Below are 57,671 nucleotides of genomic sequence, written 5' to 3' on the forward strand. Positions count from 1 at the left end.
GCGCTGTATGGTAGTCACTACGAAATTGATGATTGTTCGCGATGACCCGATAAGTAATGAACTTGCCAGAACAGGATCGATAGCATCATGTAAGTCGGATTCAAGCCCGAGCAATAGTAGTTTGCTTGATGATATTTAGCTTATTCGTTGAGGGAGCGACATAATTGGTACTTAAGTAGTGCTTTGCCGGTTGAATTGCACGAGATTGCATTTTTGCTAACAGCATCAGGAAGCGTTGTTGTGCGAGCTCATACTGTCCTTGATTGTCTTCAACGAGAGCGGCAACAAATGCTTGCTCTATGGCTTGATACTGGTTGTCATTAGATGCAATCCTATAAAATGGTTGATCTCGCTCGCTCATGTATTGATACCGAAGAGCTGAAAGGTAGAGCTTTTCTCCATACGAGTTTGTACTCATGTAGCGTGTATGAAGCATGGTAAATGCACGGGAAGGAGAGTGGATCAATGTCGTAAGATAGAGTGCATTCCAATCAGCATTTGGAGTGTCGATACTAACCGTATTTGGCAAAGTGATAGATGAGTTTGAAGAGCGACTTGGAGTGACTAGCTGGTAGTGGGTTGCAAAGCTAACCAAGAATATAAAGCTATGGAAAATCGAACGCGTCAAAGGAACTATCAATCAGGATAAAAAAAGATATTCTATGATTAGCTTGATCTTGCTTCATGTTTTGAGGGGGATTTGTAAGAGGTATTGCGAACTAGGTCTCTAATTTATTTATTTTTATCAGAGAGATATCGGCCGTACGGTTCGGTTCGTACGGCCGATATTTGAAATTAGATGTATAATTTCGCTAGTTCAGAAGGTTCAAGCTCTTTGCCTTCTAGAGACTCGTTCCAGTTAACACCTACCAGTACGCCATCTTCAGCAAGAGTTAGTAGCCAATCTTCGACAAAGATGTCTAGTGGGATTTCTAATACTTCAAAGTCAGCCCACTCTTCAACGTTGTGAGTTTGAGCATCTTCTTTTGAGGACCAAAAAGGCATCACTTCGCTGTTTTCGAATTCACTTGAGTCACATGCTAGCCAACCTTCTTCGTTGCGAAGGCCCCATACCAGTTTAGTTTCTTGAGTTTCAGAAACGAAAAGTTCTAGATTTGCTTGAGTATCAGCTGTTAGTTTGCTCATGAATTAGTTCTCTATGTTGATAACCTAGGCAGGTTAACATTATAGAGGGCTTAGGTACATGCTATTCAAGGAAATATCATGGCATTGAAACGTTAAATTCAGATAACGTTTCAGTACAGTTAGGTGCGATGATAGCTACTTTTTGATTTTAGTAAAAATGTGTCATTTTCCGATTACTTATATTGAAGCTTTTACTAAATCAACATCAACTTGTGCGGTCTTTATTACTGAGTGTTGATCAAATACTTTTGTCAGCGAGTCACCGAGAGTGTGATGAATAGCATCGGCATGAGGGATGCTGAACTTTAGTGGAGATAGCCCTAAAATGCAGGTGGTAAATCACTCAGTAGGAATTATTCGCTCATCGAAACACGCAAAAAAAGTGGCTGTCAGCAATGTTAGTGTAGAGCGGTGTAATCAAGTCAGTTGATGTGAGAAAGCTAACCCAGACATCTTTGAACCATGATGAACACTGGTTAAATAATTTCTTAAGTCAAGAGTGTTCGGTGATCGAGTACATCTTTGAAACAATCCCTCTTTTAGTTTGCTCTTTCGATACGCGAATAATTGGCGCGTATTATTCAACGCACGATTTAAATACCCATCAAAACCGGTTTTTAAACTAAAAAATCGAGACATCGATCACGCAAAGATCAAAAAATAACCACTATTGTTGACTTGGTCAGTAAGAAAGCATGGATAATTCTTACGATTTTCTCAGATATTTGAAAACAAACAAAACCGATTTTGAAAGCCTTTATAAGAGTGAAAGAACGGATACTAAAATGGCACTGGATACTCAAATAATAAAATCAGCGCGGAAAGATTTGGAACAGATCTTAGCGGGCGTCTATTCACCAGCTCAGCTAAACAAGCTTATTCAAAGCTTGATTGAGGCCATGAGTAAGTTCAAAACGATTGATAATAAAAAACAATGGGTAGACCAAAATGATGTCATGCTCATTACATACGGTGACTCAATCCAAGAAGAGGGCAAGGCTCCTCTTCAAACTCTGAAAGAATTTTTAAACTTTCATGCGAAAGACATATTATCTGCCGTTCACATCCTACCTTGCTTCCCATATACCTCTGATGATGGTTTCTCTGTGATTGACTACTGGAAGATCAACCCTGACCTAGGTGATTGGAACGACGTTCAAAATTTGTCTCATGACTACGATCTGATGATTGATGCTGTAATCAATCATATTTCTCAATCAAGCCGCTGGTTCCAAGGTTACTTAAAAGGTGAAGAGCAATATCGCGACTTCTTCACAGAAGCTGACCCAAATCGTGATTACAGCTCGGTAACACGCCCACGTGCGCTTCCACTTCTGACGCCATTCGATACTACTCATGGTATTAAGCATCTTTGGACAACATTTAGTGAAGACCAGATTGATTTGAACTTCCGTTGCCCTGAAGTTCTGCAGAAAATCGTTGAATTACTGATGTTCTACTCAGAGCAAGGCGCTTCATTTATCCGCTTGGATGCGATCGGCTTTATGTGGAAAGAGCTGGATACGCCATGCATTCACCAACCGCAAACTCACGCACTTGTTCAAGCAATGCGAGCAGTAATGGGTGCCGTTGCGCCTCACGTAAAACTCATCACAGAGACAAACGTCCCTCACAAAGACAACATCAGCTACTTTGGTAATGGTGAGAACGAAGCGCACCTTGTATACCAGTTTCCCCTCCCACCGCTAACGCTGCACACGCTGCAGACGGGGAATAGCACAAAAATCGTTGATTGGATGACAACTCTTGAGCCTTGTTCCGAACAAACAACCTTCTTTAATTTCCTAGCATCTCATGACGGAATTGGTGTTCGCCCTGTTGAAGGGATACTTAGCACAGAGCAGGTTGATCATCTACTTAAGGTAGTAAAAAGCAACGGCGGTCGAATTTCTTACAAGAACAACGGAGACGGCTCACAAAGCCCGTATGAGTTGAACATCAATTATTTTGACGCGATTCGTGACAGCAACGCTGACTACCAAACCAACCTTGACCGATTTATGGCTGCTCAATCGCTTCTTTTATCAACGGCGGGGGTACCGGGTATCTACGTTCATAGTCTGTTTGGTTCACGGAACGATATCGAAGGTCTTGAGCGTCTAGGTTACAACCGTGCAATTAATCGCGAGAAGCTAGACCGCCATACACTTGAAACCGAGTTGGCAATTCCAATCTCGCATCGCAGTCAAATTCTTGGCCGGTTTAAACAATTACTGAGTGTGCGTACCAATGAAGATGCCTTCTCTCCAAGTGCGTCGCAGCGCATTGAGAAAACTGACTCGCGCCTTATCACTTTTGTTCGTGGTGAGAAGGTGATAGTCGCAATAAACATTAGTGCAGAAGAGGTAAAACTTACCACATCATTGCTGCTCACTGATGCTAAATGTGACCTCATTAGTAATCAACAAGTCGCTGAAACGGTTACATTAAAACCATATCAGGTGATGTGGATCAGTAGGTGAGAATATGAAATTTTTGCCGCGATATCGGTGGCAAAAATATCTATTCACATCCATCCGATGAAACTATAACAACTAATCCTACAATAAGGATAATAATGATGAAACTTAAAACTCTAACCCTTGGACTTGCTGCTGTTAGCCTATCGCTATCAAGCATTACTTATGCAAAAACAACTGTAGAATATTGGACAACTCAAACGCAATCCGATCGTATCAAAAGTCTCGAAGTTATGGGTGATGTATTTGAAGCACTCAATTCAGACATCGACGTTAAAGTTGTTGCTGTTGACGAGAACGATATGGCTAAACAGATCGCCGCTGCTGCTGCATCAAATACATTACCTGATGTCATTGAGGTCGATTCAAATTTATCGCTCGCATTTTCTGAACAAGGTATTGTCGATCAAGTTGCAACCACTGAGGTAGTCAAAGCTGTTGGTATGGATCGCTTTTATACTGGAGCTCTAAACCTTATAAAAGATCAAACGAAAAACCAATACGTCTCTGTTCCTTACAGTGGTTGGGTTCAAGGGATCTGGTATCGTGCAGATTGGTTTGAAGATGCAGGTCTAGAGCCACCCACAACATGGGAAAACATTCAAAAAGCTGCAGCGTATTTTAATAAACCTGAAGACAACCAATATGGGATCCTCATTGGTACAAAAGCAGACAACTTCGCTGAACAAGTTTATACCCAGCTAGCTATGTCTAATAACGCTGGTCAGTTTGATAAAAATGGTAACCTCATTTTTAACTCAAAGGCACAAAAAGAAGTATTAGATTACTACAAAGGGCTGTCGAAGTTTACTCCACCTGGACCTCAAACTTGGCGAGCTCGGGATTACTACCTACAAGGCAAACTTGCAATGTTCTTCTATTCCACATACATCATGGATGACATTGCACTGGCTGAAGTCGCTGCTGGCTCACTCTCCAACGAGAACTTTAAAGATCTCAAAGGTGCCACCTTCGACCCTGATTTAGCGAAAAACACTCGCCTTGTTCCCACGATTTCCAAAGCAACGTCGTCATCATACGGCACACTTGTTGGTTTCTCTATCATGAAAAACGATGACAAAGCTGAAGTTGAAGCAGCAAAAGCGTTCGTTGAGTACATGAACGAGAAAGATCAGGTTGTCGCTTATTCACACATGGCGCCCGGCGGTCACTTACCTATGCTGCGTGATATTGCTGGAACGGATGAATTCCTCAATGATCCAAAAGGTATTTTTGCAAACTATGGCAAAGACTCTATCAAAGAGATCATTGCAGGCTTTGATAACATCAAAAACTTTTCTGTTGTCGATGGTAAGGCATTCCCTCAGTCTGGAGAGATTTTCTCTAAACAGATCATCCCACGGATGATCTACAGTGCCGTCATTGAAGGCAAAGATACACAAGAGTCTTTGAACTGGGCTGAAGAGCAAATGAAAGAGCTTATTGGAAAATAGTTCTTTCAGTAAAGATGCTCTGACATCCAACAATACCATTCTAAATAAAGCATTTGTTTAAGCTAATTTAGTAAACAAACCTTTAAAGCGGGGCTAGCGTGAGTTCTTCTAGCCCCAAATTAACAAGGAGCTTTTTCATGACTGCATTAGAGAGAGCAGAAGCTCGCTTTGGGTGGAAGCTTGTCGCTCCAACAATTGGCATCATTGGGCTTTTGATACTCTATCCCATTGTTTTTAATGTCTACCTAAGTTTTTTTGATGTAAAACTGAACGGAGATAAGACATTTGTTGGCATTGAGAATTATGCCAAACTTCTCTCAAACTCAAATTATTACGCGTCAATCGGAACAACTGGTATTTATCTTTTTGGTACCGTTGTTGGGACAACAGTACTTGGACTAGCCGTCGCATTGCTGATGCGCGAGCCTTTTAAAGGTCGTGGTCTTGTCAGTGCAGCCGTCCTAATGCCTTATTTTGCGCCTGTTATCTCAGTCGTTTTCGGTTGGCAATTTCTTTTTGACCCGGTAAACGGTGTTTTCAATTGGCTCATGGTTGACGTATTGCATCTATGGGATGCGCGTGCGAACATGATCGGAGAACCCGATTCCGCTATTTGGGTCGTAATCCTCTTTGATATTTGGAAACACTTTCCAATCGCTTACCTGTTAATTTTATCCAAATTAACCTCTATTCCTAAGGATCAATATGAGGCCGCAGCAATCGATGGCTATGGCCCTATCGGTCGTTTTTTCCATGTCACTCTACCCGAAATTTATTTCGTCTTAGCGACTGTGGTGATCTTGCGTTTAATTTGGAACCTGAATCGTTTTGAAGACGTATACCTACTCGCACCGAATGTAGAAACGCTCCCAGTATTTACTTATTATCAAGCATTTACTGGCGTAATTGACCAAGGCCTTGCCGCCGCGACATCCGTTATTCAATTTAGCGTTCTATGTGTGCTGATCTGGTTTTATGTAAAGAAAATTCTAAAGTGGTGATTGATTATGTTAGGTAAATCTACTTTAAAAAGTCGCATTGGATTTGTATTCGCTATTTTCATTTTGGTTAGTTTTTGCTTAATTCCATTTGCTCAAATCTTGTCAACATCGTTGAAACACCAATTTGATTGGGGAAACCCATCGCTCATCCCGCAAGTAGTCAACTTTGGGGCCTATAAAGAGCTACTTGGGTTAACGGAAGAAAAAGTTGTAGAAATCCCTGCTGCGATTCAAAAAATTCTAGACAACCCTAAGTTGTCGCAGGTTAAAAAAGACGCCATCATGGCGAAATACGTTGATCAGAGTGATGTGTTTCCCTTTGGTCGATATATGCTTAACAGCTTCTTGGTCTCTGCGGGCGCTGCGGTTGTAGCCCTCATTTTCGCTGTCATGGGTGCGTATTCTATCTCCCGCTTGCGTTTTAGTGGTCAAGTTGTTGTTCAACGTTCGGTGTTATTCGTTTATATGGTCGGTGGTGTCCTGTTAATGGTCCCCTTGTATCAAATGGCAATGAATGTTGGGCTCGCTACAAATATGTGGGGAAGCATTATCAGCTTATTCCTCATCTATATCGTACAGACACTCCCCGTTGCTCTTTATATGTTGGGTAACTACTTCCGCACGATTCCATTTGCATTGGAGGAAGCGGCAATGATGGACGGGTACTCGCGTAAAGAAGCGATCTGGAAAGTGGTACTGCCCCTTTCTCTACCAATGCTGGCAACGGTATTTATGTACTGCTTCATCATTGGTTGGAACGAATACCTATTTGCATCGGTATTCTTAAAGCAATTTAAAGAATTCTACACACTACCACTGGCTCTCCAAGAGTTGTTTGTATCGAAAAATGCTATCTGGGATCGCATCATGGCAGCTTCCATGCTGACTCTCGCTCCTGTTGTTGTGTGTTTCTTGTTCGCCATGCGTCATATGGACGGTGGTAAAACTGACGGTGGTGTTAAAGGTTAATTATTATGGCTGCTATTTCTCTAAAAAATATCGTAAAAAACTATGGTGATACTAAGGTTGTTAAAAACATCAGCCTAGATATCGAGGACGGTGAATTTGTTGTATTGGTTGGCCCCTCAGGTTGTGGAAAATCGACCACGCTGCGTATGGTTGCGGGTCTCGAACAAGCCACATCAGGTGAAATTGCTATTGGCGAACGCGTGGTTAACGATGTGGAACCTCAAAACCGCAACATCGCTATGGTGTTCCAGAACTACGCACTTTACCCACACAAGACCGTTAAAGAAAACATCGTGTTTGCACTTCGCCGCCTAAAAATGGATGAGGCTGAAATTCAACGCCGTCTTGATGAAGTGGCAAAGATGCTAAAGCTTGAAGAGTACCTAGAACGCAAGCCAGCTGATTTGTCCGGTGGTCAACGTCAACGGGTGGCAATGGGTCGTGCGATTGTTCGTGATGCGGACTGTTTCTTATTCGATGAGCCACTGTCTAACCTCGATGCGAAACTGCGTAACCACATGCGTACTGAGATTGCGCAAATTCACAATAAGTTTGGTCGTACAAGTGTGTACGTAACGCACGACCAAGTTGAAGCGATGACGCTTGCGGATAAGGTTGTGGTTCTACGTGATGGCATTATTGAACAAGTCGGCTCACCAATGGAGATCTTCCTCAATCCGAATAACATCTTTGTCGCAACCTTCATTGGTTCTCCATCGATGAACATTCTGAGAGGTCGCTTGTTCACTGATCACCTAGAATTGGGTCAGTACACACTGCCGCGCAATCTTCTAACCAATGTGTCATTCGATCAAGATATCGGTGCTGAAGGTATGGAAGTGAAAGTAGGTATCCGTCCTGATTTCTTCAACGATAAGAACTTCTTCGGCGAGAATGATTCAACATTTAACTTTGATGACTCATTGGTTGAACTTGTTGAGCCAATGGGCTTCGACAAAGAAGTCTTATTTAAAATCGGTGAAGAGAACGTCAAAGCGAGACTCGATCTTCGCTCTGAAATCGCTCGTGGTGAGAAAATGGAACTCCTATTGGATCTATCACGACTCTTGATTTTTGATAAGGAAACAGAGAACCGCATCTAAAACTCTTCACCACTTAAACTTCTCTTTAGGGGGAGAGGGGAATGGTTAACTAAGCAAGTTGTTAACGAGTTTAAAATCAGACTCAAGTTTTGCTTCAAACTCCGAAATATGAACAAGCACGAAGATAGAAGTTCCCATTAAACTGCAGGCCTGATAGTGGGGCGATTTGAGTTTCAGCCTATTCCGTTTAGTCAAGTTTTTTGGGGGGGAGATTTAATGCCAGTGCAATATCATACGAATAGATAGAATACTAAGCTACCACTTAAGTGGATAAGCAATGACTCCCAATAAGCAAAGACTTTTTCGGTATCTGACTCGAAGGAGGTTTCAAAGTGTTAAAGTCCATTGGAAATAATGTCAACCGATGAATTGAGTGCTTTTAAAATTGTGCTAATAAAAATTTGATATTACGCTCATCAAGGCCAAAAAAGTTAAATATAAATCTTTTGTTAAAATGAATTGAGAGTTGAATACAATAAAGTGTTTTAAGTCGGTGCTTAATTATATTGGAGTAGTCTATGTCGATTAAAAAGCTTGCAGAACATCTTAGTCTTTCGAAATCTACGATTTCGCGTGCTCTCAATGGCTATCCTGATGTAAATCCAAACACTCGCCAAAGAGTTCTGCAAGCAGCGAAAGATATCGGCTATAAGGCTAATCCGACAGCAAGGCGCTTAGCCTCAGGTAAATCGAGAAACATCGGTATCATTCTGCCTGCAAATACACGTATGTTCATTTCTCCCGCATTCTCTAAAGTACTGGCTGGTGCCTCTGCATTTTTAACCAAATACGATTATCAGCTAATTGTTACCACCACCGCTGAATGTCAAGAAGAGCAACAAGTCTATGCGGATTTTATTTCGAGCGGTATGGTCGATGGGCTTTTCATTGTTCGTACCCGGAAGAACGACGAACGTATAGCAATGCTTAACGAGCGTAATTTTCCTTTTGTTTGTCTCGGCTACGTAGAGGGTTTCAGAGATGATATGTTTGTCGATGTGGATAACAATAATGCATTTTATCAGCTGACCAAACGTCAGATTGATCTTGGTCATAAACGTATAGCATTCCTTGATGCACCGATCGAACTTACGCTATCTCAATCACGTAAGCAGGGGTACCTTAGAGCAATGAAAGAAGCGAATCTTGAAGTCAATGAGCAATGGCTGCGCAATGGAGAGTTAGACGAAGACGCAGCAATGATAATGACCCAAGAAATAATGTCTCTCGCTCAATACCCTACTTCGATCCTTTGTGCCGATGACATTATGGCGCTAGGTACTATAGCTGCGTGCGAAAAATTAGGCTATGAGCCAGGCTTTAATATTGCGATAGCGGGCTATGGTGACTACGAGCACAGCCGCTACAGCAAACCCTCAATAACCACATTGCGCTACGACACACTTACCGTAGGCGAAGAGATGGCAAAATTGATGATGAATCGGCTAGAAAATACAAATTTCACGATTAAGAACTGGTATCAAGCCGAGATCATTGCCCGTAAATCTGACGCTAACGTCTTAATTGAGTAGAGGTGAAAGTTGTCATTAATTTCGAACTGTTCAAAGAATGTCTTGATGTGATGGGCCCACATCCTTTCTAGCATTGTTGTACCTATAGTGTGGTATAACAATGCTAGAAAGGAGTAACAGTCAGTATCGATTTGAATATTTGACATAGTACAACTAGGGCAAGTCTCCGGGAAGCAATCAATTATGGTATCCGTGTCTTTTACTCGGGTGAGTTTTCAATGATGCCCTTTATGGCCTTCTTCAGTTCCTCTAATTTCGACCGCCAGAGCGTTAATCATCTTTCGCTCTGGCGATCTTTAGGACTGTCTGATGAGGGCGAACTTGAAGAGACTTTAGGTGGAGAATTTTAGTCTTTGGTGATCAATTATACCTAAAGACATATTAAGTGCGCCAGAAGACAATTTTCATGTCAATAGAACTTTATGAACACTTACTAACTAGATATTTAAAGTCCATGGCTTTAGAGAACCTTACAAGCGAAGCCTTTAAGGTAGAAACCTTCTGGGTAGGCCGTGTCGGTTAGGTGGTCGGCTGCTTGCTCGAAGCGCTCGACAAACTTAACGGTTCTGCCTGCATCAATCGCTGCGTCTGCGATGATTTTTTGGAATAGGTCTGTACCCATTAAGCCAGAGCAAGAATAGGTGAGTAGCGTGCCGCCTGGTTTTAGGATCTGCATTGCTAACATGTTTACATCTTTATAGCCGTTTGCACCAGACGTAAGGTTGTTCTTACTTGAAACAAACTTTGGTGGGTCCATGATAACAACGTCAAACTTTGTACCCTGGTCGCGGTACTCACGTAGTAGCTTGAAAACGTCCGCATTAAGGAATACGGCACGTTTTTTTGAAATATCAAACTCGTTAAGTTCAGCGTTGAATTTGGCTGTATCAAGTGCGAGTTGAGATACGTCAGCGTTGATAACACGCTTCGCGTCGCCTTTAAGTGCGTAAAGGCCAAAACCGCCAGTGTATGAGAAACAGTTAAGGACATCTTTGCCCTTTACGTATTTCATCGACTCTTTACGGCTGTCGCGCTGGTCCATGTAGAAGCCTGTTTTGTGGCCTTCCATGATATTTACACTGATCTTAACGCCATTCTCTTCAATAACTATAGACTTTGGTGGCTCTTCACCGTGAAGAATGCCAACCACTTGTTCTAAGCCTTCTTTCTTACGAACCGCTACATCTGAACGCTCGTAGATGTTGCAGTCTGGGAAGCATTCGATTAGAGCTTCTACCAATACGTTTTTGTTGAATTCAGCACCTGCGCTGAGAAGTTGGCAAACCAAGTAGTCTTGATACTTATCAATGGTAATACCCGGCAATCCGTCTGATTCCGCAGCGGTCAGGCGGTAGCCCGTTAGGCCATCACGTTCAATGATGTCTTCACGTAATGATTGTGCGTCTTGAATTCGTTTTACGAAGAATACTTTGTTGATTTCTTCTTTTTCAAATGTCCAAACACGTGCTCGAATTTGAGAAGATGGAGAGTAAGCTGCCTTCGCTAACCACTGACCATTGTGAGCATATACGTCTACCGTTTCACCCTGTTTTGGCTCGCCCTCGACTTTATCGATACCGCGTGAAAATACCCATGGGTGTTTACGGCGTAATGATTTGTCACGGCCTTTCGCTAGATGAATAGAAGGAGTCATAATTTACTCTGTTTGTTGAATTTGAAGGAAGGGTATTGTCGGGGAAGTGCAGGTGAAAAGCAAATAAGAAAGGGCTACGCGAGTAGCCCTTATCATGATTTTAATCAGATAGATTGCAATATTCGAAATATTGCCTTTGAAAGACCAATATTATGCTTTAAGACCTGTCAATAACCCTTCCATTGTGTCACTTTGCTTACGAAGCTGGTCAACATTAGAATTACTCTTACTGATCATTTCACAGATGCTATCTGATTGATGACGAATTTCTTCGACGCTCTGTGCAATGTTGTCAGCAACAACACCTTGCTCTTCAGCTGCCGTCGCGATTTGAGTACTGCTATCAGAAATTGATTGGTTCTTTTCAGCGAGTGAGCCGATTTCAACATTCACTTCAGACATCAATGTTTGTCCTTCATTTGCGTTGTTCACCGTCACTTCCATCAGCTTTGTCAACGATTGGCTGTTACGTTGTAATGATTCAATCATGCTTTGGATCTCAACCGTTGCTTGTTGAGTTCGACCGGCAAGTGCGCGAACTTCATCGGCAACAACAGCAAAACCGCGGCCTTGCTCGCCCGCACGAGCCGCCTCGATAGCGGCGTTCAATGCAAGTAGGTTGGTCTGTTCTGAAATACCATTGATGGTTGTCACTACTTCATCAATTTGCGCTGCGTTTGCATCCAGCTCTTCAACGGCTTGTGATGCAGATTGAATCTCTTGAGATAGGTTAGAGATAGATTCCAGCGTGTTTGAAACCTTAACTTGGCCACTTTGTGCAACACCACGAGCGTCCATAGTCTGTGAACTCGATGCATGAGCCAGGGTTGCTACCTCACGAATTGTCGCAGCCATTTGTTCTGTTGCGCTTGCTAAGCTGTTCAAATGTTCTTGCTGATTGCCTGAGATGTCTGAACTTTGTTGCGTCGACTGATTTAGGTCAGAACTAATTTGCTGCATGAGTGCTACAGACTCTTGAATCGAAAGCACCATGTTTTGCTCACGTTCCGCAACTTTGTCGATAGTAATTGCGATTTCACTAAACTCATCACGAACCGGAAAGTAGTTCATACGACAAGTTAGGTCACCATTCGCGAGTGTGCTCAGTGCTTTGTTCATAGAGAACATCGCTCCGCCAATGAAAGTCATGATGTAGTAAACACCGAGTGCAATCAAAGTTAGGGTTACCGCAATGATCGATATTTGAGTTGCTGAAAGCGCAGACCATAGGTTTTGGTCGTGGTTAGCAACCAAGCTCAATGCACCATTCATAACTGAAATAGAGCCTGCGCCATAACCAAGGGAGATAGTTTCAGAGCTATTAACCAGTTGAACAACTTGCTCCTTGGTGAGTTGACCAGCTTCGATAAGCCCCTTTATTAAGAGCAATTCTTCTTGATAAAGGTGGGCCAGTAATGAATCCGCTGCACTATCTAAAACGAGAGCTAATATAACAAGAGCGAGAAGAGGTAATAAAAAGAGGAGATAGAATTTTTCTTGGATTTTTAAGTGGATGAGATATTTATCAATCCAACGAAATGGGGTTTCTTTCATAATCGTTATACTCGAAGTAAGTCCACCAATAAACGGTGAATGAATAGAGTCTCAACTATACCATTCATATAATTTATGAGGCAACGTAATGAAAAATTCACAATCTATATTTGTCGTATCAGGCGTAGTTCAGTGTGTTGGCTTTCGATATCACACCAGTCGACAAGCTCAGAAGTTAGCGATTTCAGGGTACGCTAAGAACTTAAATGATGGTCGAGTTGAAGTGTTGGCTGTTGGCGAAAGTGGTCAGATAGACAAGCTATACCATTGGTTGCAAGTGGGTCCTGCGAGCGCATCGGTAGATAATGTGGTTAAGCAAAGGGTGGGAGAGGATGAAAAGCGCAATGTGCGTATTGGGGAGTTTCAAATACTGTAGCTAACTGACTACAGTATTTGATTGAGATAGTCAGTAATTGGTTGTTACAGACACTTTGCTGGTTTAGGTAAGCCTGCGAGTTTAGTCGCTTGTTTCGCTGGGCCTTTTTTGAATAATTTGAACAGGTATTTACTGTTGCCTTTTTCAGGACCGTGGGCTTTTTCCATCGCTTTAACAAGCATACGAACAGCAGGGGAAGTGTTGAACTCTTCGTAAAAGCTCCTTACAAAATGAACGACTTCTAGGTGTGCTTCAGTAAGCTCAATGGCTTCGTCTTGTGCAAGAATTTCAATCATACCTTCTTCCCATTGTGTGTAATCCAATAGGTAGCCTTGAGCGTCGGTTTCGATTTGCTTACCGTTATATTCAAACATGTTTGGTCCAGAATCCAATTAACTATTTAGATAGGGTACATGACCAAGTTTACCTTTCTCAATAGTTATCGTAGCGATCTTGATAAATATTGATCCTATAGATACAAAAAAGCCCAAGAATTGGACTCTTGGGCTAGATATTCTTCAATTAGGCGAGTTATTAGTCGTCGCTGCCCATGATGCCTAGGATGCTTAGTAGGCTGATGAAGATGTTGTAGATAGATACGTATAGGCTAACGGTCGCTGAGATGTAGTTAGTTTCACCGCCACGGATGATGTTTTGCGTTGTTAGCAAAATAACACCAGTCGAAAACAGGATGAACATACCGCTCATTGCCAATGACAGAATTGGCATTTGTAGGAAGATATTTGCAACCATACCTACAAGTAATACGACGAAACCTGCTAGTAGCATACCGTTAAGGAAGGATAGATCACGCTTAGTCGTAAGAGCGTAAGCCGATGCACCCATGAATGCTAATGCCGTGCCGCCTAGAGCAGTTAGGATAACATCCCCCATGCCTGCGCCAACGTACATATTTAAGATTGGACCGATGGTGTAGCCTAGGAAGCCTGTAAACAGAAACGTAAAGACTAGACCCATGCTGTTGTCACGGTTCTTTTCTGTTAGGAAAAGTAGGCCGTAGAAACCAACTAGCATCATGATAAGACCAGGACGAGGAAGGTTCATCGCCATAGATACGCCTGCTACAACAGCAGACCAAAGTAGTGTCATTGACAGTAGTGCGTAGGTATTACGCAACACTTTATTGGTTTGCAGAGCACTTTCTTGAGATGCTGTGCGTGAAAACATAGGGCTGTTCATAATCTTCCTCGTAAGGTGACTTCAATAGGTATTGGTACATTTATGGGGCTGAAAGTTCGAAAAATCAAGTCTTATAGTCCAGTTGTATACTTAAAATAATAATCAAAATAGCTGATTAAGTATTTTTGAAGGTGTAACAAAGTATGTCTTATTCGGATATCAAAGTGCACGACGCCCGATGTTTAACCTTTATACTTACATTGACCATTTATATCCTTCTATAAACCAACTATCAATTTTAAAAATAAAAGAAGACCTAAGCCACCTCTCTTAATTATGCATCATAACACATTAATGATGTAAGATTTGACTCAAGAAGTTTTGAGTTCGATCGGACTGCGGATTTTCGAAGAAGTCGACAGGGTTGTTCTCCTCGATGATTTCTCCGGCATCCATAAAGATCACTCGGTCGGCTACTTCTTTCGCAAAGCCCATTTCGTGCGTTACACAAAGCATGGTCATGCCTTCTTCCGCTAATTCAACCATAACGTCTAGAACCTCACGAACCATCTCTGGGTCAAGTGCCGAAGTTGGTTCATCGAACAACATTACTTGTGGGTTCATGCACAATGAACGTGCAATCGCTACACGCTGTTGCTGACCACCAGAAAGCTGACCTGGGAACTTGTCTGCTTGCTCTGGTATCTTGACACGTTCTAGGTATTTCATTGCAATCGCTTCAGCTTCTTCTTTCGGCATCTTCTTCACCCAAATTGGAGCTAGGGTACAGTTTTCTAATACCGTAAGGTGAGGGAACAGGTTGAAGTGCTGGAAACACATGCCTACGTCTTTACGTACGGCTTCAATGTTTTTTAGATCTTCAGTTAGCTCATTACCTGAAACAAAGATGTGTCCTTTTTGGTGCTCTTCTAATCGGTTGATACAGCGAATCATCGTTGATTTACCCGAGCCAGAAGGGCCACAGATTACGATTTTCTCACCTTTCTTAACTTCTAGATTGATGTTCTTAAGAACGTGGAACTCACCGTACCACTTGTTCATATCTTTCAGTTCAATCATCAATTCTTGAGATTCGTTGTTTTGTTGTTGCGTCATAATACGTCCTTGATCTCTTTAACTATCGTTTGTGACCCGTGTGAAGTCTGTTTTCTAGCCATATCGAGTATCTCGACATACCAAAACAGAACACCCAGAACACTAACGCGACAAATACATAACTTTCTGTTGCATAGCCTAACCACTCAGGATCGGTGTTCGCCGCTTGACCAATACCCAGTACATCGAACATACCGATGATAAGTACCAGACTGGTATCTTTGAACAAGCCAATGAATGTGTTCACGATTGATGGGATAGTGATTTTCAGTGCTTGAGGAAGAATAATCAGCCCCATCTTTTTCCAATAGGTTAAGCCCAGTGCGTCAGCGGCTTCATACTGTCCTTTTGGAATAGCTTGCAGGCCACCACGAATTACCTCGGCCATATAAGCGGCACTAAATAGAACCACACCTACTAGCGCACGGAATAATTTATCGGTCTCAGAGCCCGCAGTAAGGAATAGTGGCAGCATTACAGATGCCATGAATAACACCGTAATCAGCGGAACACCACGCCAAATTTCAATGTATACAGTACAAATACTACGGATGATCGGCATTTCAGAGCGACGGCCAAGTGCCAGGGCGACACCAATCGGCAGTGACACAACGATACCCACTAACGCAATGATAAGCGTAACAAGTAGGCCACCCCATTTGTGCGTATCAACCACTTCCAATCCAAATACACCGCCGTATAGCAAGCCAGCAATGATAAATGGGTAGATGTTTACGAAGAACAACCAAATCCAAGTGCGTTTAGGTGTTTTCTCGTAGGCTAATAGCGCGACAAAGATAGCCAATGTTGCGTAGAAAAGGCGAGGGCGCCACAGTTCAGCTTCAGGGTAGAAGCCATACATGAACTGATCCCATCGAACGCTGATAAATACCCAGCAAGCCCCTTCGCTAGTACAAGCATCACGAGTTGTTCCGACCCAGTCTGCATTTAGGAAAGCCCAATCGAACGTTGTCCAGAGTAATGAAAAAGCGATGTAACCCAGAACAACGGTAACGATACTGTTGATTGGGCCATTAAAGAGGTTCTTTCTTAACCAACCGACGACACCAACGGTATTAGCGGGAGGTGGAAGATCCGGTTGAAATTGATGTGTGCTCATATTATCTCTCCACCAATGCTACTTTACGGTTATAGATATTCATTAACGCAGAGGTCAATAAGCTTAGCGTTAGGTATACACCCATGGTCATGGCAATAATCTCGATTGCTTGACCTGTTTGGTTGAGAGTCGTACCTGCAAACACAGAAACTAAGTCAGGGTAGCCAATAGCCATTGCTAACGAAGAGTTCTTAGTAAGGTTTAAGTATTGGCTAGTTAACGGTGGAATGATGATTCGCAGCGCTTGAGGAATAATAACCAGTTTTAATGTGCGAGATCGAGGAAGACCTAGAGACATCGCTGCTTCTGTTTGACCGTGGCTAACCGCATTAATACCAGAACGAACGATCTCTGCGATAAAAGATGCCGTATAGATACTCAAGGCTAATACAAGAGCGGCTAATTCAGGGATGATGCTTATACCACCTCTGAAGTTAAAGCCTTTCAATTCTGGATATTCCGCCGAAATCGGCATGCCAAGAACAAAGTAGACAACCAGAGGTAGACCAAAGATCAAGCTCAATGCGATTCGAAGCATCGGGGTTTGTTGACCAGTCAATTTCTGTTTGTTGTTAGCCCAAATATTAATGATGATGGTGGCAATGATGCCAACAATTAACGCGCCGATAACGAAGCTGCTTCCTTGTTCAAGAACAGGAGCAGGCAAGTAGAGGCCACGCACATTTAAGAATATAGCTTCACCCAAACTGAGACTTTGTCTTGCCGATGGGAGTGCTTGAAGCACCGCGAAATACCAAAAGAAGATTTGAAGTAGTAGTGGGATATTTCGGAAGATTTCAATGTATACCGCTGCAAAGCGACTCACTAGCCAGTTAGATGACAGTCGAGCAACCCCCATAGTGAAACCAAGTACTGTGGCTAGAATAATGCCTAGCACTGATACTAAAGCGGTGTTTAATAAGCCGACAACGAAAGTTCGACCATATGAGAAGGTTTCGTCGTAATCGACGAGGGTAAGGCCGATACCAAAACCCGCTTCTTGACTTAAAAAGTCAAAACCAGTGGCGATGCCCCGGGCTTCTAGGTTGGTAAGGGCGTTATTTATAATAGTATAGAAGAAGGTGCCAAGTGCTCCGATGGCGATGATCTGGAAAACAACAGATCGAAAAGTCGGGTTGTATAACAGGTTAGCACTTTTAGCTTCGGGTTTTTCCTGGGAAGGAGTAAGAGTGTTGTTAGGTTTCATACTGCAATAACCTCAAATCCATTTGATATTTAGGGCGGAAAAACCGCCCTAAATCGTGTTACTCAATTATTCATTTTTCGGTTTGTTGCAATCACGCTAAAAAGCTTGATAGCAACGTTTACGAACAAGTAATCACGTCGTGTGCTATTAACGGATTGGTGGAGCGTACATAAAGCCGCCCGAATTCCATAATGCATTTACACCACGATCGATTTGAAGTGGAGAACCTGTACCAACAGTACGTTCGAAACTCTCACCGTAATTACCAACTTGCTTGATGATTTGGTAACCCCAGTCGTCACGAATGCCAAGGCCTTTACCTTGAGGACCGTCTACACCAAGAATACGCTTGATATTTGGATCTTTTGACTTAAGCATTTCGTCAGCATTTTTAGAGGAGATACCGTACTCTTCTGCATTAACCATTGCTGAAAGTGTCCACTTAGCAACGTTGAACCATTTGTCATCATCTTGACGAACAACTGGGCCTAGAGGCTCTTTAGAGATAATTTCAGGAAGAACTTGTGCTGATTTTGGATTAGCTAGGTTTAAGCGAAGCGCGTATAGACCAGATTGGTCTGTAGTAAGAACGTCACAACGACCTGCGTCGAAACCTTTAGATGTTTGTGCTGCAGTATCAAATACCACTGGTTTATAAGACATACCATTATTACGGAAGTAATCGGCTAGGTTTAGCTCAGTCGTTGTACCTGATTGTACACATACAGAAGCGCCGTCAAGTTCTAGAGCGCTGGTTAGGCCAAGATCTTTCTTCACCATGAAGCCTTGACCATCGTAGTAGTTAACGCCTACGAAGTTCAGACCCAGAGCCGTGTCACGATGCAGTGTCCATGTTGTGTTACGAGACAGTACGTCGATTTCGCCAGATTGAAGCGCAGTGAAACGCTCTTTTGCTGTTAGAGGTACATACTTAACTTTAGTCTTGTCACCGAGTACAGCCGCTGCAAGAGCTTGACAATACTCAACATCGATTCCTTCCCATTCACCTTTTGAGTTTGGGTTAGAGAACCCTGGTAGACCTGTACTTACACCACAAGTTAAGAAGCCTTGAGATGTGACTTTGTCCAGAGTGCTTTCTGCCGCTGATGCTGATGTTGCCATCATCGCAGTTGATGCAGCTACTACTGAAGCAAGAAGTGTTAGTTTATTTGTCATTTGTATCCTTCCTTGTTAACCAGGTGACACCTGATACTCGTGCTCATTTGAGTTTTTCTATATGTGTTGCGTTTTCTATGACCTTGTTGTTCAAATCAAACGAGTTGCATTTTGCAAATGAAACCGTATGCGATTTAATCAACTATTGATAAGGTTAGGAAAGGATCTGCAGTTTCACAAATGTATAATTTAAAAAGATTTTTGAATGAAATCACAAATCCGAACACATTTAGAATGACCAAATGTTAACTTAATGTAAATAGCGCAAAGGTTCACACTGTTGGTGCAACAAGATTTAGATTTTTATATTGATAATCGACCAGATAAAAATCCTGAATGAATCTCACACAGGTGAAATATTAAACTTAAAAAAGATTGAAATTTGGTCAATAAATATTTTTATTACACTTCGATAGTTTATTAATATGTTCAAAATTTGGTAGCATATTTGAATAGTTATTGAAGTCATCTCAAGGAAGAACATGCGTTATTTCCCAATGTTTTTGGATGTAGAGAATAAGCCTATTCTCGTGGTCGGTGGTGGTGAGGTTGCTTGCCGTAAAGTGGACAGCTTGCTGAGGGCCGGCGCGGATGTCACTTTAGTTTCTCCCAAGGTAGCACCTTACTTACAACAGCTTGTTGATGAGAACAAATTTCGCTGGGTGCAAAACTTTTACTCGTCACAAATCATCTCTAAAGATTACCTTCAAGTATGGGCGACCACAGATAACCCTACCTTGAATCATCAAGTGTATAATGATGCAAAGAAACTGGGTATTTTAGTCAACGTGGTTGATGATTTGCCATACTGCGATTTCATTACACCTTCAATGATAAATCGTGGAAGAATCCAAATTGCGATCTCCAGTGGTGGAGCATCACCTGTTTTGGTGAGAAATATTAGAGAAAAACTCGAAACAGTACTGCCTCAGAAAATTGGCCTTCTCGCCGACTTTGGTGCATCAAAACGCAACTCGATCAAAGAGTCGTTTCCTACCGTTGATGAACGTCGCAAGTTTTGGGAGCGCTTTTTATCGTCCAGTTTTATCGAGCAGGTAACGGATAGAGAGCAATTAGAAGCGCATTACCAACATGCACTGACAGAAGGCGTTGATAGTGAAGGGCAGGTAACTTGGGTCGAATTTGAACAAGATGTTGAGTTGCTGTCCATGAAAGCGTTACGCTTGATGCAGGAGGCTGAGCTGGTATTGGTTCCCAAAGATTGCCCATTTGAATACGTGGACTTGTGTCGTCGTGATGCTGAAAGAGAAAGCTATGCTAATAGCGGAGAGCTCTCTACGAAGCTTGAGCAAGCAAAAGCCGAAAATTTAAGAGTATGTGTGTTCATCCCACCAGCGAGCGTTGAATTTAACCTCTTAGTAGGAAAAGACTTGAAGCTCTCTTCTGCTAAGGTTTTAAGTTGAAGGTAATACGCTTAAAAGTATGGCATTTATAGTAGTCATATACGCCTAAGGGTTTCATTACTGGTTAGGGATATGCCAAACAAAACAACTAGGTCAATAAAAAGCCACTTCGCAGGAAGTGGCTTTTTGTTATTTCGAACACAAATTGTGATTAGGATAGAGCAACGGATAAATGAGGTTGCTCAAATCCCAATTAGTCGCGGAAGTTATCGAATTGGAAAGGTTGACCAAGTTCACCGTTACGAACTAATGCCATAACAGCTTGTAGATCGTCACGTTTCTTACCTGTTACACGTACTTTTTCACCTTGAATAGACGCTTGAACCTTAATCTTGTTGTCTTTAATTAGCTTAACGATTTTCTTTGCAACATCAGTTTCGATACCTTGCTTAAAGATAACCGTTTGGTGCCAAGTGCGACCTGTTTGATCTGCTGCTTTCGCTTCCATCGCGTTAGGATCAACATTACGCTTCGTTAGGTTACTGCGAAGAATATCGCGCATTTGCTTAAGCTGGAAATCGTCTTGAGCAGTCAGTTTTACCGACTCATCTTTGTAGTCAAAGCTTGCGTCAACACCGCGGAAATCGAAACGAGTCGATAGTTCACGGTTAGCATTGTCTACAGCGTTACGTAGTTCTACTGCTTCTACTTCAGAGATAATGTCAAATGATGGCATAGTGTTATTTCCTTAAGCTAAGTTTCTATCTTTAATTGCTGTTGCAAGCATGTCTAACATTGTCGCGGTATCTTCCCAGCTTAGACACGGATCGGTAATCGACTTGCCGTATTCTAGGTTGTTGATATCCGTCATTGGCTGGTTACCTTCTTTAATAAAGCTTTCCGCCATGATGCCTGCAATTTGATTTTTGTTAGATTTGATCTGTTCACAGATGTCTTTTGCAACATCTAACTGCTTGCGGTGTTGCTTCTCACAGTTAGCGTGGCTGAAGTCTACGACTAATCGTTGAGGTAGGTCGAACTCGGCCAGTTGCTTACATGCGCTATCAACAGATTCTGCATCAAAATTTGGACCTTTATCACCACCACGCAGAATGACGTGACCGTATGGGTTGCCTGAAGTGCGGTAAACCGTCATACGACCATTTTTATCTGGTGAGTAGAAGTAGTGAGAAGCTTGTGATGCACGAATTGCATCAATAGCGATCTTGATGTTGCCGTTTGTCGCGTTTTTGAAGCCAACTGGGCAAGATAGTGCTGAAGCCATTTCACGGTGAATCTGAGATTCTGTAGTACGAGCGCCAATTGCACCCCAAGTGATCAGGTCTGCAATGTATTGACCCGTGATCATATCAAGGAACTCAGTCGCGGTTGCTAGGCCAAGCTTGTTGATATCAAGTAGAAGCTGACGTGCTTTGTTTAAACCTGTTTCCAGTGCGTATGAACCATCAAGGTTTGGATCGGTAATTAGACCTTTCCAACCTACAACTGTGCGAGGTTTCTCGAAGTAGGCTCTCATTACAACAAACAATTCGTCTTTGTATTGTTCTTGAATTTGGCTCAGGCGCTCAGCGTAATCAAGTGCCGCTTCTGTATCGTGAACAGAGCAAGGGCCTACGATAACTAATAGGCGGTTATCACGACCAGTTAGGATATCTTCGATTTGGCGGCGAGAATTTGCAATACGCTCAGCAACGTCGTCAGTAATCGGGTGTGCGTTGCCTAATTCGGCAGGAGTTGGCATAGGACCCAGAGCTTGAGTTCTCAACTCATCAGTTTTTAATGGCATGTGATAGCTTTTTTATTCTATTGCGAAGTGGTTAAGATAGCGGAATTGAACCGAGGAATAAACTCTCTTAAGTCAAAGTTATCTCTGTTATTATTAATATTCTTATTTTTATCAGCAGCACGACGCTAAATACGGGATTTTCACTTGTATTAACAGGCAGCTATCGGTATTTTCGTTTGAACACAACATAAAAATGCTGGAGCAGCAATGACTCAAGAAAATCAAAGCACTTTGCACCCAGAATTAGTCTTAGGCGATGTGCTGCCTTCTTATGACGACAATAATAATTCCAACCACTTATATGTATCTCTCTCTGAATTGGTCATGGATCGTGTCTTCTACCATCCAAGTATTGAAAGCCATTTAGATACACTTTCTGACATAGAGAAAACCTCTCTAGATGCCATTCTTGGTGGCACAAGCGTTGGTGAGCATTTCGTTTCTACCATAGTTACGGCGATTCAAGCGGCAGCTCGACCCAATCATACTTGTGTACGTATCGCGTTAAGCAACGCTGACAGCTATGGCTTTCGTTCGCTGTTAGGCGGCAATTGCGAAGTGGAAGAAGTAAACCCAGCACTTGGTGTTCGTGGTGTTGCGCGTTATGCGACACAAGAATACAGCAAAGCCTTTGCTTTGGAGTGTCAGGTCGTTAAGGCTCTGCGTGAACAAGGCATTAATGTGGAAGTGGTAGTTCCTTACGTACGCGCATTGAGCGACGCGGCTAAGATCATCGATTTACTTGCAGAACAAGGTTTGCCTCGTGGTTTGAATGGCTTGAAGGTGTTGTTCTCATGTGATGTGCCATCTGCGGTTCTACTGAGTGAACGTCTACTGCATTACTTTGATGGTGTGGCAGTGAATGTCGACAGCCTAGCGTCTTTCACGCTTGGTGTTGATAAGCAGAATGAAGCGCAGCAACACGCTTTTGACCCGCAGAACGAAGCGGTAATTACGCTGCTAGACATGATTGTGAAAGCGACACAGAACGCTAAGAAACCCGTTTTACTTGTGACTCAAGGTCTGATTGATTATCCGCGCCTACAAGGCTATATCGCTGACCTTGAAGGTGTTGAAACCGTCGTGACGGCGTAATTTAGCTTATTGCTTTAATTAATCAACTTGCTGTATGAGTCGATACTAAGCGTTAATGCCTTGAGAATAAAAGAGATGTCATTATGTGATGATATCTCTTTTTTTGTAACATATTTTTGACATTTTCATCGCTAGCCGATTAACTGGTCTGATGACTAATTAGGCTAGGTGATTCGAATGTTAACTCCTCTACAAAAAGCAAATTTCTATTTAAGTATGTTTGGCTTTTTCAAAGTCCCACTCATCTGGCTGTGTCGACCAAAGCTTCTGGTACTCGACAATGAGCGTGTAGAGGTGAAAATTCCACTCAGAAGACGAACTAAAAACCATTTAAATAGCATGTACTTCGGTGTTTTAGCTGTGGGTGCGGATGTAGCAGGGGGCTTTCTTGCAATGAGTAAATCTCAGCAGCAAGGTGAGAAGATCTCTTTGGCGTTTAAAGAGGTGACAGGTAACTTTCTGAAGCGCCCTGAAGGTGATGTGCATTTCACTTGTACTGATGGTGAACTGATCAACACTATGCTGGCGGAAACCATGTCGACCGGGGAGCGAGTGAATCAGCCAGTAACCATTATCGCGACGTGTCCATCTCTTCATGGCGATGAGCCGATGGCAGAATTTACGCTCACGCTTTCTATCAAAAAGCTCCCATCTAGAAAGTAGTCATAAGTAGCAGTTCATAGTGATATTGGGTGCGGTTTGGACCAAAAAAACGGTATGTAAATGTATATTCACATACCGTAATCGCAATACTTGTCGTAGCTCTATGACTCTTGTGTGATTTGCTCGATATCGACAATCTTTGAACGGTTCATGACGATCTTCCAACGATAATAAGTGGGTTCATTGTCGTGGTTGTTTTCTTTGATGATTAGGTTGAGTAGATGACGCTTCTCAACGGAATCTCGACTCACTTGGCCTTCATTCAATCGATAAATCTTGTTTGAGCCCTTATCCATTAATCGTGTCAGCGCTCTTAGGCTGATTGATAAGGTTTCACGCGTTTCTTCATAGCCACTCATAAACGTTGATGTCGACATCTCCGTATGCGAGCGGTAATGTAAGATTTGCTCTTCACGCTGCACCACACGTTTCTTACGTATCAACTGAATGCGGTCTGCGAGTTTAGAAAAGCTTGCGTAGTCTAACCACTCGAGTTTATGACCAACTGACTTATTGGTCGTTGGATCGTAATAGCGACGTTTCCACTTTGGCTTGCCTTTACGAAGCCAGCGCCAAAGAATGTCTCTTAAATCGTCTTTGAAGATCTCACGTAGCGCATAGATGAAAGACATCGCGACAATGAAAGAAGCGGTAATCTCTCCCAGGAAATCTCGGGCTAAGATAACCGTTGTGGTTACAACCACCATCACTAAGCCTGTCGCAACACCTTTCACAGCTCGTTTCACGTTTTTCCCCATTGAGGTGGTTTTCTCTTTGAGTACGATAGGATGCTCAATTAAACGACGCAGTAAGCGCATTTTGTTACTCAAACGGGTTATGTCTTCTCGTACCTTAGCAGAGTTATAGCGGTTCAGTTTTCGGTGAGCTGTCTCTTTATCGCAAAGGGTTAAGAGGCGCTCTTTAATGGTTGAATACTCGCTACCACGAGGCATGTGTGACACTAGCGATAGGAATTTTTGCTCGGTATACCAAGATAGGTAGTTGTCGATATTGGCGTAGTAGCGTTTCAGGTTTTCTTCATAAGGAATACTTCGACGCAGCTTCTTTAATATGTCTAACGCCAGTTCGATGACCTCATCCACTTCGTCTGCGGTTACGTCGTCACTATCATTTTTGTTTAAGCTGCTTACGGCTTTATCTAAAGCGATAACATATTGGTAGGCGAACAAGCTCAAACTTACACGGTATTGAGTGGTAGATAGTCGTCCACGTTTTGCCAAACGGCTGTGTACCAGAGGCAGTAGTGTTTTATCACTGTAGTACGCGCGTTTTTGAGTGATTGAGCTATAGAAAAATGCGCTCTCAGAAAGGACTTCTGGAGTGAGTCCAAGTTCACCGGGAATGAATAGATAAACATCCATGTCGAGCTTTTTTGTCTTAGCCATTGCATGGTTAATTTTGAGTGTTATCGCATCTTGTTTATCAACGGTGATCAACGATGGCTCCTAGAATGTAAAAATATGAATGAAACTAGCGAAAGCATATCAGAGATCACGTATAATCTCCGCCAAATTTAAAGTAGAGACAATCTTGATGATTAATATTGGTCAAATAAACAACTTAGAAGTAGTAAAACAAGCAGATTTCGGTGTATTCCTTGACGCTAGCGACTATGGAACGGTGTTGCTGCCGAAACGATTTACTCCTGAAGGTGTTGAAATTGGTCAAAAGTTAGATGTGTTCTTATACATTGATTCTGACAACCAGATCGCTGCAACGACTGAGAAACCTATCGCACAAGTTGGCCAGTTTGGCTTGATGACTGTTGAAGGTGTAAACAGCACCGGTGCATTCATGAACTGGGGCGTGAAAGGCAAAGACCTACTGGTTCCTTTCAGCGAACAACGTGGTCGATTAAACGAAGGTCAGTCAATCTTAGTATATGTGTACATTGATAAAGCATCTAGCCGCATTGTAGGTACAACTAAGTTTAACAAATGGTTAGACAACACTCAGGCGAATTATAAACGTAACCAGCAAGTTGACTTAATCATCGCTGAACGCAGCCAGCTAGGCTACAAAGCGATCGTTAACGGCGAACACTGGGGTATGATTTTCCCATCAGACATTATCGGTAAATTATTTATTGGTAAGACACTGAAAGGCTACATTAAAAACATTCGTGAAGAAGACGGTAAGATTGACCTTTCTCTTCAGAAAGTGGGTGTAGCTAAGATGGATGACCTAAGTGTTAAGATCTTAGACTTGCTTGAGAAAAAGGGCGGCTTTTTGCCTTTGAATGATAAGTCTTCACCTGAAGCGATCTTCTCTGCTTTCAGAACCAGCAAAGGTACATTCAAAAAAACCATCGGTGGTTTGTACAAGGCTGGCAAGATCTCTATCGATAAAGAAGGCATCAGACTAGCTAAATAAGCCAAGCCCTCGGTTATAAAAAAGCCCAAACTTTCCGGTTTGGGCTTTTTGTTTGTTCGTCTATGTGCCTATTCAGTGATAGGGTGTAATTTCTTTCTAGAACAGGTTCTTATCACGCACTAACTCTCGAGGCAGGCCGTTTTTCACTCGATTGCCAACCCACTTACCAAGGCCAATGATTGCGCCATTGTATTTGACCAGCACTTCACCTTTGCCTGATAAGCCTTCAGGGCGAACGTCTCGTCCCATGAACCATTCGCGAGCATCTTCTATAGTGAGCTCAACGATGTTTGCTTCATTGCCTGTGGCTAATGTCGTTGCCACTTGGTGTTGCCAACGGTAGCCTTTTTTATGGGTTTCAGCGATCTTGATGCCCATGCGAGAGAAACGGAATTCACCGATCATTGGCTCCAATGCTTCAGGGAATAACCAGACGTCTTTGTCACGAGTCCAGACTTGAGTATCTGATGGTAGCTCGATATCTAATGCACTTAAAAGCTGCGCTGCAACTTCTTGGTGTGCTTTCTTCGAAGCCTTCTCGAATGGGAACTTACCTAAACGCTTTTTCACTTCTGGTGGTGTCACAGACGCTAATTTTCGGATACGAGCAACGAAGAAACCTTCAGAGTCATAAACCTGAGGGAAGATGTGTAGGAAGCCTTCTTCTGTTGTGGTTGCTTTCGCGTTGTCGAATAGGGATTCCAGAGATTCAAACTCGACCGCATCGCCAAAGGTCTCTTTTAAGTGATGACACACCTGTTGGTTTTCTTCTGTACTTAACGTACAAGTCGAGTAGACCAAAATACCATTAGGTTTTAGAGCGTGGAATGCACTTTCAATCAGGTCTTTTTGCGTGTCAGCAATCTCAACAACCGATTGATACGTCCAGTTCTTCATAGCTTCGGCATCTTTGCGGATTGTGCCTTCACCAGAGCAGGGCGCATCTAGTAATACAGCGTCGAATTGTTCAGGTAACCAGCCACCAAACACTCGACCATCAAAGTTACTGAGTGCTGCATTTCTTACGCCGCAGCGTTCAATGTTAGCGTGAAGCACTTTAACTCGGCTTGCTGCGTATTCATTGGCAACCAACACACCACGGTTGTTCATCAGCGCTGCTATTTGAGTGGTTTTAGAGCCTGGAGCCGCAGCTGTATCTAGAACTGCTTGATAGTTTTCTTCACCTTGGAAAAGAGCTGACGGTGGCATCATTGAGCTAGCTTCTTGGATGTAGAACAAGCCAGACATGTGCTCAGCAGTATTACCTAGTGGCGCTTCAGTTTCATCAGCAGTGATCCAAAAACCCGTTTCACACCAAGGTACTGGTTCCAGTTCCCAACCTTTATCTTTCGCGCGCACCAGAAAGTCTTCAACACTGATCTTAAGAGTGTTTACTCGAATACTTTTACGAAGTGGCTTTTGACAAGAAGCGACAAATGAAGCCATATCTAAATGGCTGGGCATAATGCTTTCAATATGAGTAAGGAATTCTTTTGGGATATATACGTTAGCGTGCAAAAGGGTATCTCGATTTTTAGCGTGAATGCGGGCAGTTTAAAGCAAAATGAGACTGTCCTAAACCAAATTTGCTTCAAACAATAAAAATGCAGCCCTAAGGCTGCATTTAGATGTGAATTGTCGGTTACTCGCTCAGAGAACTGGATCTATCGAGCCACGTCTATGGGTGAGGGATAGCCGTTCTCCACGATTTCCATTCGTCTTCTGCTTTAGGGTACAAGTAGAATGACTGGTCTTCTTTTGCTAAAGGCTGCAGTTCATCAGTCGGCGGTGTTGAGAAAGTAATACCACCTCTGATTAAGCTATCGACAGTACCGGCCTTGATGTTCGCACCAGACAAGCCGATAGACACATCAAAACCTGATACATTCCAGAACACACTGTTTGCACGAATTAAGTAAGCGAACTCTGGTTTGATTTGAATGGTAGAGATAATGCGATCTGCAAACTCACCAAGTTGAATGTCAATGACTGTACCGATTTCTAGCTCGCGGAACAGAATTGGCGTACCTTCTGATATCGAGCCACGGCTCTCGCTTTGTAGTGTGAAAATCTTGCCTATAGGTTGAACTGGACCATTACTTAGCTTGAATGCTGTGATTTTGTTTCCTTTACCCGGCTCAACTTTAATGTGCTTAGAAATCAGAGAAGAGACATTCTTAATCCCGTTCAGACCAATCTCCGGCTCAGCTAGCCAAAAATGGCTGCCAGCAACGGCTATCTTATCGACATACACTGGGAGGATACGAGCCGTAATCTCAATGCCACCTTTAGTGAAATCCGGAACGACTGAAGTCACTTCACCGACATTGACGCCTTGATATTTAATTGGCGTGCCTTTGCTGACTTCTTGATCACCTGAAGACGTAATCGTGATGGCTCGGCCAAACTTACGAGCAGATTTAGAGTCGTTATAGAGCTTCCAAACATCACCGAGTTTGTTGTCGATGCCCGGCAGTGAATCAAATGCAATGCCGCCTTGAATTAGAGTTTTTACCGGAGCCGCTTTGATACTAATACCAGACAAAGACGCGTCGACCTCAACACCTGAACGATTCCAAAAAACGGTATTTTTGTTTAGTAGGTGCTTGTAGCGGTTTTCGATGGTGACTTGGATTCTTACGCCGCCGTCAGCAAGCTGAAAATCACTCACACTACCGACTTGTAGGTTGCGGTAGAGTAGTGGACTACCTTTAGAAATTGACGGTAACTCACTTGCGAAGAGCGATAGTGTTTTAGAGCCAGATTGATTGAGCTTTGCAATCTCAGCGAGCGATTTGCTTTGGAAAAGTTGATAGCTTGCTCTTGTTTGATCTTTACCTTCACTTACGAAGCTAATTGAGCCTGTCAGTAGCTGCTTTGCTGGTGGAACCGTCACACTTAACCCCGACTCCGTAAGCTCAGCACTTGCACTGCCAGTTACGAAGAAGCGGTTATTGCTTTTGATAAGATGAGCGTATTGATTGTCGATCAACGCATCCATGAACACTTCGTGCTTATCGCTCCCAGTGCCAACGCCATCAACTAAACCCACTTTGATGATTGAGCCAACAGGTATGCCTTTATAGAGCAGTTGTGTGCCTACATCGAGACCAAAAGAGTTGTTCGAAGTAAGGCGAATAGCAACGGATTTTTCTTGCTCTTGACTATATTCCGTTTTGCGAATTGCAGTGAAACGTCGTGCTTTTTTACCTTCACCCGGCACTAGTGTTAAGAAGTTGCCCGTCACCAAGTTAGCGATGTTTTTCATTCCTGTCAGTGATAGTTCAGCTTCTTCGAGAATGAACTTACTGCCACTGTTAAGGAAATCACTGAACGCAGGTTGGATAGCTGCAGATGCGATGACATTTTCACGGCCTTCACTGAGTGATAAGTCGGTAATTTGCCCGATTTCGATGCCGCGGTACATGATTGGGGCGCCCGTTGCACTGATCTTATTGTCATCAGGAACAGCAATCTTAATAGAGATACCACGACCAGCGGTTTTTAGGTCTGGGTAGAGCTTGAACTTGGTGTTCATCTCAACTGGCTGACCATCTCCTGGTGAGTCTACGGCAATAGAACCACCTAACAGAGCGCTTAGGCTTTCCAAGCGGACATCAACACCAGAAAATCCAATACTTGCCCCTAAGCCACTGACGTTCCAAAAACGGCTTTGGTCGGTAATGATATGGCTGTATTCATCTTTAATAGCTGCTTGAATCGTGACTGACTTTCCGTTTTCGTTAAGTTGGTAGTTGTAGACCTCACCGATCGGAATCTTACGATACACAATCTGAGAGCCAACAGATACGCCACCCAAATCTTTTGTGGTCAGTGATATGTTCAATCCATCGGCAGCTAACAAGTCTGAAGGTGCAGACTCTAAAGCTTGGAAAACAGTTTCTGGCTCTTGTTTAGTCTCACTGGGGTGGATCGCAATGTAGTTACCGGATACCAACGCATCTAGCCCAGAAATTCCAGACAAGCTGGCTGTCGGCTTCACTAACCAAAAACGAGTACCTTTAGACAGTAGCTTTTTTGCTTCCGGATAGATATCAGCATCAACATAGATGTTAGATAAGTCTTTCGAGAGGGTAATATCGCGGACCATACCCACCTCTAAGCCTTGGTAGCGAATTGTGGTGCGTCCTGCGACCAAGCCTGCCGCATCTGAGAAGTAGATCTGCACACGCTGGCCTGCATCATGGACTGACTTCATGACTAGCCAGCCTGCAAGTGCGACGGTGAGGATCGGCAGAATCCACAAAGGAGAAATACCTTTATTTTTTCTGACTTCCGGTGAATATGATGTTTGTGATTGGTTATTGTCGTTCATTCACTGACTCATCTTTAGAGGTATAGTTATCCCAAATTAGCCTAGGATCTAAGCTTTCCGCTGCCAGCATTGTTAGAACAACAACCACGCCGAAAGCGACTGCACCATAACCTGGTGTGAAGTTTAAAATTTGTCCGCGGTCGACCAATGTCATCATTATCGAAATAACGAACAGATCCATAACGGACCATTTCCCCACCCATTTCACGATAAAATAGATGGTCATGCGTTGTCTGTGGTAAAGCGCTCCTTTCATTTGAATACAAATCAGTATGTAAGCAAGTCCAAGAATTTTGGCCACGGGAACGACAATACTCGCAATAAAAATGATGGCAGCGATGCCGTACATTTCGCTATTAATCAAAGAGGCGACACCGGAAATGATCGTATCTTCGAGTTGTTGGCCGTTTGTAATAAGAATAGATATAGGAATCACGTTCGCTGGCACAATCGCAACGGCGGCAGCAAAAAGCAGTGCCCATGTCTTTTGTATCGAGTAAGGATTGCGGTGATACAAAGCATGATGACAACGGACACAAGCGTGACCGTCAGGCTGAGAAAGGTGGCAGTTGTGACAGTGCACGTTCTTGTTTTTGGTAAAACTATATTCCGATTCTTTTGCCCACGCTTCCCAATAGCGGTGAACACTAATGCGGCTCACCAGCAACACGCTAACTAGCTGGAGTAAGATCAGGCCAATCAAACCGGGACCAACAAAAATGTCAGAGTAGTCTTGCAGCTTAAAACAGGAGATAGCTACGCTCACTAAGAACACATCCAGCATCATCCAATGTTTTAAGGTTTGAATGATAACCAACGAGTAGCGAAATGGTGTAAAGAGACCAAAGCGAAGCGAGAAGTGGCTGATTAATACAGAACTACAAACGAGCAACGGCGCTATTGAACTACAGAATAGGATGAGTAAGCCGAGTAGTGGAAAACCTTCATTCATCAAGGTAAATACGCCGGATGGCAGCGTAGCGGGGATCATCACTCCGATAAGACGAATACTAATGAAGTCAAAAAAGTGGGACGGGATAAACAGCAACAAGCAGGTTATCGCAATTGCTAGGTTTCCAGAAAGGCTAGGGGTACCACCTTGGTAAAGCTGGGTACCGCACCTCGGGCAATAGGCAGATTTTCCTAATGGGATGTCCACTTTGTCGATAGGAAGTTCACAACCCTGACATAAACGAACAGAGCTGCTGTCACTTTGATGCTTGGACGTTGATAAACCTTGGGCTAACGATGGGGAGGTCATGCGACCTCCCGCATTGAATTGTGTGTCAGTTTAGAAGTGTGGTGTATGTGATTAGGACAATAACTATCAGGCGTGCGATTGCACACTGCCATAGAGTGTTTGATATAGTCCTTGTTGTTCAACCAGTTCACCATGTGTTCCCGTCTGTGTGACTTGTCCATCTTCTAAAACATAGATTAGATCGGCTTGTTTCACCGCTGATAAACGATGAGCCACGATTAAAGTTGTGCGGTCTTTCAAAAACTCACTCAACGCTTTATGTAGTGCAGACTCTGTTGCTGTATCTAATGCTGATGTTGCTTCATCAAGAATAACAAACTTAGGGTTGCTCAGCACCATACGAGCAATGGCTAGACGTTGTCGCTGGCCACCTGAGAGTCGAACACCGTTTCTACCAATTTGAGTATCCAAGCCGTTACTTAACTGCTTGATCACGTCTTGCATTTGAGAGACATCAAGCGCACGCCACAACGACATTTCATCATAGTCAGCACCAAGGGTCAGATTATGCCTTAATGTATCGTTGAAGAGTATAGGTTGTTGTAAAACAACAGCAATTTGATTGCGTATAATATCAAAACTGATGTCATCGGTAGTTTCACCGTTATAGCGAATACATCCAGAGTCAGCTTGATAAACCCCAATCAGCAATTGGATTAGCGTGGATTTACCGCCACCACTTGACCCAACCAATGCCACTTTTCTACCAGCAGGTATGTGTAGTGAAAGGTTATTTAAAACAGTGTTTTCTATTGTGTAAGAGAATGTAACGTTATCAATGTCGACCGACACTTCTTCATCATCATTGAACGGGTTCACTTTGCTGACAGGGCGTTTCTCTTCTTGTAGTTGTAGAAGAGCATTTATACGTTGCAGCGCTGCTTTAGCGCTATACCAAGAGAATTGAATACCGAGCAGCTCTTGTACCGGGCCTAACATAAACCACAAGTAGCCGAATACAGCAAAGATTTGACCAATGGTTAAGTCACTGAACAACACCATTAGCATCGCTACCGCGCGAAACAGTTCAAAACCTAGTAAGAAAAGTAAAAAGGAAACTCTACCAGCGGCTTCTGATTGCCATGCATATTTGTCAGCATCGATTCTCACTTGGTTCGCTTGAACCTTGAGTTCATCAAGGAAAATACGTTCTTTGTTAGCTGCACGCAGTTGATAGATGCCGTCTAGTGTCTCTACCAATCGGTTTTGAAAACGTTCAAATGATTGGTTCTCGTGTTTCTTAAGGTGCTTAACTTTACTGCCTAGTTTACGTGAGAAGTAAATGACAACAGGGTTGACCAGTAGAATGAACAGGCCTAAACGCCACTCTAGCCACAATAGAACGATCGCTGTGCCGAATACAGTTAAAAAGCCGATTAGGAATTTAGACAGTGTTGAACCAATAAATTTATCAATGGTCTCTATGTCTGTGATCAAGTGAGCATTGATTCCGCCACTGCCTTTTGTCTCGTACTGTCTGATGCTAATACGACCAAGTTTGTCGATCATTTTGCTGCGCATCTTGTATGTGATGGTTTTAGAGACTAGGGTGAACTGACGCCCTTGAAGGATGTTTAGTCCTTGGCTGACTATACGCATTAAAATGACAAGTAAAAGAGTTAATGCAATATAGCCGGTAGGGGTTTGCATTGAGGTTGGCAACAGATGATTCATCATCTCAAGCCCAGATGCTGGCTGGTCGAGAAGTACCTCGTCCACCATAAGTGGCATGAGCAGTGGAATAGGGACACTGATTAGTGTCGCGAGCACCGCAATGATGTTGGCAAACACCAGTTTGGACTTGTGCTTTTTTACTTGAGTTATCAGCCAAGAACGGCTAATAGTGTCATCTGAATTGGTCATTTTAATGAGAATAAGTCCTATTTAGGTGGGTGGTCGCATTCTACTGTGTTCTCTTAATAATGGAAGTCTCAATTTAATTGGAAGTTAATAATGAAAATAGAACATTACCACCGCTTAACCAAACAAGCCGTTGCATTAATCGAATCAGAAACCGATATGATCGCAAATTTGTCAAATATCAGTGCATTACTGTCGATGGAACTTGACAATCTTAACTGGGCAGGCTTTTACTTAATGAAGGGCGATGAATTGGTTCTTGGTCCATTTCAAGGTAAGCCTGCATGTGTGCGTATTCCTGTTGGCCGTGGTGTATGTGGTACGGCAGTGGCAATGAACTCTGTTCAACGTATATACGACGTGCATGAGTTTGAGGGTCACATTGCTTGTGATGCGGCAAGTAACTCAGAAATCGTAATTCCGTTTTCGATTGATGGAAAAGTAGCGGGTGTGCTTGATATCGATAGCCCAAATGTTGGTCGATTTAGCGAAATTGACGAGGAAGGACTGACGTTTTTCATGGCTGAAGTGGAAAAGCTGCTTAATTCGCACGCGAACAATGCATAAATTATTCTGTTACTGTGGTTTTTCCCAAGCATCTCTCTATAATACGTGAAAAATATTTTCTTAATGCTCGCGGAAAACCGCAAAAACCAGGAACCCACATGGAAAACACTGAAAAGTTAAAAAACAGCAAAGAAGTTATCGCATATATTGCTGAATGTTTCCCTAAATGCTTTACTTTAGAAGGTGAAGCGAAGCCACTTAAAATTGGTATTTTTCAAGATCTTGCTGAACGTCTAAATGAAGACGACAAAGTAAGTAAGACACAGCTTCGTGCAGCGTTAAGACAGTACACATCATCATGGCGTTACCTGCACGGCGTAAAAGCTGGTGCAGAGCGTGTTGATCTAGACGGCAACGCGTGTGGCACACTAGAAGAAGAGCACGTTGAGCACGCTAAAGCTACACTTGCAGAAAGCAAAGCTAAAGTTCAAGCTCGTCGTAAAGAGCAAGCACAAAAAGCTCGTGAAGAAGGCAAAGCGAAACCTAAGGCGAAGAAAGCTCCACAGCCTCGTCGCCAAGCGCCTAAAGCACCAAAAGTAGAAAAGCCTGTAGAAACACGCGCTTTGAACGTTGACGAATTCATCGCTGGCAAAGAAGTAAATGTGAACATGGGTAAAGGAAACATGGCTGCGACCATTGTTGAAATCAATAAGGAAGATGTACGTGTTCAGTTAGCAAACGGCCTACAAATGGTTGTTAAAGCGGAGCACTTGCGCGCTTAAAGGAGATACTCCTACGCATGAAATGCCGTTCAAAATTGACACTGATTGCTGCTAGCTTTTTGCTAGCAGCTTCAGCTCAGGCTCTTGAAGCCAAATTAAATCAGGACGATTTACCTCTACTCGCTCCTGAAGTCCAACACGAAACTGCTAGTAAACGTGTTACTTCTCGATTGACTCGTTCCCACTATAAACACTTCAATCTCAACGACGATTTTTCTCAAGCTATCTTTAATCGTTACTTAGAGATGCTAGATTACAATCGTAATATCTTCACTCAAGCTGATGTTGACTCTTTCTCTGCGGCATCGAAACAAATTGATGACCAGTTAAAAGCAGGCAACAACCAGATAGCTTTCGATGTTTACAATTTGTCTATGCAGAAGCGTTTTGAACGTTTTCAGTATGCACTGTCTTTGCTCGATAACGAGATTAAGTTCGATACCGATGAAACTATTGAACTGAATCGTAGTAAGGCTGCATGGCCGAAAGATATTGCTGAAGTGAATGAGCTTTGGAGAAAGCGCGTTAAATACGACGCATTGAATCTAAAACTGACTGGTAAAGAATGGCCAGAAATTCAAGAAGTTTTGGAAAAGCGTTACAACAATGCGATGAAGCGTATCACACAATCGCATAACGAAGATGCATTCCAGATCTACATGAACGCATTTGCGCGAGAGGTTGACCCTCATACTAGTTATCTTTCTCCGAGAAATGCAGAGCAATTCCAATCTGAGATGAACCTATCTCTGGAAGGGATTGGTGCTGTGCTTCAAATGACAGACGACTACACCGTTATTCGTTCTTTAGTTGCTGGTGGACCTGCATCTAACAGTAAGCAGTTGAGTGATGGCGACCGCATTGTAGGTGTTGGTCAAGATGGCGAAGAGATTGTTGATGTTATCGGCTGGCGTTTAGATGATGTAGTGCAACTTATCAAAGGCCCGAAAGGTACTAAAGTTAAGCTGCAGATTTTGCCTGAAGGTAAAGATGTAAAAAGTCACGTTGTCACAATTGTCCGTGACAAGATTCGTTTAGAAGACCGCGCTGTTAAATCAGAAGTTATCGAGAAAGATGGTAAGAAGATTGGTGTACTTGAAGTACCAAGCTTCTACGTTGGTCTTTCGAAAGATACTGACAAGTTGATTACTGAGCTTAAAGAGCAAGGTGTTGAAGGTATTATTGTCGATCTTCGTAATAACGGTGGTGGTGCACTGACCGAAGCAACGGAGCTCTCTGGTCTATTTATCAAAGAGGGACCTGTTGTCCAAGTTCGTGACAGCTATGGTCGTGTCAAAGTGAACAGTGACACCGATGGTAAGATTAGCTACCAAGGGCCGCTAACGGTTTTAGTTAATCGCTACAGTGCATCGGCATCTGAGATCTTTGCTGCAGCAATGCAAGATTACGGTAGAGCGATTATTCTAGGCGAAAACTCTTTTGGTAAAGGAACGGTACAACAGCACCGCTCTTTGAATCATATTTATGATTTATTTGACAAAGAGTTGGGCTATGTTCAGTACACAATTCAGAAATTCTACCGTATCAACGGTGGCAGTACGCAAAACAAAGGGGTAGTCCCTGATATTGCTTACCCGACGCCGATTGATCCAGCAGATACCGGTGAAAGTGTTGAAGATAACGCACTACCTTGGGATAGTATCGACAAAGCGAAATACTCAGTGTTACAGCGTAATGACGAGCAAATAGCTGCGTTAACGGCTAAACACCAAGCTCGTATCGCGACAGACATGGAATTTGGCTTTATCGTGCAAGATATTGAAAAATATAAGGCAGATAAAGACGACAACGAACTTTCTTTGAATGAAAAAGTTCGCCAACAAGAGAGTGACGATGCGGAAGCACTTCGTTTAGAACGTATCAATCAACGTCAAAAAGCTGCTGACTTAGAGCTGTTTAAAACTTTGGATGATGTTCCTAACGATTATGAAGCGCCAGACGCTTATCTTGATGAGTCGGTTGCAATCATGCTAGATATGATCAACAAATAAGTTTACTTCCTGTTGAAATTAAAAAGCGAGCTTAGGCTCGCTTTTTTTATATATTCGGACTGATATATCTTTATCTACTTGTTTATTCTGGTTTTTATTGAACATTAGTGAGGGAGTACCCCGTGAGTTTTCTAGATTTCCATTTGGTTAATAATGACATTTAAGTTACTTTGCATTTAAAATTTGGTGACTTGGATCATATTTTTTCGCTTTCTAATCATTACGTGCCTAAGCTTAAAGAAAACGAGGGGACGCTTATGAAATGGATTCTATTATTTTTATCTTGTTTAAGTTTCGTTGCTTTTGGGAGCGAAGTTGCTCCTAATGGTCAACAATCAAAAAGTGACAGCAATCTATCCCATTTTGATCTCCCTTTGTTGCTCGGTGATTGGTATCTGATGAATCCGGATCCAGAACAAGGCACTGAAAACTTTAGAGCAATCAAGTTGACTCTCGATTCAAACTACTCGTTTACTATCGATATCCAGAAAAAAGATTATAGTGTCGACCATTGGGGAGGTTTATATAACGCCAATGAAGACACAATCATTTTGGGGCTGAATACATCCGAGCCGCAAGTCTACTCATACAGCAGTAATCACAACATGCTAAACCTCAACGGTGTAATGTTTACAAAAGCATTACCTAATGCCCTGGCGGGAATTTGGTCGAGTTCAGAGCTGTCCGGCAGTGACTTAAGAGCGAGCAATATTCAGAAGATGGATTTGGTCCTTCAGCCTGACTTTATATTCATGTTCCGTGTCTCTGATGATGCGGGCAGCGAAGTGATTCGTCGTGGTGTCTACTACACGGAAGGGGATCAACTGGTTCTGCTTTACGAAGATGGAGAACATGGTACTCGTTACACGTTAAACAGTGATGTACTAACGCTCCAAGGTGAGGAGGGAGACATGTTTGCGGTGCTGAATCGTATTCGTTAAATGTCGTTGTGGTCTCTGAGAACCGAGGGTGTTGATAATATGGTTTCAGGTTGTTTATTAGGCGTTCCTTTCTGATTTGATTGATAAAATAACAAAACATGGAGGCATTTTCTAACAATGCCTCCTTTTTTTAACATTCCTCTTGTGTTCTCGGCGTTCAACCTTTAGATATATAAAGTTAAAAATAATTACGTATAACGATCAAAAGGAACTCGTCATGGCACATACACCTCAAGCCAAATATCGTAAAGACTATCAATCACCATCTCATACTATTTCTGAAATCGATCTGACCTTCGATTTGTACGATTCAGCATCCATCATCACAGCGGTTTCTAGTGTTAAGCAAGAGAAAGACAGCTCGACATTAGTATTGGATGGAGAAGGTTTGAAGTTGTTTTCTGTTTTGGTTGATGGTCAAGAGTGGTCGCAATATGAACAGTCTGAAACTCAACTTACGTTAAACGAACTTCCAAAAGAATTTACGCTAAAGGTCGTTACTGAAGTTAATCCTGAAGGGAACACGGCTCTAGAAGGCCTTTATAAGTCTGGCGGCGCGTTCTGTACTCAGTGTGAAGCGGAAGGTTTCCGTCGTATCACTTACTACATGGATCGTCCTGATGTATTGGCAAAGTTCACGACTACTGTTATTGCGGACAAAGCAGAAAACCCATTCTTATTAAGTAATGGTAACCGTGTTGATGAAGGTGAGGCAGAAAATGGTCGTCACTGGGTTAAATGGCAAGACCCGCACCCGAAACCAGCATACCTTTTTGCTCTAGTAGCAGGTGATTTCGATGTGCTTCGAGATGCCTACACCACGCAATCGGGCCGTAAAGTTGACCTAGAAATCTTTGTTGATAAAGGCAACCTAGATCGTGCAAACCATGCAATGGTGTCTTTGATTAACTCAATGAAGTGGGATGAAGAGCGCTTTAACTTAGAGTACGACCTTGATATCTACATGATCGTAGCGGTTGATTTCTTCAACATGGGTGCGATGGAGAACAAAGGTCTCAACGTATTCAACTCTAAGTTTGTTTTAGCGAACGACCAAACAGCAACGGATACCGATTACTTAGGTATTGAAGCGGTAATTGGTCACGAATACTTCCATAACTGGACGGGTAACCGAGTGACTTGTCGTGATTGGTTCCAATTGAGTCTGAAAGAAGGTTTAACCGTATTCCGTGACCAAGAGTTCTCTTCGGATCTTGGTTCTCGCGCAGTAAACCGTATAAACAACGTACGTATTATTCGTGGCCCTCAGTTCGCAGAAGATGCGAGCCCAATGTCTCACCCAATTCGCCCAGAAAAAGTGATAGAAATGAATAACTTCTATACTCTGACAGTGTACGAAAAGGGCAGCGAAGTGATTCGTATGATTCATACATTACTGGGCGAAGAAGGTTTCCAAAAAGGCATGAAGCTTTACTTCGAACGCCACGATGGTACGGCAGCAACGTGTGAAGATTTCGTCGCAGCAATGGAAGATTCATCGGGCGTTGATCTGTCTCAGTTCCGCTTATGGTACTGCCAATCTGGTACACCGACTCTGTCTGTAGAAAGCCATTACGACGCAGATAAAAAACAGTACATACTAAAAACTCGCCAGATAACCGCGCCAACGCATGAGCAAGCTGAAAAGCAAGCCCTGCATATTCCTCTAGACATCGAACTGTACACAGCGACGGGTGATGTGATTGAGTTACAATGTAACGGCGAGCCAGTTCACAATGTATTAGATGTGAAAGAAGCTGAACAGACCTTCATGTTCGAGAACGTAAGCGAGAAACCAGTGCCATCATTGCTGCGTGAATTCTCTGCACCAGTAAAACTTGAATACGACTATTCTGATGAAGAGCTAATGTTCTTAATGGTGAATGCGCGCAATGAGTTTTCTCGTTGGGATGCGGGTCAAATGCTATTGGCTAAGTACATTCGCAGTAACGTTGAGAACGTTCAACAAGCTCAGAAGTTTGAATTATCAGCCTCTGTTGTTGATGCATTCCGCGGCGTACTACTGAGTGATTCGCTAGAGCCGGCATTCATCGCAGAAATGCTTTCACTACCAAGCCACAATGAAGTGTCAGGCTGGTATGAGCGTGTTGATATTGATGCTGTCGCTTCTGTGCTTAACTCGATGAAGGTGACGCTAGCAGCAGAGCTTGAAGATGAGTTGGCTGCGGTTTATCACAGCCATGCGCTAACGGGCTATACAATTGATCACGACTCAATTGGTAAGCGTACTTTGCGTAAAGTTTGTCTAAGCTACTTAGCTCATACAGAGCAGGGTAACGACCTGGTTGTTGAGATGTATAAAACAGCAAACAACATGACTGACACTATGGCTGCAATGGGTGCGGCTAACAGTGCAAAATTGCTTTGTCGTGAAAGCTTGATGGCAGATTACAGCGACAAGTGGAAGCATGATGGTCTTGTTATGGATAAATGGTTTGCGCTGCAAGGTACCAACCCAAGCTCAAATGCACTTGAAGTGATCAAAGAGTCTATGTCACATCAGGCATTCAGCTTGAAGAACCCGAACCGCACACGTAACTTAATTGGTTCATTCTTTAACATGAACCCGGTTCAATTCCATGATAAGTCGGGACAGGGTTATGCGTTTGCTGGTGAGATCTTACGTGAACTAAACAGCAGTAACCCGCAAGTTGCTTCGCGTCTGATTGATCCACTGCTTAAGTTCCGTAAGTATGATGACGAGCGTCAAGCACTTATTAAAACAGAGCTTGAGAAGTTGAAGAACATGGATAATCTTGCAAAAGACCTGTTTGAGAAAGTAACAAAAGCACTAGAAGCTTAAGTGAAGAACTCAATAGTGTGAGCAGCTTGCTAATAAGCGGTTTACTCATATAGAAAACTCATCAGTGGTAGAGAGCATCTACCACTGATTTTTATTATGGGGAATCGAAATGTAAGTAAGCTAAAGTTAACTCCCTAGAATTTTAGACAGAACGTTTGTACAGTTAGACATCGTTAAGTGCCAAAAAACAATGGCACTGTACATTTATACAGGTATCGTATGAATCACTATATTTTCCAACTCAACATCTCATATCAGCAATTTTTGGCCAGTTATTCGGGAGCAGCAAGTCAAGTTCAAGTAATAACAACAACAGGATTGCGCATACAGTTAAATGCAACTCGATTCAGACCTTTTCTTACACAAATAGGGGTTAGAGGGCAATTTAGACTGACAACTGACCAAAAAAATAAGTTTATCAAGTTGGAAGCTCTGTAAAGCTTGGCATACCTAGTGAGTTAAAAGGAATCTTAATCACATAATCAAACATTTCACCTCCTACCACAGTTAAAACAATTAACCATTTTTCAATAATGCTTTTACAATGAACCAATGCATTACCTTTGCTTAACTCGTTAGTAGACAAGCGCTCAACGGCGTAATTCAAACACCAGATTAAGTGATACCCCTAATAATAAAATACAATACTAATTGTGGAGTGTGACTATGACCGCACGTGAAACTGTGGTTCCAGTTTTACTTGAAAAAGTTTACAAGCTGATTCAAGACAAACTTGACCTTGCTCATCGACCTCTCGTAACTCAACTTGCTCAACACTTGTTTAGTAACGTTTCTCACGACGACCTGACTCAGAGAAACGAATCCGATTTATATGGTGCTGTAGTTAGCTTATGGCACCACATCAACGAAAAGAAAGCCGACGAAATCTCGGTACGCGTTTTCAACCCGACGGTAAGTCGTCAAGGTTGGCAGTCTACTCACACTATCGTTGAGATAGTGGTACCAGATAGCCCATTCCTTGTTGATTCTGTAAAAATGGCACTTACTCGCCTAGATCTTTCTTCTCACCTTATGTTGCATAATCCAACACAAATCTCTCGTTCTGATTCAGGAAGCGTAGAGGGTGTGAGCAGTGGCGAGGGTGTTTTCCAATCTCTATTCCATATTGAGGTTGACCGTTTGAGCAGCAAAGCTGAAATGACGGCATTGAAAACAGAACTTCTAGACATTTTCACCGATACAAGCTTAGTGGTTAACGACTGGCTTAAAATGGTTGAAAAACTGAAAGAAGTAACAGACCTGGTTGAGCAGCAGAAAGACACCATTCCAGTAGACGGCCAACGTTTCGATGAGACGTTGGCGTTTCTTCGTTGGTTAGGTGAACACAACTTTACATTCATGGGTTATAAGGAATATGACCTAGTTTCAGTTAATGGCGATACTGAGCTGCAACCGACCAAGGAGCAAGGTCTTGGTTTGTTTGCGAATTCAGATCGTGTGCGTAACGTTAAGTTGTCTGAATTTTCTGACTCTGCACGTCTAGAAGCGAAAAAGCCATATGTACTTATCGTAACCAAGGGCAACACGGCTTCACGCATTCACCGCCCAGCTTATAATGATTACATCGGTATTAAGAAGTTCGATAAGAACGGTAAGGTTATTGGTGAGCATCGCTTTACTGGTCTTTACACCTCTGCGGTTTATAACCAAACCGTTGAAACCATCCCTCTAGTTCGTGAGAAAGTAGAACGAATCTTGGATGCAAGTGGTTACCGTGAAGGTTCATATTCATACAAAGCGCTACACAACATTCTTGAAAACTACCCACGTGATGAACTGCTTCAAGCTCGAGAAGAGGAGTTACTTGAAGTAGGTACCGGTGTTGTGCAAATGCAAGACCGTGATCTTCTACGTTTGTTTGTACGCAAAGACCCTTTTGGACGTTTCTTTAGCTGTATGGTTTACGTAACAAAAGATCGTTACAACACCGAGCTTCGTCGCCAAACTCAGCGCATCTTGAAGCAATACTTTGGCTGTGAAGAAGAAGTTGAATTTACAACGTATTTCTCTGAAAGCCCGCTGGCAAGAACACACTATATTGTTCGTGTTGATAACAACAACATGAATGTGGACGTGAAAACAATCGAGCAAAATTTAATGGAAGTATCGTCTACGTGGGATGACCGTCTATCTGAATCCATCATTGCAAACTTCGGTGAGAGCAAAGGTCTTCCATTGTCGAAAGAGTACATGCGTGCATTCCCACGTTCGTACAAAGAAGACATGATGCCCGGTTCTGCTGTTGCAGATATTGAGCGCTTAGAAGCACTATGTGAAGATAATAAACTTGGTATGCTTTTCTACCGTCCTCAGGAAGAAGCGGCAGACTCGAAAGCAGTTCGCTTAAAGCTGTTCTATCACAGTGCAGAGCCAATCCACCTTTCTGATGTGATGCCAATGCTTGAGAACTTTGGCTTGCGTGTTATTGGTGAGTCACCATATGAAGTTCGTAAGACTAACGGTACTACTTATTGGATCTTAGATTTCTCTATGCTTCATAAGAGTGACCAAACGATTGATCTTCGTGAAGCTCGTGATCTTTTCCAACAAGCATTTGCAGCAATCTGGGCTGGTGAATTAGATAGCGATGGCTTTAACCGTTTGGTACTAGGTGCAGGTCTATCTGGTCGTGAAATCTCAATTTTACGTGCTTATGCTCGCTACATGCGTCAAGTTGGTTTCCCATTCAGTCAACAATACATTGAAGACACCTTGTCTCACTACCCAGATTTAGCTAAAGGTCTAGTCAGCTTATTCGGCAAGCGTTTTGATCCTAAACTCAAGGGCAGCGCGAAGGGCCAACAAGATCTTATCAAGAAGATCACTGAACAACTCGATCATGTTGAAAGCTTGGATGATGATCGTATCATTCGTCGCTACATGGAGATGATCACTGCAACACTTCGTACTAACTACTACCAAGTAGACGAGAACAAGCAAGCTAAGCCTTGGTTGGCTCTGAAAATGAGACCAAGCGAGATTCCAGATATCCCAGCTCCAGTGCCTGCGTTTGAAATCTTCGTATACGCACCAGATATTGAAGGTGTTCACCTACGTGGCGGTAAAGTGGCTCGTGGTGGCCTTCGTTGGTCAGACCGTCAAGAAGATTTCCGTACCGAGATTCTGGGCCTAGTTAAAGCACAACAAGTTAAGAACACGGTAATTGTACCTGTAGGTGCAAAAGGTGGTTTCGTTTGTAAACGTCAGCACACTATGTCTGGCCGTGACGAGATCTTTGCTGAAGGGCAACGTTGTTACAAGCGCTTCATCCGTGCACTACTAGACGTATCAGACAACATCATTGAAGGTGAGGTTATCCCACCTAAGAATGTGGTTCGTCATGATGAAGATGACCCGTACTTAGTTGTTGCAGCCGATAAAGGTACAGCAACGTTCTCTGACTTAGCGAACTCTGTATCTGAGGAGTACAACTTCTGGTTAGGTGATGCGTTTGCTTCGGGTGGCTCTAACGGTTACGACCACAAAGCAATGGGTATCACAGCAAAAGGTGGTTGGGAATCGGTTAAGCGTCACTTCCGTGAAATGGGCATTAACTGCCAGACTACAGACTTCACTGCTATCGGTGTTGGTGATATGGCAGGTGACGTATTTGGTAATGGTATGCTGCTATCTAAGCACATCCGTCTACAAGCGGCATTTAACCACATGCACATCTTCATTGATCCGAATCCAGATTCAGCATCAAGCTGGGTTGAGCGTGATCGTTTGTTCAATTTACCTCGCTCAAGCTGGGAAGATTACAACAAAGAACTGATTTCTCAGGGTGGTGGCATTTTCTCTCGTCGAGCTAAGTCTATCTCTCTAACGCCTGAAATTCAGAAAATGCTGGGCACCAAGAAAGCATCAATGGCGCCAAATGATTTGATCAAAGCGATCTTATCTATGGAAGTCGATCTACTTTGGAATGGTGGTATTGGTACTTACGTTAAGTCTTCAAATGAAACTCATACTGATGTTGGCGACCGTGCTAACGACGTGTTGCGTATCAATGGAGGCGATTTGAAAGCAAAAGTTGTGGGTGAAGGCGGTAACTTAGGTATGACTCAATTGGGTCGTATTGAATATGCGCTTACCGGCGGCCGAGTGAACACAGACTTTGTTGATAACGTGGGTGGTGTTGACTGTTCAGATAACGAAGTGAACATTAAGATCTTCTTGAATGGCTTGGTGTCTAATGGTGATCTAACGGTTAAGCAACGTAACCAAGTTCTAGAGTCTATGGAAGATGAAGTTGGTGAGATTGTACTTGATGACGCGTACTGCCAAGCTGAGTCTATTTCGGTGACTGAACATCAGGGGGTGAGTTTAGTTAAAGAGCAAATCCGCTTCATTCATACAATGGAGAAAGCAGGGTATCTGGATCGTGGCCTAGAATACATACCAGATGACGAAACTCTGTTAGAGCGTGAGAAGCAAGGTCAAGGTCTGACACGACCAGAGCTATCTGTATTGATCGCTTACGGTAAGATGGTTCTGAAAGAAGATCTTGTGAGCGACGATATTGCGAATGATGAGTTCCATGCTCAACAATTGATGCAATACTTCCCTACTGAGTTACGCCGTAACTACTCTCAACACATGGATAATCATCCACTGCGTGCAGAAATCATTGCTACTGCACTTGCTAACCAAATGGTTAACGAGATGGGTTGTAACTTCATCACTCGTCTGCAAGAAGAGACGGGTGCAAACATTGTCGATATTGCCAATGCTTACGCGGCATCACGTGAAATCTATGGTTTGGGTCAAGTGCTTAAGAGCATCCGTGAACTGGATAATATCGCTTGCTCACAGGCTCAATATGAGTTGCTATACCACGTACGTCGTACACTGCGCCGTTTGACTCGTTGGTTGCTAAGAAACCGTACTGGCAAGCAATCTGTGAAAGCACTAGTTGAACTTTACCAAGGCGATGTAGTAGCTATTACTGAGAAACTGGATGAAAATCTAGTTGCTGCAGAAGTAGAAGAACATAAATCAATGGCGCAAGTATGGATTGAGCAAGGCGTAACCGCTGAATTAGCGAATTCAGTTGCGCGTCTGTCTAGCTTGTACTCAGCACTGGATATATCCACAGTAGCTCGTGAAACGGGTAAAACAGTACAACAAGCGTCTAGACTTTACTTCAATCTGGGCGACCGTTTGTCTCTGCATTGGTTCTTGAAGCAAATCAATGGTCAAGCAGTCGATAACAACTGGCAAGCATTGGCACGTGCTGCATTCAGAGAAGATCTGGATTGGCAACAACGCCAGCTAACGGGTCAGGTACTTAACTGTAGTTGTGGTTCAGAGCTTGATGTGATTAAAGCGCTCGATGAGTGGATGGAAAGTAACTCTGTTTCTCTACACCGCTGGGAAAGCATCCTGAACGAATTCAAAGTGGGTTCTGTGCATGAATTTGCTAAGTTCTCAGTTGCGCTACGTGAATTGATGCTACTGAATCTAAACTGCATGTCTAAAGACTAACGATTAGGTAGACAGTAATAAAGGGCAGGCCATTTGGTCTGCCTTTTTCGTTTTGGGGTGCGATTAGTTTGGGCTTAGAGAGTGTCAGTCAATTCACAGTGGACTAAAGTGATTCGTGGGAAAGTGAAGTAGAGGTACATGATATGCTCATTATACGATAACGTTTGCTTAATAAAGAAGCTCATTTGTTAGCAAACTCGATTATCTTACCCTTACAGCCAGTAATAGATTGAATAGTTGGGGAAATAAGTAAATAATATCGCCCCGTTTACACGGGGCTTTTTTCTATCGGAGGCACAATGCTTTACCGTCTAGCCAGAACTGGCTTTTTCCAACTTGATGCCGAAAAGGCACATGATCTCGCAATTCAAAACTTCAAGCGCTTTACTGGCACACCTATTGATCTTTTGTATCGCCAACAGTTACCTCACCGACCTGTAGAGTGCATGGGTCTTACTTTCAAAAACCCAGTTGGCCTAGCGGCTGGCCTAGATAAGAACGGCGAATGTATTGATGCATTTGGCGCAATGGGTTTTGGCTTTGTAGAAGTAGGAACTGTTACGCCACGTCCACAAGCAGGTAACGATAAACCTCGTCTATTCCGTCTTGTTGAAGCTGAAGGTATCATCAACCGAATGGGTTTCAATAACCTAGGTGTAGATAACCTTGTTGAGAATGTTAAGAAGTCAAACTACGACGGAATCTTAGGTATCAACATTGGTAAAAACAAAGACACACCAATTGAAAAGGGTGCAGAAGACTACTTGATCTGTATGGAGAAGGTATATCAATACGCGGGTTACATTGCAGTAAATATCTCTTCACCAAACACACCTGGGCTACGTTCGCTACAATACGGCGAAGCACTTGATGATTTGCTGTCTGAACTTAAGGCAAAACAAGCGGAACTAGAAGAGAAGTATGGTAAGTATGTTCCTCTAGCTCTTAAGATTGCTCCGGATCTAAGTGATGATGAAGTCAGCCAAATTTGCGAATCATTGATCAAAAATAAGATCGATGGTGTGATCGCAACAAACACGACTTTGGATCGCTCAATCGTTGAAGGCATGAAACACTGCGACGAAGCGGGTGGCCTAAGTGGACGTCCAGTTCAATCTCGCAGCACTGAAGTAGTTCGTAAACTTCACCAAGAGCTAGGTGACCAACTGCCGATCATCGGGGTAGGTGGCGTTGACACTTATGTTGCTGCAAAAGAGAAAATGATGGCAGGTGCTAAGCTTGTTCAAGTCTACTCTGGTTTTATCTACAAGGGTCCACGCCTTGTAGCTGACATTGTCAAAAACCTGTAACTTACAAACCATGGTCGTTATAGAGCATCAATATCAGAAGTATCTATAAACTTACATCGTATTACTAAAAGAGACACTGTAACTCCCTGAGTTATAGAGAAAAGCGATAAGAAAGAGGAATTCATTTCCTCTTTTTTTTTGCCTATTGCTCAGTAAAATTACTGCAATTGAAGGTAATTTTGCGTTTTACCTAATGGAATAGTTCAACAGTGTGAGACGAAATGATGCTTAAACCTAGCGATACATGGAGTTGGTATTACGATGAGCAGCAATGTTCATTAATGCTAAACCTCGGAGAGGATATGATTTTCAAAACGAATCTGGTCCGCAATAAGCTGGTGGACTGCGCGTTTCGAGATAATGAATTCACCGTTGATGACGCATCCTCATACCAAACCTTCAAAGAACAAATTTCTGGCTTAGAGCTATCTGAGCCTCGCCAAGCAGAACTTGCGCTTTACTGCGTGGCTGCGAAGCGTTTCCACAAGCCCGTACAACCAAAGAGCTGGTTCTTCGCACCTCAAGATGCAGGCCATGAGTACCCTCAGGAAGGGGATATTGTACAAATGAATAACGAGCATAGCCTTGGTTACTTCATCGTGTTAGAAGTGGGCGAGTGTGCGAGCTTATGTGCATTTGTAGACCTAGAAGAGTTCCTACTGACCCCTTCAAAGGGATTACACTTTGGTGACTCGATCAAGGTGATGCACGATAGAATGCTTGATGCTAACGCTATTCTGCATCAATCTCATCATATTGCGATGGTTGGCTGACTCAAATTTAATACATCATTTCGGCCATACGTAGCAGTGAACATCCTCATCAAACCTTCCAAATAATCGGCTTAGTAGCCGATTTTTTTGTGCCTAAAAAACCTCACCCTTATAAATGCATCACTTATTAACTATCAAAATAGTGTAGTTAAGACGATTTTATTTACGTTAATTTCACCTTGTTTACTTCCCCAAAAGTGTAATTTACCCATACTTATTCCCTGTTTTTATGTTTTTGTAGTTAAATTTCAACCTTGTCTTTTGTTTGGTATATACCAGATTTTAGATGAATATTAATTCACAGTGGCAAGTTGGTCGGAAATTGGGTGTTAAACGAGTGAGTTCGTTAGGTCATATGTTTTAAGGGAATGTGGGTAAGCGATCGCTTCAGTAATGAGTATTTGCTAGCCAGTTAGTTGAAAGATTCAATGAAAAGACGAGTTTAGAGTGATGCTCTGGTAACAAAATCAGGTATAATCGAGCTCATTTTTATCAATAAAAGAACACTATGAATCAATATCTAGCGGTTACCTCAAACGGCCTTGAGAATTTATTAGTTGAAGAACTAACCCAACTAGGGATTACAAACGCAAAACCTGTTCAGGCAGGTGTTAAATTCAAAGCGACCAATGAGCAAATTTATCGTTGTTGTTTGTGGAGTCGTTTGGCTTCTCGATTTGTACGTGTCCTTTCTGAATTCACTTGTCAGGACGACATGGATTTGTACCTATCGACCACTGCGGTTAACTGGGTGAATCAATTCCATAGCTCTAAGCGTTTTGTGGTTGACTTTAATGGTACGAACCGCGAAATCCGCAATAGCCAATATGGGGCGATGAAAGTGAAAGACGCTATCGTCGATTGCTTCGAGAAGAAGTCACTACCTCGTCCTTCTATTAACAAAGAAAATCCAGATGTTCGTATTCACGTTCGTTTACACCGTGACAAAGCGATTCTTGGCCTTGATATGGTCGGCAGCGGTCTTCACCAGCGTGGTTACCGTCCTGAATCAGGTCGAGCGCCATTGCGTGAAACTCTTGCTGCAGCGATTCTTCTTCGTAGTGGATGGGACGCCAAAAAACCCTTCTTAGATCCTATGTGTGGTTCAGGTACGCTTGTGATTGAAGCGGCAATGATGGCTGCGAACATGGCTCCGGGTGTTAAGCGTCAGAAATGGTGTTTCGAATCTTTAGAAGATTTTCAATCAGACCTATGGGCTGAAGTTAAGTCAGAAGCGAATGTTCAAGGTCGCCGTGGTGTTAAGAAAGTAGATTGCAAGTTCTACGGTTATGATAACGACGAGCGAATGATCAAGACTGCACGTGACAATGCGCGTCGTGCCGGTGTTGAAGACTTAATTCAATTTGAAGTAGGTGATGCTGCACTTGTTAAGCGTCCTGCTGATTTCGACAATGGCGTGGTTGTATCAAACCCACCTTACGGTGAGCGTCTAGGTACAGAGCCTGGCCTGATTGCACTTTACACCGCATTTGGTGCACAGCTAAAAGCTGAGTTTGGTGGTTGCAACGCATCTATCTTCTCTAGCTCAGACGAGCTTCTCAGCTGTTTGCGTATGCGTGCAGACAAACAGTTCAAATTGAATAACGGTGCGTTACCTTGTCACCAAAAGAACTACTCAATTTCCGATCGTCCGATGTCAGAGCGCCCAACAGAGCAGCAAGAGCAGCAGATTGCACCTGATTTCGCGAACCGTCTTAAGAAGAACATCGGCAAAATTGGCAAGTGGGCTAAGAAAGAGCAACTAGATTGTTACCGTATTTATGATGCAGACTTACCTGAATACAATGTAGCGATTGACGTATACCCAGATCACCTTGTGATTCAAGAATACGCTGCACCTAAAGATGTACCGGAAGAGAAAGCAAAACGTCGTCTAACCGATATCATCCGTGCTTCTATTCAAGTGACCGGCGTTGAAGCCAATAACGTTGTGCTGAAAGTTCGTCAGAAGCAAAAAGGCCGCTCTCAATACCAGAAGCTTTCTCAAGATTCATCGAACCTAGAAGTAAACGAGTACGGTGTTAAGCTGATTGTTAACCTTCACGACTACCTAGATACAGGTTTATTCCTTGATCATAAGATTACTCGTCGTCGTATCGGTGAAATGGCGGCAGGTAAGGATTTCCTAAACCTGTTTGCTTATACTGGTAGTGCATCTGTACATGCTGCTGTGGGTGGCGCACGCTCTACAACTACTGTCGATATGTCTAATACCTACCTAGAGTGGGCGAAAGAGAACATGGATCTCAACGGCCGTGTAGGTCGTCAACATCAATTTGTTCAAGCTGACTGCTTACAATGGTTAGCCAAAGAGAAAGGCTCGTACGACCTGATCTTCATTGATCCACCAACCTTCTCAAACTCGAAGCGTATGGATCAATCTTTCGATGTTCAACGTGATCATATCCAGCTGATGGAGAACCTAAAGCGTTTGCTGCGTGAAGAAGGTACGATTGTTTTCTCTAACAATAAACGTCACTTCAAAATGGATTTAGAAGCATTAGAAGAGCTGGGTCTTAAAGCTCAGAACATCTCTTCTAAAACACTGCCTCTAGATTTCTCTCGTAATAAGCATATTCACAACTGCTGGTTGATTACACACAAGTAATCAAGAGCTCGTATAAGGATATATAGTGCTGACTCTATACAGTACAGAAGGGTGCCATCTATGTGAGATGGCATTCAAACTCACGGAACAGTTAAACATGAGCCATCATGTCAATGTTGTTGATATTGCATTCGATGATGAGCTCTTTTCCCATTACGGGGTCACTATTCCGGTGCTCAAATTTGAAAGCTCTGACGGTTCTCAACACTCAGAGCTTAACTGGCCATTTGGCTTGTTAGAACTTAATGATTGGTTAAAGAAGAATGGCATTACTTACAATTCATAATGGGCAGTTAGCATTTGGCGACCACCCATTGTTAGACCGTGCAGACTTCGCACTGCAAGAAAATGAGCGTGTTTGTTTAGTAGGGCGCAATGGTGCCGGTAAGTCTACGTTGATGAAAGTGCTTTCTGGCAGCATCATCATGGACGACGGCAAGATGCAAATTACGCAAGATGTGGTTGTGTCTCGCTTGGAACAAGATCCGCCGCGTAACGAAGAAGGCACAGTTTATGATTATGTGGCTGGTGGCCTTGCTGAGATTGGCGAGCAGCTAAAGATCTATCATGAGCTTCTTGATTTGATCGCAACCGACCCTAGTGAAAAAAATCTAAACCGCCTTACTCGTGTACAAGAACAGTTGGATCACGCTAATGCATGGCGTTTTGAAGACCGTGTAACTAATGTTTTAGGTGCTTTAAAGCTGACAGCTGAAACTAAGCTGACAGATTTATCTGGTGGTTGGCAGCGTAAAGCAGCCCTTGCTCGAGCGCTTGTGTGCGACCCTGACGTGCTTTTACTCGACGAACCGACTAACCACTTGGATGTTGCTACTATCGAATGGTTAGAAGGCTTCCTGAAAGACTTTCGCGGCTCAATCATCTTTATTTCGCACGACCGTGCATTCATTAAATCGATGGCAACACGTATCGTAGATCTTGATCGGGGTAAGCTGAGTTCTTTCCCTGGTGACTACGAAAATTATTTAGTTGAGAAAGAAGAAGCGCTTCGTGTTGAAGAGATGCAGAACGCTGAATTCGATAAAAAGCTCGCTCAGGAAGAAGTATGGATTCGTCAGGGCATCAAAGCTCGTCGTACTCGTAACGAAGGTCGTGTACGTGCGCTTAAAAAGCTACGTGAAGAGCGTTTGAATCGTCGTGAAGTGCAGGGCAAAGCGGTTATCCAAATCGATGATGCACAGCGCTCAGGTAAGATTGTATTTGAAGCTGAGAACATTAACTTTGGCTTCGAAGGTAAACAGATAGTTAAAGACTTCAGCTTCAATATCATGCGTGGCGATCGTATTGCACTGATTGGTCCGAATGGTTGTGGTAAGAGTACGGTTCTTAAGTTGCTTCTTGATCAACTAAAACCTGATTCAGGTCGTCTGCATTGCGGTACGAAACTTGAAGTGGCTTACTTTGACCAATACCGTGAAATCCTTGACCCAGAGAAATCGGTTATCGATAACCTAGCGGATGGTAAGCAAGAAGTTACAGTCGGTGGTCGTGAGCGTCATGCACTTAGCTATTTACAAGATTTCTTATTCTCCCCTAAACGTGCACGTACTCCAGTTAAAGCGCTATCTGGTGGTGAGAAAAACCGTCTGCTATTAGCTCGTATTTTCCTTAAATCAAACAACTTGCTGATTCTCGATGAGCCAACCAACGATCTAGATATCGAAACTTTGGAACTTTTAGAAGATTTGCTTGCCAACTATCAGGGTACGCTTCTTTTAGTAAGCCACGATCGTCAGTTTGTAGATAATACAGTGATGACAAGTTGGATCTTCGAAGGCAACGGCGTGATTGAAGAATTTGTTGGTGGCTATCATGATGCTCAGCAACAGAGAAAGCAGGCGCTTGAATACCGACAGGTTGAAAAGCCATCAAAGCCAGCGAAAGTAGTTGAGGAAACCCCGAAAACTGCACCAGTTAAAGCTAAACCTAAGAAGTTATCGTATAAGCTACAGCGAGAGCTAGAAGCTTTACCACAACGTTTAGAAGAATTGGAAACACAAATTGAAGCTCTTCAGGAAGAAGTTAACGATCCAAATTTCTTTTCGAAATCTGTAGAGCAGACACAGCCAGTTTTAGATAAGCTAACTGCGACAGAGCAGGAGCTTGAAGTTGCATTTGAGCGCTGGGAAGAGCTCGAGGCACTACAACAGAAAAGTTAAGAAGTAATAATGACTTGTACTAAATTTAAATTAACAACAGCTGCAGCCTTTGTTCTAGCTGCGACTAATGCCAACGCTGCGCTATATAAGGTAGTTGAAGTAACGCCTTCGATTACCGGTGCATCTGAAATTTTTGGTGTAGCGATCCAGCCTGGTAGTGCTACTGACGGAACGCATAACCTTGCACTAGGATGTTTTGACTCAGCGGCAACAAACTGTACTGACACTACATTCAAACTTGCTGGTGAAACTCGTAATACGGTCGAAGCGGTAAGCTATCGAGAAGAAGTGCCTTTCGCAATGGATGCTCCATTCCAATATATTCAAGCGCTTGATGATTTCGAAAATTATTGCTATCGAGAGCTTAGATACTCTACATGTGACAGCTGGGCTGAAAAGCGTTGGGCGACTTGGAGTAAGGAAAAAAATGACTTGAGTTACGTAAATGCCAAAGCCTTTGTTGAAGGTGGCGCTACGTTTGAGAGCCGTAACACAGTTATTAACTCTCTAGACGATACAGCTCAACCACTAGGTGTTAAATCTGAAGGTAGTATCCGTAATAATGCATTGTTTACAACGACAACTGGACCTACTGGTACTTCTGAAACGCGTGCATGGAAAGCAATTACCGCAAGTAACGGTTCTGTTTACAATATAGGTAGTGTGTCTGAAAAAGGCCCTGGTACCGGTACTTCAGATACGACGTTTAGCTCAAAAGCTGCAATTTGGGATGGTACGACGACTAAGAAAATCGATTGGATTCGTAGCGGTAATGCTCAACAAGGTGATTACTTTGCTCAAGGTAGCATGCGTTCAATTGTTGAATCAAACGTTGAATCAAACTCTGTTTTTTATGGTGTTGGTTATAATACTGCCGATGGTAATGGCGACCGACAAGACATGAATGCCAGTGTCTTTGTGAGTGATTCGTTAGATCTAACGAGTGCGACATGGACAACTAAGCAGGTTAGTGGCGCAGAAGCTAAATCAGGCTCGTCTCGCGATGATGCGAGGTACAGTAACTCCGTTGCGACTGATATTAACGACAACTTGTTTGCAGTTGGTTATGCTAAACGTAATGGCTATGTGCCAGAAAACGGCAGCGCAGGTAATAAGCTTTTCGTTGTGACTGATGCGAGAAACCCAACAGCAACATTCTTGTCCGGCGGTATTTTCTTTATTGGTTCAAGTGGTGAAGCTAAAGCGGTTAACAACTATAATGAGTTTGTTGGGCAGATTGATGCAGAAACGACTCGCGAGGTTAGTGGCCGCGAAAGAAGACATAGAGGCTTTATATATCCCTATAACGTATCTTCATCGGATGATGCGCGTCGTCTAGATATCTTTAACGGTCAAGCTTGGTGGCTAGATGATTTAACTAATGATGGTGACGCTACTGGTGAAAACAACAAGTTTAGAATCATCGACGCAACCGACATTAACGATGCTGGTGTAATCTCGGCGACTGCGATTAAGTGTACTGTTGGTGGAACAGCTCAGCCTTATGATACAACCTCTCACAACTCATACTGTGGTGGCGCCTCATCCAATGCGGTAGAAGAGGTTGTAGCGGTTAAGCTTGTACCTATTGCTGGTGCAACCAAAGCTGATATTCAAGCTCGTAGTGCCGACTCAGAGAAAATCGATCGTCAAGGTGGTAGCCTAGGTTGGTTATCTTTGACTGTACTTGGTCTGTTAGGGTTCCGTAGAAAATTTAAATAATTTTTTCTCTTGAGCCCGAGTTCACAATTCTGAACTCGGGCTTTTTTTCGCCTTGAGAAAATCGAAAAATTGGTCGACTATTAAATTTGGAGTCACAAAAACTCCGCAAAGTTGTAATCATTGTATGTTAGTAAATCGAAATACCCGTATGAGGACTGCACTATGAAGAGACAAAAGCGTGATCGACTAGAACGAGCACAATCTCAAGGCTATAAAGCTGGTTTAAACGGTAGGTCACAAGAAGCTTGCCCATACAGCCAAATGGATTCTCGGTCTTATTGGTTAGGTGGTTGGCGAGATGCCAGAGATGACAAACAAGCAGGTCTCTACAAGTAGATAGAGCGCAACGAATTCAAGGTCAGGGCTCCATTGTTTTTAAAACAATGGAGCCTTGTTAGGTTTAAGGGGATGCAAAGTTTACAGACGGCAAAGAACAATGTTTCTATGATATTCACACTCTATCCATTGCTGGTGGATTTAGCATTTCTTCCCCTAAAGTAACCTTTAATGCACTATAACTAAATATCTTGACGACAAAAATAAAGCAGCCATAGGCTGCTTTATTTTAAGCTAATTAGATAGTTAGAATGCTGACGTATCTTGGAAAAGGCCAACTTTCAAATCTTTAGCCACATAGATCTCTTTGCCATCAACAAGCACACGACCGTCTGCAAGGCCCATAACTAGGCGACGGTTAACAACGCGCTTCATGTGGATCTCGTAAGTTACTTTTTTCGCTGTAGGTAGGATTTGACCTGTGAATTTAACTTCGCCAACACCTAGAGCACGGCCTTTACCTTCGCCGCCAACCCAACCAAGGTAGAAACCAACCAGCTGCCACATAGCGTCTAGACCTAAACAACCAGGCATTACTGGATCACCAGGGAAGTGACAATCAAAGAACCATAGGTCAGGAGTAATATCGAGCTCAGCAAGAACCAAACCTTTACCGAAATCACCATCAGTCTCAGACATTTTAGTGATGCGGTCCATCATCAACATGTTTGGTGCTGGTAGTTGAGGACCTTGTGGCCATAGTTCGCCTTGGCTTGAAGCTAGAAGCTCTTCGCGAGTGTAAGAATCACGTTTGTTTTGCATTATCAATTACTCCGATTTTTGATAGGTGCATATTAGTGAACAGGTGTACGCTAAACAAGTCCGATCAGTACTAGACAAACCAGTTTTTGATGCGTCCCACAATTCCCATTGGGTGCTCATGTCTTTCAAAGTTTTCAATACGTTCCGCGATTTTGCTAAGAACGCTTTCTTCTTCATCGTCTCTAAATGGTTTGTTCATAATTAGAGGAATAGCTTCGTCTACATTTGACACAGACCAGATGTGAAATTCTTCGTTTTTGATGCTTTCGATAAGGTCCGGTTTAAGAGCAAGATGCCTTAGATTCGATCTCGGCAGAATGACGCCTTGTTTACCAGTGAGTCCTTGGTGCTTACAAACATGGTAAAAGCCTTCGATTTTCTCATTAAGGCCACCAACGGCTTGTACACGACCAAATTGGTCGACAGCGCCTGTTACAGCGATCTGTTGGTCGATAGGGTATTCAGATAGCGCGCTTACAAGAGAGCAAAGTTCTGCGAGAGAAGCGCTGTCGCCATCAACTTCACAATACGATTGTTCAAACACGACAGATGCAGCGTATGGTAATGGATCCTCAAGGTTTAATGCGCTGCTAACAAATGCTTGCATGATCATCATGCCTTTTGCATGTAAGTTACCACCAAGCTCTGCTTTACGTTCAACATCGGAAATGTCGCCATCACCAAAGTGAATAACGCATGAAATACGTGCAGGTTCACCATAAGAGATTGGGTGACCTGGAACGTCGATGACGGTGAGACCATTTACTTGGCCAACTTGTTCACCTTCGGTTTCAATGATGACTTGGCCATCGCGAATGTCATCTAGAGCGCGCTCTGGAAGATATGATTCTCGATTGTATTTGTGTTGTTGAGCTTGTTGTACATGGTGGATGTCAATTTCACCGTTGTTGGCTTCAACCAGTGCCTCACTCAGCAACGCGTTGTGCCAAATTGGACACAGTGGAATGTAACTTTGATCTTCCGTTTCTCGTGCGCCAGCGGTCAAAATCGCCGTTAACGCGTTTTGTGTAATGTTTGGTAGATTATAACGTTGCACAAGCCACTTAAGGTAGCCAAGGTATTGAGTCAGAGTTTCTTCAGATAGCTTAATGTCTTGTTCAACTTCACTGAAAAGACAAAAACCGGTTTGAATATCGCTATCTAAATAATCAAGATCACCGAGTTGCGATCGGTCTCCCACGACAATTAATTTGATATTGTACGTAAGAGGAAGCGTTGGTGATTGATTCAAGTGCTCAGGGTTACTGCTGATTGGCTCCACAGCTTCACTAAGCAGTGCTGACTTTAATAGTAACCAGCTTCCCGGATTAGCTAGAATTAAATTGGCTGACACGATCAGATAACCATTGTTCGCTCTAGCGAGTAAACCGGGTTTCGTAGCAACAACTTTGCCATCACGCGATTGAACTTGATCAAACAGAGAGGTTGCGTTCAAAGATTCGGTTTTGATAACCGGCTTTGTATCGTCATCTAATTCAGCAACTAAAGATTCAACGATCATTTGGCGATAGATCGAGTTGTCCGGAGAATTCACCAATAACACACGTGAAAGGTTA

The 57,671-nt window shown here is 42.9% G+C and carries 44 protein-coding genes (1 of these 44 running past the window's edge); 25 read left to right on the forward strand and 19 right to left on the reverse strand.

The features are described from left to right. Positions 1–100: 100 nt before the first annotated feature. A complete protein-coding gene (locus ACTRWI_RS08925; protein WP_499130639.1) occupies positions 101–628 on the reverse strand; it encodes a hypothetical protein in 528 nt (175 codons plus the stop codon). A 167-nt stretch (positions 629–795) separates the two neighbouring features. Further along, the gene (locus tag ACTRWI_RS08930; RefSeq protein ID WP_499130641.1) at positions 796–1,146 is read right to left on the reverse strand and encodes a DUF2750 domain-containing protein; all 351 of its coding nucleotides are present in this window, start codon (positions 1,144–1,146) and stop codon (positions 796–798) included. 785 nt (positions 1,147–1,931) lie between these two features. Here ACTRWI_RS08930 and ACTRWI_RS08935 point away from each other — a divergent pair. The 6 genes from ACTRWI_RS08935 (at position 1,932) to ACTRWI_RS08960 (ending at position 9,685) form a co-directional block, all read left to right on the forward strand. Beyond that, complete coding sequence (locus ACTRWI_RS08935) at positions 1,932–3,629, forward strand: sugar phosphorylase (protein WP_499130642.1); 1,698 nt, start codon at positions 1,932–1,934, stop codon at positions 3,627–3,629. Between the two features lie 95 nt (positions 3,630–3,724). Next, positions 3,725–5,080: an ABC transporter substrate-binding protein gene (locus tag ACTRWI_RS08940; protein WP_499130643.1), complete on the forward strand. Its 1,356-nt coding sequence runs from the start codon at positions 3,725–3,727 to the stop codon at positions 5,078–5,080. Positions 5,081–5,217: 137 nt separating this feature from the next. Continuing rightward, positions 5,218–6,081, forward strand: coding sequence for a carbohydrate ABC transporter permease (locus ACTRWI_RS08945; RefSeq protein WP_499130645.1), 864 nt, complete (start codon positions 5,218–5,220; stop codon positions 6,079–6,081). 6 nt (positions 6,082–6,087) lie between these two features. Beyond that, positions 6,088–7,050 (forward strand): carbohydrate ABC transporter permease, encoded by a 963-nt coding sequence (locus tag ACTRWI_RS08950; RefSeq protein ID WP_499130646.1) that lies wholly within the window; start codon positions 6,088–6,090, stop codon positions 7,048–7,050. Positions 7,051–7,055: 5 nt separating this feature from the next. After that, the gene (locus ACTRWI_RS08955; RefSeq protein ID WP_499130647.1) at positions 7,056–8,153 is read left to right on the forward strand and encodes an ABC transporter ATP-binding protein; all 1,098 of its coding nucleotides are present in this window, start codon (positions 7,056–7,058) and stop codon (positions 8,151–8,153) included. 518 nt (positions 8,154–8,671) lie between these two features. Continuing rightward, on the forward strand, positions 8,672–9,685 hold the full coding sequence (locus ACTRWI_RS08960; protein ID WP_499130649.1) for a LacI family DNA-binding transcriptional regulator: 1,014 nt from the start codon (positions 8,672–8,674) through the stop codon (positions 9,683–9,685). 460 nt (positions 9,686–10,145) lie between these two features. On the opposite strand, the gene ACTRWI_RS08965 is transcribed toward ACTRWI_RS08960, so the two are convergent. Continuing rightward, positions 10,146–11,339: a class I SAM-dependent methyltransferase gene (locus ACTRWI_RS08965; RefSeq protein ID WP_499130650.1), complete on the reverse strand. Its 1,194-nt coding sequence runs from the start codon at positions 11,337–11,339 to the stop codon at positions 10,146–10,148. A 150-nt stretch (positions 11,340–11,489) separates the two neighbouring features. Continuing rightward, entirely contained in the window at positions 11,490–12,893 is a 1,404-nt protein-coding gene (locus ACTRWI_RS08970) for a methyl-accepting chemotaxis protein (protein ID WP_499130652.1), read from the reverse strand. Between the two features lie 88 nt (positions 12,894–12,981). Here ACTRWI_RS08970 and yccX point away from each other — a divergent pair, with 88 nt between their 5' ends. Further along, positions 12,982–13,269, forward strand: a complete 288-nt coding sequence (yccX, locus tag ACTRWI_RS08975; protein WP_499130653.1) for an acylphosphatase — start codon at positions 12,982–12,984, stop codon at positions 13,267–13,269. A 44-nt stretch (positions 13,270–13,313) separates the two neighbouring features. On the opposite strand, the gene ACTRWI_RS08980 is transcribed toward yccX, so the two are convergent. The 6 genes from ACTRWI_RS08980 to ACTRWI_RS09005 all read right to left on the reverse strand — a co-directional run bounded on the left by ACTRWI_RS08980 (position 13,314) and on the right by ACTRWI_RS09005 (position 19,028). Further along, entirely contained in the window at positions 13,314–13,643 is a 330-nt protein-coding gene (locus ACTRWI_RS08980) for a TusE/DsrC/DsvC family sulfur relay protein (protein ID WP_008223499.1), read from the reverse strand. A gap of 160 nt (positions 13,644–13,803) precedes the next feature. Beyond that, positions 13,804–14,469 carry a Bax inhibitor-1/YccA family protein gene (locus tag ACTRWI_RS08985; RefSeq protein ID WP_008223498.1) on the reverse strand — a complete coding sequence of 222 codons (666 nt, stop codon included), beginning with the start codon at positions 14,467–14,469 and terminating at the stop codon, positions 13,804–13,806. A 291-nt stretch (positions 14,470–14,760) separates the two neighbouring features. After that, a complete protein-coding gene (locus ACTRWI_RS08990; protein ID WP_499130705.1) occupies positions 14,761–15,489 on the reverse strand; it encodes an amino acid ABC transporter ATP-binding protein in 729 nt (242 codons plus the stop codon). A gap of 58 nt (positions 15,490–15,547) precedes the next feature. Next, positions 15,548–16,645 carry an amino acid ABC transporter permease gene (locus ACTRWI_RS08995; RefSeq protein ID WP_499130656.1) on the reverse strand — a complete coding sequence of 366 codons (1,098 nt, stop codon included), beginning with the start codon at positions 16,643–16,645 and terminating at the stop codon, positions 15,548–15,550. Position 16,646: 1 nt separating this feature from the next. Continuing rightward, complete coding sequence (locus tag ACTRWI_RS09000; RefSeq protein ID WP_499130657.1) at positions 16,647–17,852, reverse strand: amino acid ABC transporter permease; 1,206 nt, start codon at positions 17,850–17,852, stop codon at positions 16,647–16,649. Between the two features lie 147 nt (positions 17,853–17,999). Then, entirely contained in the window at positions 18,000–19,028 is a 1,029-nt protein-coding gene (locus ACTRWI_RS09005; RefSeq protein WP_499130659.1) for an amino acid ABC transporter substrate-binding protein, read from the reverse strand. A 482-nt stretch (positions 19,029–19,510) separates the two neighbouring features. Here ACTRWI_RS09005 and ACTRWI_RS09010 point away from each other — a divergent pair, with 482 nt between their 5' ends. After that, positions 19,511–20,452 (forward strand): precorrin-2 dehydrogenase/sirohydrochlorin ferrochelatase family protein, encoded by a 942-nt coding sequence (locus tag ACTRWI_RS09010; RefSeq protein ID WP_499130661.1) that lies wholly within the window; start codon positions 19,511–19,513, stop codon positions 20,450–20,452. Between the two features lie 193 nt (positions 20,453–20,645). Here the strand turns inward: ACTRWI_RS09010 and ACTRWI_RS09015 are convergent, their stop codons facing one another. Both ACTRWI_RS09015 and ACTRWI_RS09020 read right to left on the reverse strand, forming a co-directional pair. Beyond that, positions 20,646–21,128, reverse strand: a complete 483-nt coding sequence (locus ACTRWI_RS09015; protein ID WP_004742331.1) for a YajQ family cyclic di-GMP-binding protein — start codon at positions 21,126–21,128, stop codon at positions 20,646–20,648. A 12-nt stretch (positions 21,129–21,140) separates the two neighbouring features. Then, positions 21,141–22,199, reverse strand: a complete 1,059-nt coding sequence (locus ACTRWI_RS09020) for a 3-deoxy-7-phosphoheptulonate synthase (RefSeq protein ID WP_499130663.1) — start codon at positions 22,197–22,199, stop codon at positions 21,141–21,143. 207 nt (positions 22,200–22,406) lie between these two features. Between ACTRWI_RS09020 and ACTRWI_RS09025 the strand changes: the two genes are divergently transcribed. Further along, positions 22,407–23,294 carry a putative PEP-binding protein gene (locus ACTRWI_RS09025; RefSeq protein WP_499130665.1) on the forward strand — a complete coding sequence of 296 codons (888 nt, stop codon included), beginning with the start codon at positions 22,407–22,409 and terminating at the stop codon, positions 23,292–23,294. A gap of 177 nt (positions 23,295–23,471) precedes the next feature. Next, entirely contained in the window at positions 23,472–23,957 is a 486-nt protein-coding gene (locus ACTRWI_RS09030) for a PaaI family thioesterase (RefSeq protein ID WP_499130666.1), read from the forward strand. Between the two features lie 101 nt (positions 23,958–24,058). Here ACTRWI_RS09030 and ACTRWI_RS09035 read toward each other — a convergent pair whose 3' ends face one another. After that, positions 24,059–25,414, reverse strand: coding sequence for a hypothetical protein (locus ACTRWI_RS09035; protein ID WP_499130668.1), 1,356 nt, complete (start codon positions 25,412–25,414; stop codon positions 24,059–24,061). 97 nt (positions 25,415–25,511) lie between these two features. On the opposite strand from ACTRWI_RS09035, the gene ACTRWI_RS09040 reads away from it, so the two are divergent. Further along, the gene (locus ACTRWI_RS09040; protein ID WP_499130707.1) at positions 25,512–26,351 is read left to right on the forward strand and encodes a CvfB family protein; all 840 of its coding nucleotides are present in this window, start codon (positions 25,512–25,514) and stop codon (positions 26,349–26,351) included. A 96-nt stretch (positions 26,352–26,447) separates the two neighbouring features. On the opposite strand, the gene rsmF is transcribed toward ACTRWI_RS09040, so the two are convergent. From rsmF to ACTRWI_RS09060, 4 genes are all read right to left on the reverse strand, one after another. Continuing rightward, entirely contained in the window at positions 26,448–27,869 is a 1,422-nt protein-coding gene (gene rsmF, locus ACTRWI_RS09045) for a 16S rRNA (cytosine(1407)-C(5))-methyltransferase RsmF (RefSeq protein WP_499130669.1), read from the reverse strand. Positions 27,870–28,029: 160 nt separating this feature from the next. Further along, positions 28,030–30,687, reverse strand: coding sequence for a PqiB family protein (locus tag ACTRWI_RS09050; protein WP_499130670.1), 2,658 nt, complete (start codon positions 30,685–30,687; stop codon positions 28,030–28,032). Then, positions 30,674–31,948 (reverse strand): PqiA/YebS family transporter subunit, encoded by a 1,275-nt coding sequence (locus ACTRWI_RS09055; protein ID WP_499130672.1) that lies wholly within the window; start codon positions 31,946–31,948, stop codon positions 30,674–30,676. The genes ACTRWI_RS09050 and ACTRWI_RS09055 overlap by 14 nt, the downstream gene beginning before the upstream one ends. Positions 31,949–32,014: 66 nt before the next feature. Further along, positions 32,015–33,811 carry an ABC transporter ATP-binding protein gene (locus ACTRWI_RS09060; RefSeq protein WP_499130674.1) on the reverse strand — a complete coding sequence of 599 codons (1,797 nt, stop codon included), beginning with the start codon at positions 33,809–33,811 and terminating at the stop codon, positions 32,015–32,017. 90 nt (positions 33,812–33,901) lie between these two features. Here ACTRWI_RS09060 and ACTRWI_RS09065 point away from each other — a divergent pair, with 90 nt between their 5' ends. The 14 genes from ACTRWI_RS09065 (at position 33,902) to rmf (ending at position 55,332) form a co-directional block, all read left to right on the forward strand. Further along, the gene (locus ACTRWI_RS09065) at positions 33,902–34,375 is read left to right on the forward strand and encodes a GAF domain-containing protein (RefSeq protein WP_499130676.1); all 474 of its coding nucleotides are present in this window, start codon (positions 33,902–33,904) and stop codon (positions 34,373–34,375) included. A gap of 98 nt (positions 34,376–34,473) precedes the next feature. After that, the gene (proQ, locus tag ACTRWI_RS09070; protein ID WP_499130677.1) at positions 34,474–35,097 is read left to right on the forward strand and encodes an RNA chaperone ProQ; all 624 of its coding nucleotides are present in this window, start codon (positions 34,474–34,476) and stop codon (positions 35,095–35,097) included. A gap of 17 nt (positions 35,098–35,114) precedes the next feature. Next, positions 35,115–37,109, forward strand: coding sequence for a carboxy terminal-processing peptidase (prc, locus tag ACTRWI_RS09075; RefSeq protein ID WP_499130679.1), 1,995 nt, complete (start codon positions 35,115–35,117; stop codon positions 37,107–37,109). A 257-nt stretch (positions 37,110–37,366) separates the two neighbouring features. Then, entirely contained in the window at positions 37,367–38,050 is a 684-nt protein-coding gene (locus tag ACTRWI_RS09080) for a hypothetical protein (protein WP_499130681.1), read from the forward strand. A 217-nt stretch (positions 38,051–38,267) separates the two neighbouring features. Next, positions 38,268–40,874 (forward strand): aminopeptidase N, encoded by a 2,607-nt coding sequence (gene pepN, locus ACTRWI_RS09085; RefSeq protein WP_499130682.1) that lies wholly within the window; start codon positions 38,268–38,270, stop codon positions 40,872–40,874. Between the two features lie 219 nt (positions 40,875–41,093). After that, positions 41,094–41,312 carry a DUF2835 domain-containing protein gene (locus tag ACTRWI_RS09090; RefSeq protein ID WP_499130683.1) on the forward strand — a complete coding sequence of 73 codons (219 nt, stop codon included), beginning with the start codon at positions 41,094–41,096 and terminating at the stop codon, positions 41,310–41,312. Positions 41,313–41,540: 228 nt separating this feature from the next. Continuing rightward, positions 41,541–46,382, forward strand: coding sequence for an NAD-glutamate dehydrogenase (locus ACTRWI_RS09095; RefSeq protein ID WP_499130684.1), 4,842 nt, complete (start codon positions 41,541–41,543; stop codon positions 46,380–46,382). A gap of 299 nt (positions 46,383–46,681) precedes the next feature. Next, a complete protein-coding gene (pyrD, locus tag ACTRWI_RS09100; protein ID WP_499130685.1) occupies positions 46,682–47,692 on the forward strand; it encodes a quinone-dependent dihydroorotate dehydrogenase in 1,011 nt (336 codons plus the stop codon). 224 nt (positions 47,693–47,916) lie between these two features. Next, complete coding sequence (locus tag ACTRWI_RS09105) at positions 47,917–48,465, forward strand: cell division protein ZapC (RefSeq protein ID WP_499130708.1); 549 nt, start codon at positions 47,917–47,919, stop codon at positions 48,463–48,465. 508 nt (positions 48,466–48,973) lie between these two features. Further along, on the forward strand, positions 48,974–51,094 hold the full coding sequence (rlmKL, locus tag ACTRWI_RS09110) for a bifunctional 23S rRNA (guanine(2069)-N(7))-methyltransferase RlmK/23S rRNA (guanine(2445)-N(2))-methyltransferase RlmL (protein ID WP_499130687.1): 2,121 nt from the start codon (positions 48,974–48,976) through the stop codon (positions 51,092–51,094). Between the two features lie 25 nt (positions 51,095–51,119). Further along, a complete protein-coding gene (locus ACTRWI_RS09115; RefSeq protein ID WP_499130688.1) occupies positions 51,120–51,380 on the forward strand; it encodes a glutaredoxin family protein in 261 nt (86 codons plus the stop codon). Further along, entirely contained in the window at positions 51,358–53,274 is a 1,917-nt protein-coding gene (locus ACTRWI_RS09120; protein ID WP_499130689.1) for an ABC transporter ATP-binding protein, read from the forward strand. Before ACTRWI_RS09115 ends, ACTRWI_RS09120 begins: the two co-directional genes overlap by 23 nt. Positions 53,275–53,283: 9 nt before the next feature. Beyond that, entirely contained in the window at positions 53,284–54,996 is a 1,713-nt protein-coding gene (locus ACTRWI_RS09125) for a DUF3466 family protein (RefSeq protein WP_499130691.1), read from the forward strand. 162 nt (positions 54,997–55,158) lie between these two features. Then, entirely contained in the window at positions 55,159–55,332 is a 174-nt protein-coding gene (gene rmf / locus ACTRWI_RS09130; protein WP_004742306.1) for a ribosome modulation factor, read from the forward strand. 246 nt (positions 55,333–55,578) lie between these two features. On the opposite strand, the gene fabA is transcribed toward rmf, so the two are convergent. Beyond that, on the reverse strand, positions 55,579–56,094 hold the full coding sequence (fabA, locus tag ACTRWI_RS09135; RefSeq protein WP_499130694.1) for a bifunctional 3-hydroxydecanoyl-ACP dehydratase/trans-2-decenoyl-ACP isomerase: 516 nt from the start codon (positions 56,092–56,094) through the stop codon (positions 55,579–55,581). A 70-nt stretch (positions 56,095–56,164) separates the two neighbouring features. Then, on the reverse strand, positions 56,165–57,671 hold the 3' portion of the coding sequence (locus ACTRWI_RS09140; RefSeq protein ID WP_499130696.1) for an AAA family ATPase. Its footprint extends 146 nt past the window's final position; 1,507 of the gene's 1,653 nt are visible here — the last part of the coding sequence; its start codon lies off the right edge, out of view — the gene reads right to left on this strand; it ends in the stop codon at positions 56,165–56,167.

It is taken from the genome of Pseudoalteromonas sp. G5_S1_14_S5, from assembly GCF_054968605.1.

Bases quoted from the DNA above. Each gene is read 5' to 3' on its own strand.
- ACTRWI_RS08960 (WP_499130649.1), top strand. From the start codon at position 8,672: ATGTCGATTAAAAAGCTTGCAGAACATCTTAGTCTTTCGAAATCTACG.
- ACTRWI_RS08950 (WP_499130646.1), top strand. From the start codon at position 6,088: ATGTTAGGTAAATCTACTTTAAAAAGTCGCATTGGATTTGTATTCGCT.
- ACTRWI_RS09105 (WP_499130708.1), top strand. From the start codon at position 47,917: ATGCTTAAACCTAGCGATACATGGAGTTGGTATTACGATGAGCAGCAA.
- ACTRWI_RS09020 (WP_499130663.1), bottom strand. From the start codon at position 22,199: ATGCCATTAAAAACTGATGAGTTGAGAACTCAAGCTCTGGGTCCTATG.
- ACTRWI_RS09060 (WP_499130674.1), bottom strand. From the start codon at position 33,811: ATGACCAATTCAGATGACACTATTAGCCGTTCTTGGCTGATAACTCAA.
- ACTRWI_RS08945 (WP_499130645.1), top strand. From the start codon at position 5,218: ATGACTGCATTAGAGAGAGCAGAAGCTCGCTTTGGGTGGAAGCTTGTC.
- ACTRWI_RS09030 (WP_499130666.1), top strand. From the start codon at position 23,472: ATGTTAACTCCTCTACAAAAAGCAAATTTCTATTTAAGTATGTTTGGC.
- proQ (WP_499130677.1), top strand. From the start codon at position 34,474: ATGGAAAACACTGAAAAGTTAAAAAACAGCAAAGAAGTTATCGCATAT.
- ACTRWI_RS08930 (WP_499130641.1), bottom strand. From the start codon at position 1,146: ATGAGCAAACTAACAGCTGATACTCAAGCAAATCTAGAACTTTTCGTT.
- ACTRWI_RS09125 (WP_499130691.1), top strand. From the start codon at position 53,284: ATGACTTGTACTAAATTTAAATTAACAACAGCTGCAGCCTTTGTTCTA.
- ACTRWI_RS09015 (WP_004742331.1), bottom strand. From the start codon at position 21,128: ATGCCATCATTTGACATTATCTCTGAAGTAGAAGCAGTAGAACTACGT.
- ACTRWI_RS08965 (WP_499130650.1), bottom strand. From the start codon at position 11,339: ATGACTCCTTCTATTCATCTAGCGAAAGGCCGTGACAAATCATTACGC.
- ACTRWI_RS09095 (WP_499130684.1), top strand. From the start codon at position 41,541: ATGACCGCACGTGAAACTGTGGTTCCAGTTTTACTTGAAAAAGTTTAC.
- ACTRWI_RS09090 (WP_499130683.1), top strand. From the start codon at position 41,094: ATGAATCACTATATTTTCCAACTCAACATCTCATATCAGCAATTTTTG.
- fabA (WP_499130694.1), bottom strand. From the start codon at position 56,094: ATGCAAAACAAACGTGATTCTTACACTCGCGAAGAGCTTCTAGCTTCA.
- ACTRWI_RS09080 (WP_499130681.1), top strand. From the start codon at position 37,367: ATGAAATGGATTCTATTATTTTTATCTTGTTTAAGTTTCGTTGCTTTT.
- ACTRWI_RS09055 (WP_499130672.1), bottom strand. From the start codon at position 31,948: ATGACCTCCCCATCGTTAGCCCAAGGTTTATCAACGTCCAAGCATCAA.
- ACTRWI_RS08955 (WP_499130647.1), top strand. From the start codon at position 7,056: ATGGCTGCTATTTCTCTAAAAAATATCGTAAAAAACTATGGTGATACT.
- pyrD (WP_499130685.1), top strand. From the start codon at position 46,682: ATGCTTTACCGTCTAGCCAGAACTGGCTTTTTCCAACTTGATGCCGAA.
- ACTRWI_RS09005 (WP_499130659.1), bottom strand. From the start codon at position 19,028: ATGACAAATAAACTAACACTTCTTGCTTCAGTAGTAGCTGCATCAACT.
- ACTRWI_RS08970 (WP_499130652.1), bottom strand. From the start codon at position 12,893: ATGAAAGAAACCCCATTTCGTTGGATTGATAAATATCTCATCCACTTA.
- ACTRWI_RS09120 (WP_499130689.1), top strand. From the start codon at position 51,358: ATGGCATTACTTACAATTCATAATGGGCAGTTAGCATTTGGCGACCAC.
- ACTRWI_RS09025 (WP_499130665.1), top strand. From the start codon at position 22,407: ATGACTCAAGAAAATCAAAGCACTTTGCACCCAGAATTAGTCTTAGGC.
- prc (WP_499130679.1), top strand. From the start codon at position 35,115: ATGAAATGCCGTTCAAAATTGACACTGATTGCTGCTAGCTTTTTGCTA.
- ACTRWI_RS08990 (WP_499130705.1), bottom strand. From the start codon at position 15,489: ATGATTGAACTGAAAGATATGAACAAGTGGTACGGTGAGTTCCACGTT.
- ACTRWI_RS09065 (WP_499130676.1), top strand. From the start codon at position 33,902: ATGAAAATAGAACATTACCACCGCTTAACCAAACAAGCCGTTGCATTA.
- ACTRWI_RS09010 (WP_499130661.1), top strand. From the start codon at position 19,511: ATGCGTTATTTCCCAATGTTTTTGGATGTAGAGAATAAGCCTATTCTC.
- pepN (WP_499130682.1), top strand. From the start codon at position 38,268: ATGGCACATACACCTCAAGCCAAATATCGTAAAGACTATCAATCACCA.
- ACTRWI_RS08985 (WP_008223498.1), bottom strand. From the start codon at position 14,469: ATGAACAGCCCTATGTTTTCACGCACAGCATCTCAAGAAAGTGCTCTG.
- rlmKL (WP_499130687.1), top strand. From the start codon at position 48,974: ATGAATCAATATCTAGCGGTTACCTCAAACGGCCTTGAGAATTTATTA.
- ACTRWI_RS09000 (WP_499130657.1), bottom strand. From the start codon at position 17,852: ATGAAACCTAACAACACTCTTACTCCTTCCCAGGAAAAACCCGAAGCT.
- ACTRWI_RS08935 (WP_499130642.1), top strand. From the start codon at position 1,932: ATGGCACTGGATACTCAAATAATAAAATCAGCGCGGAAAGATTTGGAA.
- ACTRWI_RS08940 (WP_499130643.1), top strand. From the start codon at position 3,725: ATGATGAAACTTAAAACTCTAACCCTTGGACTTGCTGCTGTTAGCCTA.
- yccX (WP_499130653.1), top strand. From the start codon at position 12,982: ATGAAAAATTCACAATCTATATTTGTCGTATCAGGCGTAGTTCAGTGT.
- rmf (WP_004742306.1), top strand. From the start codon at position 55,159: ATGAAGAGACAAAAGCGTGATCGACTAGAACGAGCACAATCTCAAGGC.
- ACTRWI_RS08980 (WP_008223499.1), bottom strand. From the start codon at position 13,643: ATGTTTGAATATAACGGTAAGCAAATCGAAACCGACGCTCAAGGCTAC.
- ACTRWI_RS09040 (WP_499130707.1), top strand. From the start codon at position 25,512: ATGATTAATATTGGTCAAATAAACAACTTAGAAGTAGTAAAACAAGCA.
- ACTRWI_RS08995 (WP_499130656.1), bottom strand. From the start codon at position 16,645: ATGAGCACACATCAATTTCAACCGGATCTTCCACCTCCCGCTAATACC.
- ACTRWI_RS09050 (WP_499130670.1), bottom strand. From the start codon at position 30,687: ATGAACGACAATAACCAATCACAAACATCATATTCACCGGAAGTCAGA.